The sequence below is a fragment of the Roseobacter fucihabitans genome (genome assembly GCF_014337925.2).
Classification (GTDB): Bacteria; Pseudomonadota; Alphaproteobacteria; order Rhodobacterales; family Rhodobacteraceae; genus Roseobacter; species Roseobacter fucihabitans.
Window position 1 is genome coordinate 3,411,241 of the sequence record NZ_CP143423.1, and the last position, 56,747, is coordinate 3,467,987.

57 protein-coding genes and 1 pseudogene (2 of these 58 only partly in view) are annotated in these 56,747 nt (G+C 57.9%); 29 read left to right on the forward strand and 29 right to left on the reverse strand.

Annotation, left to right across the window (positions count from 1 at the left end; translation table 11 throughout):
• From ROLI_RS16790 to ROLI_RS16800, 3 genes are all read left to right on the forward strand, one after another.
• Positions 1-85: the end of a hypothetical protein gene (locus ROLI_RS16790; RefSeq protein WP_187431020.1), read on the forward strand. The gene continues 587 nt to the left of window position 1, outside the view; 85 of the gene's 672 nt are visible here — the last part of the coding sequence; its start codon lies off the left edge, out of view; it ends in the stop codon at positions 83-85.
• 6 nt (positions 86-91) lie between these two features.
• Complete coding sequence (locus ROLI_RS16795) at positions 92-487, forward strand: hypothetical protein (protein WP_187431021.1); 396 nt, start codon at positions 92-94, stop codon at positions 485-487.
• Positions 488-584: 97 nt separating this feature from the next.
• A complete protein-coding gene (locus ROLI_RS16800) occupies positions 585-923 on the forward strand; it encodes a hypothetical protein (protein WP_187431022.1) in 339 nt (112 codons plus the stop codon).
• Here ROLI_RS16800 and ROLI_RS16805 read toward each other — a convergent pair.
• Entirely contained in the window at positions 920-1,159 is a 240-nt protein-coding gene (locus ROLI_RS16805) for a zf-TFIIB domain-containing protein (protein ID WP_187431023.1), read from the reverse strand. The genes ROLI_RS16800 and ROLI_RS16805 overlap by 4 nt on opposite strands.
• Positions 1,160-1,307: 148 nt before the next feature.
• On the opposite strand from ROLI_RS16805, the gene ROLI_RS16810 reads away from it, so the two are divergent.
• Both ROLI_RS16810 and ROLI_RS16815 read left to right on the forward strand, forming a co-directional pair.
• Positions 1,308-1,721 (forward strand): hypothetical protein, encoded by a 414-nt coding sequence (locus tag ROLI_RS16810; protein ID WP_262386571.1) that lies wholly within the window; start codon positions 1,308-1,310, stop codon positions 1,719-1,721.
• 66 nt (positions 1,722-1,787) lie between these two features.
• Positions 1,788-2,459 carry a hypothetical protein gene (locus ROLI_RS16815; protein ID WP_262386572.1) on the forward strand — a complete coding sequence of 224 codons (672 nt, stop codon included), beginning with the start codon at positions 1,788-1,790 and terminating at the stop codon, positions 2,457-2,459.
• An 82-nt stretch (positions 2,460-2,541) separates the two neighbouring features.
• On the opposite strand, the gene ROLI_RS16820 is transcribed toward ROLI_RS16815, so the two are convergent.
• Together ROLI_RS16820 and ROLI_RS16825 are read right to left on the reverse strand one after the other, a co-directional pair.
• Positions 2,542-2,943 (reverse strand): DUF4864 domain-containing protein, encoded by a 402-nt coding sequence (locus tag ROLI_RS16820; RefSeq protein WP_187431025.1) that lies wholly within the window; start codon positions 2,941-2,943, stop codon positions 2,542-2,544.
• 59 nt (positions 2,944-3,002) lie between these two features.
• Positions 3,003-4,586: a lysine--tRNA ligase gene (locus tag ROLI_RS16825; RefSeq protein WP_187431026.1), complete on the reverse strand. Its 1,584-nt coding sequence runs from the start codon at positions 4,584-4,586 to the stop codon at positions 3,003-3,005.
• Between the two features lie 118 nt (positions 4,587-4,704).
• Between ROLI_RS16825 and ROLI_RS16830 the strand changes: the two genes are divergently transcribed.
• Entirely contained in the window at positions 4,705-5,127 is a 423-nt protein-coding gene (locus ROLI_RS16830) for a tellurite resistance TerB family protein (RefSeq protein WP_187431027.1), read from the forward strand.
• A gap of 302 nt (positions 5,128-5,429) precedes the next feature.
• On the opposite strand, the gene dacB is transcribed toward ROLI_RS16830, so the two are convergent.
• The 5 genes from dacB to ROLI_RS16855 all read right to left on the reverse strand — a co-directional run bounded on the left by dacB (position 5,430) and on the right by ROLI_RS16855 (position 10,119).
• Positions 5,430-6,926 carry a D-alanyl-D-alanine carboxypeptidase/D-alanyl-D-alanine-endopeptidase gene (gene dacB, locus ROLI_RS16835; RefSeq protein WP_187431028.1) on the reverse strand — a complete coding sequence of 499 codons (1,497 nt, stop codon included), beginning with the start codon at positions 6,924-6,926 and terminating at the stop codon, positions 5,430-5,432.
• 79 nt (positions 6,927-7,005) lie between these two features.
• Positions 7,006-7,611 (reverse strand): nicotinate-nucleotide adenylyltransferase, encoded by a 606-nt coding sequence (locus ROLI_RS16840; protein ID WP_187431029.1) that lies wholly within the window; start codon positions 7,609-7,611, stop codon positions 7,006-7,008.
• 72 nt (positions 7,612-7,683) lie between these two features.
• A complete protein-coding gene (locus ROLI_RS16845; protein ID WP_187431030.1) occupies positions 7,684-8,151 on the reverse strand; it encodes an MOSC domain-containing protein in 468 nt (155 codons plus the stop codon).
• A 9-nt stretch (positions 8,152-8,160) separates the two neighbouring features.
• Positions 8,161-9,456: an alpha/beta hydrolase gene (locus ROLI_RS16850; protein WP_316247467.1), complete on the reverse strand. Its 1,296-nt coding sequence runs from the start codon at positions 9,454-9,456 to the stop codon at positions 8,161-8,163.
• A gap of 234 nt (positions 9,457-9,690) precedes the next feature.
• Entirely contained in the window at positions 9,691-10,119 is a 429-nt protein-coding gene (locus ROLI_RS16855; RefSeq protein WP_187431032.1) for a hypothetical protein, read from the reverse strand.
• 515 nt (positions 10,120-10,634) lie between these two features.
• Between ROLI_RS16855 and ettA the strand changes: the two genes are divergently transcribed.
• From ettA to cutA, 3 genes are all read left to right on the forward strand, one after another.
• Entirely contained in the window at positions 10,635-12,290 is a 1,656-nt protein-coding gene (gene ettA / locus ROLI_RS16860) for an energy-dependent translational throttle protein EttA (RefSeq protein WP_187431033.1), read from the forward strand.
• 126 nt (positions 12,291-12,416) lie between these two features.
• Positions 12,417-13,217: a hypothetical protein gene (locus ROLI_RS16865; protein ID WP_187431034.1), complete on the forward strand. Its 801-nt coding sequence runs from the start codon at positions 12,417-12,419 to the stop codon at positions 13,215-13,217.
• A gap of 268 nt (positions 13,218-13,485) precedes the next feature.
• On the forward strand, positions 13,486-13,842 hold the full coding sequence (cutA, locus tag ROLI_RS16870; RefSeq protein WP_222869596.1) for a divalent-cation tolerance protein CutA: 357 nt from the start codon (positions 13,486-13,488) through the stop codon (positions 13,840-13,842).
• Between the two features lie 4 nt (positions 13,843-13,846).
• Here cutA and ROLI_RS16875 read toward each other — a convergent pair whose 3' ends face one another.
• Positions 13,847-14,320: a DUF2938 domain-containing protein gene (locus tag ROLI_RS16875; RefSeq protein ID WP_316247468.1), complete on the reverse strand. Its 474-nt coding sequence runs from the start codon at positions 14,318-14,320 to the stop codon at positions 13,847-13,849.
• A gap of 149 nt (positions 14,321-14,469) precedes the next feature.
• Here ROLI_RS16875 and ROLI_RS16880 point away from each other — a divergent pair, with 149 nt between their 5' ends.
• The 3 genes from ROLI_RS16880 (at position 14,470) to ROLI_RS16890 (ending at position 16,002) form a co-directional block, all read left to right on the forward strand.
• Positions 14,470-14,709, forward strand: coding sequence for a YdcH family protein (locus tag ROLI_RS16880; RefSeq protein ID WP_187431037.1), 240 nt, complete (start codon positions 14,470-14,472; stop codon positions 14,707-14,709).
• Positions 14,710-14,808: 99 nt separating this feature from the next.
• Positions 14,809-15,336 carry a lipocalin family protein gene (locus tag ROLI_RS16885; RefSeq protein ID WP_187431038.1) on the forward strand — a complete coding sequence of 176 codons (528 nt, stop codon included), beginning with the start codon at positions 14,809-14,811 and terminating at the stop codon, positions 15,334-15,336.
• 357 nt (positions 15,337-15,693) lie between these two features.
• Entirely contained in the window at positions 15,694-16,002 is a 309-nt protein-coding gene (locus tag ROLI_RS16890; RefSeq protein WP_187431039.1) for a hypothetical protein, read from the forward strand.
• Positions 16,003-16,292: 290 nt separating this feature from the next.
• On the opposite strand, the gene ppk2 is transcribed toward ROLI_RS16890, so the two are convergent.
• Positions 16,293-17,174 (reverse strand): polyphosphate kinase 2, encoded by an 882-nt coding sequence (gene ppk2, locus ROLI_RS16895; RefSeq protein ID WP_187431040.1) that lies wholly within the window; start codon positions 17,172-17,174, stop codon positions 16,293-16,295.
• 191 nt (positions 17,175-17,365) lie between these two features.
• On the opposite strand from ppk2, the gene ROLI_RS16900 reads away from it, so the two are divergent.
• Positions 17,366-17,683 carry a DUF3775 domain-containing protein gene (locus ROLI_RS16900; RefSeq protein WP_187431041.1) on the forward strand — a complete coding sequence of 106 codons (318 nt, stop codon included), beginning with the start codon at positions 17,366-17,368 and terminating at the stop codon, positions 17,681-17,683.
• Between the two features lie 48 nt (positions 17,684-17,731).
• Here ROLI_RS16900 and ROLI_RS16905 read toward each other — a convergent pair whose 3' ends face one another.
• From ROLI_RS16905 to ROLI_RS16915, 3 genes are all read right to left on the reverse strand, one after another.
• Positions 17,732-19,102: a glutamate--cysteine ligase gene (locus ROLI_RS16905; protein ID WP_187431042.1), complete on the reverse strand. Its 1,371-nt coding sequence runs from the start codon at positions 19,100-19,102 to the stop codon at positions 17,732-17,734.
• A 67-nt stretch (positions 19,103-19,169) separates the two neighbouring features.
• Positions 19,170-19,697 (reverse strand): hypothetical protein, encoded by a 528-nt coding sequence (locus ROLI_RS16910; protein ID WP_187431043.1) that lies wholly within the window; start codon positions 19,695-19,697, stop codon positions 19,170-19,172.
• The gene (locus ROLI_RS16915; protein ID WP_187431067.1) at positions 19,688-20,407 is read right to left on the reverse strand and encodes a 16S rRNA (uracil(1498)-N(3))-methyltransferase; all 720 of its coding nucleotides are present in this window, start codon (positions 20,405-20,407) and stop codon (positions 19,688-19,690) included. Before ROLI_RS16915 ends, ROLI_RS16910 begins: the two co-directional genes overlap by 10 nt.
• A 24-nt stretch (positions 20,408-20,431) precedes the next feature.
• On the opposite strand from ROLI_RS16915, the gene ubiA reads away from it, so the two are divergent.
• Genes ubiA through ROLI_RS16930 form a run of 3 tightly spaced genes read left to right on the forward strand, consistent with a single transcriptional unit; the run spans position 20,432 to position 23,681 of the window.
• Positions 20,432-21,394 carry a 4-hydroxybenzoate octaprenyltransferase gene (ubiA, locus tag ROLI_RS16920; RefSeq protein WP_187431044.1) on the forward strand — a complete coding sequence of 321 codons (963 nt, stop codon included), beginning with the start codon at positions 20,432-20,434 and terminating at the stop codon, positions 21,392-21,394.
• A gap of 60 nt (positions 21,395-21,454) precedes the next feature.
• Complete coding sequence (locus ROLI_RS16925; RefSeq protein WP_187431068.1) at positions 21,455-23,362, forward strand: OmpA family protein; 1,908 nt, start codon at positions 21,455-21,457, stop codon at positions 23,360-23,362.
• Positions 23,355-23,681 carry a hypothetical protein gene (locus tag ROLI_RS16930; protein WP_187431045.1) on the forward strand — a complete coding sequence of 109 codons (327 nt, stop codon included), beginning with the start codon at positions 23,355-23,357 and terminating at the stop codon, positions 23,679-23,681. Before ROLI_RS16925 ends, ROLI_RS16930 begins: the two co-directional genes overlap by 8 nt.
• A 5-nt stretch (positions 23,682-23,686) precedes the next feature.
• Here the strand turns inward: ROLI_RS16930 and ROLI_RS16935 are convergent, their stop codons facing one another.
• From ROLI_RS16935 to ROLI_RS16985, 11 genes are all read right to left on the reverse strand, one after another.
• Positions 23,687-24,133 carry a universal stress protein gene (locus tag ROLI_RS16935; protein ID WP_187431046.1) on the reverse strand — a complete coding sequence of 149 codons (447 nt, stop codon included), beginning with the start codon at positions 24,131-24,133 and terminating at the stop codon, positions 23,687-23,689.
• A gap of 91 nt (positions 24,134-24,224) precedes the next feature.
• Positions 24,225-24,668: a molybdenum cofactor biosynthesis protein MoaE gene (locus ROLI_RS16940; protein ID WP_187431047.1), complete on the reverse strand. Its 444-nt coding sequence runs from the start codon at positions 24,666-24,668 to the stop codon at positions 24,225-24,227.
• Positions 24,669-24,671: 3 nt separating this feature from the next.
• Positions 24,672-24,917: a molybdopterin converting factor subunit 1 gene (gene moaD / locus ROLI_RS16945; RefSeq protein WP_187431048.1), complete on the reverse strand. Its 246-nt coding sequence runs from the start codon at positions 24,915-24,917 to the stop codon at positions 24,672-24,674.
• Positions 24,917-25,582 (reverse strand): CDP-diacylglycerol--glycerol-3-phosphate 3-phosphatidyltransferase, encoded by a 666-nt coding sequence (gene pgsA / locus ROLI_RS16950; RefSeq protein WP_187431069.1) that lies wholly within the window; start codon positions 25,580-25,582, stop codon positions 24,917-24,919. The genes moaD and pgsA overlap by 1 nt, the downstream gene beginning before the upstream one ends.
• Positions 25,583-25,728: 146 nt before the next feature.
• Positions 25,729-27,606, reverse strand: coding sequence for an excinuclease ABC subunit UvrC (gene uvrC, locus ROLI_RS16955; protein WP_187431049.1), 1,878 nt, complete (start codon positions 27,604-27,606; stop codon positions 25,729-25,731).
• A 280-nt stretch (positions 27,607-27,886) separates the two neighbouring features.
• The gene (locus ROLI_RS16960) at positions 27,887-28,666 is read right to left on the reverse strand and encodes an SDR family oxidoreductase (protein WP_187431050.1); all 780 of its coding nucleotides are present in this window, start codon (positions 28,664-28,666) and stop codon (positions 27,887-27,889) included.
• A gap of 22 nt (positions 28,667-28,688) precedes the next feature.
• The gene (locus ROLI_RS16965) at positions 28,689-29,636 is read right to left on the reverse strand and encodes a calcium/sodium antiporter (protein WP_187431070.1); all 948 of its coding nucleotides are present in this window, start codon (positions 29,634-29,636) and stop codon (positions 28,689-28,691) included.
• Between the two features lie 175 nt (positions 29,637-29,811).
• The gene (locus tag ROLI_RS16970; RefSeq protein ID WP_187431052.1) at positions 29,812-30,609 is read right to left on the reverse strand and encodes a S49 family peptidase; all 798 of its coding nucleotides are present in this window, start codon (positions 30,607-30,609) and stop codon (positions 29,812-29,814) included.
• 69 nt (positions 30,610-30,678) lie between these two features.
• On the reverse strand, positions 30,679-31,440 hold the full coding sequence (locus ROLI_RS16975) for an ABC transporter permease (protein WP_187431053.1): 762 nt from the start codon (positions 31,438-31,440) through the stop codon (positions 30,679-30,681).
• Positions 31,437-32,372 (reverse strand): ABC transporter ATP-binding protein, encoded by a 936-nt coding sequence (locus tag ROLI_RS16980; RefSeq protein WP_187431054.1) that lies wholly within the window; start codon positions 32,370-32,372, stop codon positions 31,437-31,439. The genes ROLI_RS16975 and ROLI_RS16980 overlap by 4 nt, the downstream gene beginning before the upstream one ends.
• A 114-nt stretch (positions 32,373-32,486) precedes the next feature.
• Positions 32,487-33,011, reverse strand: a complete 525-nt coding sequence (locus tag ROLI_RS16985) for a CoxG family protein (protein WP_187431055.1) — start codon at positions 33,009-33,011, stop codon at positions 32,487-32,489.
• A 122-nt stretch (positions 33,012-33,133) separates the two neighbouring features.
• On the opposite strand from ROLI_RS16985, the gene ROLI_RS16990 reads away from it, so the two are divergent.
• Complete coding sequence (locus tag ROLI_RS16990; protein WP_187431056.1) at positions 33,134-34,111, forward strand: DMT family transporter; 978 nt, start codon at positions 33,134-33,136, stop codon at positions 34,109-34,111.
• A 28-nt stretch (positions 34,112-34,139) separates the two neighbouring features.
• Here ROLI_RS16990 and ROLI_RS16995 read toward each other — a convergent pair whose 3' ends face one another.
• Together ROLI_RS16995 and ROLI_RS17000 are read right to left on the reverse strand one after the other, a co-directional pair.
• Entirely contained in the window at positions 34,140-35,102 is a 963-nt protein-coding gene (locus ROLI_RS16995) for an NADPH:quinone oxidoreductase family protein (RefSeq protein ID WP_187431057.1), read from the reverse strand.
• A gap of 91 nt (positions 35,103-35,193) precedes the next feature.
• Positions 35,194-36,339 (reverse strand): alpha-D-ribose 1-methylphosphonate 5-triphosphate diphosphatase, encoded by a 1,146-nt coding sequence (locus ROLI_RS17000; protein ID WP_187431058.1) that lies wholly within the window; start codon positions 36,337-36,339, stop codon positions 35,194-35,196.
• A gap of 53 nt (positions 36,340-36,392) precedes the next feature.
• On the opposite strand from ROLI_RS17000, the gene ROLI_RS17005 reads away from it, so the two are divergent.
• Positions 36,393-37,058, forward strand: coding sequence for a DUF1045 domain-containing protein (locus ROLI_RS17005; protein WP_187431059.1), 666 nt, complete (start codon positions 36,393-36,395; stop codon positions 37,056-37,058).
• A gap of 265 nt (positions 37,059-37,323) precedes the next feature.
• On the opposite strand, the gene ROLI_RS17010 is transcribed toward ROLI_RS17005, so the two are convergent.
• Positions 37,324-38,919: a GMC family oxidoreductase gene (locus tag ROLI_RS17010; RefSeq protein ID WP_187431060.1), complete on the reverse strand. Its 1,596-nt coding sequence runs from the start codon at positions 38,917-38,919 to the stop codon at positions 37,324-37,326.
• Between the two features lie 105 nt (positions 38,920-39,024).
• Here ROLI_RS17010 and ROLI_RS17015 point away from each other — a divergent pair, with 105 nt between their 5' ends.
• From ROLI_RS17015 to ROLI_RS17030, 4 genes are all read left to right on the forward strand, one after another.
• Positions 39,025-40,257 (forward strand): TRAP transporter substrate-binding protein, encoded by a 1,233-nt coding sequence (locus ROLI_RS17015; protein WP_187431061.1) that lies wholly within the window; start codon positions 39,025-39,027, stop codon positions 40,255-40,257.
• 118 nt (positions 40,258-40,375) lie between these two features.
• Positions 40,376-41,044: a TRAP transporter small permease gene (locus ROLI_RS17020; protein WP_187431062.1), complete on the forward strand. Its 669-nt coding sequence runs from the start codon at positions 40,376-40,378 to the stop codon at positions 41,042-41,044.
• A complete protein-coding gene (locus ROLI_RS17025; protein WP_187431063.1) occupies positions 41,044-42,402 on the forward strand; it encodes a TRAP transporter large permease in 1,359 nt (452 codons plus the stop codon). The genes ROLI_RS17020 and ROLI_RS17025 overlap by 1 nt, the downstream gene beginning before the upstream one ends.
• 10 nt (positions 42,403-42,412) lie before the next feature.
• Positions 42,413-43,192, forward strand: a complete 780-nt coding sequence (locus tag ROLI_RS17030) for an IclR family transcriptional regulator (RefSeq protein ID WP_187431064.1) — start codon at positions 42,413-42,415, stop codon at positions 43,190-43,192.
• 172 nt (positions 43,193-43,364) lie between these two features.
• Here ROLI_RS17030 and ROLI_RS17035 read toward each other — a convergent pair.
• Positions 43,365-44,722: pseudogene (locus ROLI_RS17035) on the reverse strand (integrase core domain-containing protein).
• Between the two features lie 1,525 nt (positions 44,723-46,247).
• Positions 46,248-48,455 carry a catalase/peroxidase HPI gene (katG, locus tag ROLI_RS17040; protein WP_187431106.1) on the reverse strand — a complete coding sequence of 736 codons (2,208 nt, stop codon included), beginning with the start codon at positions 48,453-48,455 and terminating at the stop codon, positions 46,248-46,250.
• A 197-nt stretch (positions 48,456-48,652) separates the two neighbouring features.
• On the opposite strand from katG, the gene ROLI_RS17045 reads away from it, so the two are divergent.
• From ROLI_RS17045 to ROLI_RS17075, 7 genes are all read left to right on the forward strand, one after another.
• Positions 48,653-49,555, forward strand: coding sequence for a hydrogen peroxide-inducible genes activator (locus tag ROLI_RS17045; protein ID WP_187431145.1), 903 nt, complete (start codon positions 48,653-48,655; stop codon positions 49,553-49,555).
• A gap of 88 nt (positions 49,556-49,643) precedes the next feature.
• On the forward strand, positions 49,644-50,720 hold the full coding sequence (locus ROLI_RS17050) for a DUF2793 domain-containing protein (RefSeq protein WP_187431107.1): 1,077 nt from the start codon (positions 49,644-49,646) through the stop codon (positions 50,718-50,720).
• Positions 50,721-50,922: 202 nt separating this feature from the next.
• Positions 50,923-52,518, forward strand: coding sequence for a gamma-glutamyltransferase family protein (locus tag ROLI_RS17055; RefSeq protein ID WP_187431108.1), 1,596 nt, complete (start codon positions 50,923-50,925; stop codon positions 52,516-52,518).
• Between the two features lie 135 nt (positions 52,519-52,653).
• Entirely contained in the window at positions 52,654-53,670 is a 1,017-nt protein-coding gene (locus tag ROLI_RS17060; RefSeq protein ID WP_187431109.1) for a BMP family protein, read from the forward strand.
• Positions 53,671-53,676: 6 nt separating this feature from the next.
• Positions 53,677-55,209, forward strand: coding sequence for an ABC transporter ATP-binding protein (locus tag ROLI_RS17065; protein WP_187431110.1), 1,533 nt, complete (start codon positions 53,677-53,679; stop codon positions 55,207-55,209).
• On the forward strand, positions 55,199-56,248 hold the full coding sequence (locus ROLI_RS17070; protein WP_187431111.1) for an ABC transporter permease: 1,050 nt from the start codon (positions 55,199-55,201) through the stop codon (positions 56,246-56,248). Before ROLI_RS17065 ends, ROLI_RS17070 begins: the two co-directional genes overlap by 11 nt.
• A 1-nt stretch (position 56,249) precedes the next feature.
• Positions 56,250-56,747, forward strand: partial view of an ABC transporter permease gene (locus tag ROLI_RS17075; protein WP_187431112.1) — the 5' portion only. It continues 447 nt past the right edge of the window; 498 of the gene's 945 nt are visible here — the first part of the coding sequence; its start codon is at positions 56,250-56,252; the stop codon falls past the right edge of the window.

Consider the following 56,747-nt stretch of genomic DNA (forward strand, 5'->3'; position numbering starts at 1 on the left):
ATACCTCGCCAAATTATATGAAATTCCCAACACTGCAATCCAGCGCGCCGTTAGCTTTGAACAGTCTCTTGAACAAGCAAACTGATCTCGGATGGCGCAAGTTCTACTTGATCACAACATGCCGCCTGCAATTGCCAGAGGGCTGCATGAGGTCATCAGCTTTGACGGCCATGCCGCTCATGCCTTGCGCGATAAGTTCCCTACGAACATTGAGGACATTGCGTATTTTGATAAACTCGGATCAGCTGGAAACTGGATTGTCATTTCCAAGGACCTGCAGAACGCGCGGAAAAAGGCGGAAAAGGCGGCGATTTTAAGAAATAGGATCGTTGCTTTTTACTTGGCCCCCGCGCTGCAAAAGATGGTGATCTCGCAACAAGCTGCAGCAATCCTCTGGCATTGGGATAGTATTCTTCAGCAGCGTAAACTTGTTGAGCGAGGGCTGTTCCAATTGCCCGAAAATAAGGGGCGTTTCCGGCAATTGTGAGGCTCTCGAAGCCCCAATGTGACCTGCGTCACAGCCACACTCCCGCGAACGTGCGACACTCGCCCGGACAGAAGCCCTATTATCAAGCGAGTATTGCATGTCCCAAATCATCTTCGGCTACGCTTTCGCCCTATTTACGGCCTTCACCGTTATCATCGGCGACATGGCAATTAAATGGGCCGCAGACGGGGGCCATGCGGTGACCTCCAATTACGTATTGCTGGGAGTCGCGCTTTATGGCGGCTCTGCGGTTCTGTGGTTTTTTGCGATGCACCACATCACATTGGCGCAGGCGGGTGTCGCCTACTCCATGTTGACGCTCATCGCACTGGCGGTTCTAGGCGCGGTCTATTTCGGCGAAACACTCGCCTTCAGGGAGTACGCAGGCATCGGCTGCGCCCTCCTGTCCATGGTGCTGATGACCCGGCTGTCCTAGAAATCGAATATATCTTCCAGAAACCCGCCGCGTTTCTTCTTTTTATACCCGCCGCGATCATCGTATCCGCGTTGTTGTTGCGGCGGAGGGGGAGGCGCGGACATGCTGTTGCGGTCGATGATCTTATCCAACTCGCCCCTGTCGAGCCAAACACCCCGGCATTGCGGGCAGTAATCTATCTCGACTCCACTTCGATCCGTGATCACCAAAGTCGAACCATCAACGGGGCATTTCATCGGCATATCTCCTACATAACTTTTGGGTGCAATTGATATAGGTGCGATCCGGCAAAATTCATCCGTAAAACTGCTTAGGCGCAGGGATGTTCGCTGGACTGGTTAATGCAACCATCCGTCCTATCTTTGAGCGATGCGTTTTTACCTTATGTTCATTTTGCTGTTTGCCACCCCTGTTCGTGCCTGGGAGTTCACCCCCGGCATGCCCTGTCGCTTGACCCATGAGACACCTGAGGTTTCTGTCGAACTGACATATGACCCCACACAACCGCTTTACACGATTTCTCTGACACGCAACGTGATGTGGCCTCATGCGGAGGTATTTGCGCTGCAATTTGAGGGGCACCAAGCCCTGTCGATCGCAACCGACCGGCATCACATCGATAAAGGCGGCAAGCGTCTGACCGTCGCGGATCATGGCTTTAAGAATGTGTTGGATGGGCTGCAATTCAATGAAACCGCACGCGCGGTGACAGGAAATTCATCGGTTTCCATTCCGCTTGCCGGGGCTTTAGGTCCGGTCAAAGCCTTTAGAAATTGCGCGCCTGTCGCCGGGGTGTGATCAAAACAGCCTCTTTGTAACCAATTATTAACTACAAATAAACATGATACCGGTCGGGAGATTGGAATGATGCGTTTGGTTGCGCTGGCCATATTCTTTGTTGTGACGGGCGTGCAGCTGGCGCAGTCCGGGCCTTGGTTGCGCGAAAAAGGCAAGGGATTTTACGCGGGGTCCGGCAATGTCACACGGCAAAAAGACACATCGGGCAGCCTCTATGCAGAATATGGGCTGAGCGAGAAAATCACCATCGGGGCGGATATATTCTATGGGATCGACCGCACCTTGCAGCAATCCGGCTCCGGCATCCTGTTCCTGCGATTTCCGCTGAGCGCGCCCGATGCCACGTATAAATGGGCCGCGCATCTGGGGCTTGGCGCGCGCTCGCAGAACCTGATCATCCGGCCCGCTTTTGAGGCCGGGTTATCTTTTGGGCGCGGCATCAAGATCGGCGAGAAATATGGCTGGGCCGTGATAGATAGCAGCATCAACATCCCCGGCTCGCAATTGGAAACCCGGATCAAACTTGATGGCACGGTCGGGCTTGGCTTTAGCGATCATATCAAAGGCATGATGCAGATTTTCGCAACATATCAGGGCGATGCGCTTTTTACGAAAGCCGCCCCGTCGCTTTTAATCATACCGGGAAAGAGCGGCTACACGTTTCAAATCGGTGCCGAGATACCCACCTCGGGCGGCGGTGACACCCAGTTCAAGCTGGGGATTTGGCGCGAATTCTGAGAGGGCCGTTGCGCAAACAGCGTTTGGCTTTTTCGATGTTCTGGACGCGCTATCCGGAACCACAATGCTCGCGCGAAGCCGGTCACGCGCTGAAATCGGCGCTATCAAGTATTTGAACGCCGTTAATGCGCCAGCCCGCATCGGTTTCAAGCATCCGGTAGTCAAGAACATGCACGCGCCCGGATTGATCCGTGATCATCACACGTTGCCAGAATGATCCGTCCTGCTGGCGCATCTCAAGATAGCGCACCTCTCCCGGCCGCCAGACCATCGGGTAGCCGCCTGTAACCATCTGTTGAAAGTTCTGCGGTGTCTGAAACAGGCGTTGCAGATTGGGGCTCGCAAACTCAAAGGCGGCCACAAAGTCATCCTGTTGGAAGGCTTCCAGCTGGCTGTCGATGATGGCCTTTATATCTGCTTCCTGAGCCTGGGGTACGCCCCCCAGGCTCAGCCAGATCAAAGCTCCGAAAATGACGTTGCGCATGCGTTTCTCCCCTGCTCGATTTCTCACAGGGTAAGGCGACGAGGCGATTGGGCAAGGGTTCAGTCGCTTTTCACCAACTCACCCGCCAGCGCCTGATCAATCAGGGCCACCGTCTCAGCCACACCGTAAAGCGCGATAAACCCGCCAAAACGCGGCCCCTGGCTGGCCCCGAGCAGCACCTCGTATAGTGCTGTGAACCAAGCACGCAGCGGGTCAAACCGATCCCGCCCGCAGGCATAGACAATCGACTGCAAGGCTTCGTCATCCAACGGTCCGTCATAGCCCACAAGCCGATCCCGCAGATCGCTCAAAGCCTCTCGTTCCAGATCGCTGGCTGCGCGGTACACTTTTTTCGGCTTCACGAAATCATGGTAATAGCGCACCGCAAACCCGGCAGCCGCATCCATATCAGGATTGTTTTCGGGATTAGTTTCAGGGGCATAGCGCTGGATGAAGCCCCACAAGTGCGACTTATCCGCCGCCGCCGACACGCTGGCCAGATTGAGCAACATGGAAAACGGCACCAACATATTGGAGGTCGGCACATCGCCGCCGTGGATGTGCCAGACGGGATTATTCAACCGTTGAACCACATCCTGCATCGCATAGGCGCGCAACTGCTGGTGATATTCATCCACCGCCTTGGGGATCACGTCGAAATGCATGCGCTTTGCCGTTTTCGGCTTTTGATACATGAAATACGACAGGCTCTCGGTGCTGGCGTAGCTGAGCCATTGATCGATCGAAATGCCGTTGCCGGAGGATTTGGAGATCTTCTGGCCGTTCTCATCCAAAAACAGCTCATAGCTGAAATGCTCAGGCTTTCGCCCCCCCAGAATTTCGCAAATACGGTCATAAATCGCCGTGTTCGTCGCGTGCTCCTTGCCATACATCTCGAAATCGACGTCCAAAGCGGCCCATCGCGCGCCAAAATCCGGTTTCCACTGCAATTTGACGTTGCCGCCCGTGACCGGCAGCGTCCATTCGCGCCCGTCTTCATCGTCAAAGGTCACAGTATGGTTTTGCGCATCCACATGTTTCATCGGAACATAAAGAACGCGTCCGGTTTCCGGATGGATCGGCAGGAATATCGAATAGGTCTGCTGGCGTTCCGCGCGCAGAGATTTCAGCATCACCTTCATCACCTCGTCGTACCGTTCGACCGCCCGGCGCAGGATCGTATCGAACTGCCCCGCCTGGTAAAATTCGCGCGCGGAATAGAATTCATAGTCGAACCCGAAAGTGTCGAGGAACCGGCGCAGCATAGCGTTATTGTGATGGCCAAAACTCTCATGCGTTCCAAAAGGATCCGGCACGGAAGTCAGCGGTTTGTGCATGTGTTCGGCAAGCATGTCCTGTTGTGGTACATTGCCAGGTATTTTGCGCATCCCGTCAAGATCATCCGAAAAACAGATCAGCCGTGTGGGAATATCCGAAATCTGCTCGAAAGCGCGCCGCACCATCGTGGTACGCAACACTTCGCCAAAGGTGCCGATATGGGGCAGACCGCTGGGCCCATAGCCCGTTTCAAACAGCACGTGACCCTTTTCGGGCGGCGCTTTTTGGTACCGTTTGAGAATCCGGCGCGCCTCTTCAAAGGGCCATGCTTTGCTGCTCATTGCGGCGTCGCGTATCTCGGACATATCTCACCTGTGGATCATGCGCCCGACGCCCCATGCGCCGGGTTTGTGAGGTCCCTATTGCGTTGCAGCATTGGCGTCAATAATCTGCCACCAATGTCCCCAGTGAAAGAACACACCAGTGCCCGATGACCCCGCCCACGCTTTTACCGCGCAAGACAGCCTTGTTGCCCTGATGATTGCGGTTTCCGCATCGGATGAAGACATCCGAACGGCCGAACTGGTCAAGATTCAGGCAGCCGTTCAAATGTTACCTATCTTTTCAGGTTACGATCAGGACCGGCTGGGCGTGACCAGTCAGATTGTTTTTGATCTGTTTGAACAAGAGGATGGGCTGGATGCGCTTTTCGGGCTGATCCGCGAGGGCCTGCCAGAACGTCTGTATGAAACAGCCTATGCGCTGGCCTGCGATGTTGCGGCAGCGGACGGCACTTTGGATGAGGCGGAATTGCGCCTGCTCGAAGAAATTCGCTATGAGTTGGAGTTGGATCGGTTGCATGCCGCCGCCATTGAACGGGGCGCGCGGGCGCGGCATCTGACCTGACAGGCGGGTTTCAACGGGCCTCATGGGTTGAAGAATGTATTCATGATGAGAAATCAGGGCGGCAGGTGCCGCCATGCACCCGATCAAAACTCCGGCATCCGCGCACCGAATAGTCATTTCCGCAGGAATGGGACGCGCCGTCATTCGGACCGAGAGCAGGGTTCTGAAAGAGGCAACACGCGTCATTTCATCGCCATGTTCGCAGCGCCTGTCACCTAAGGACATGGCATCCCAAATGGCGGTGCCTCAAAATCCAAGGCCAATTGTCCGGAGGCCCGATTTGCGTCGAATGACGCCAAGGCTCAGGCGGCATAAACCGCGCCCCATCTGGCGAGCAGCTTGCGTTGCAAGCGCCGCGCACGGGTGGCCCAGGAACGCGCGCCTTGCGGGCGTTCGCGATTTGCACGCGTGATGCGCGCGCGCACCTCCTCATCTGCGCAAAAGATCGCAAAGACCAATTCCCGGCCACTCGGAGCGGTGATATAACCCGCCAAGCCGGATACAAAATTCAACGTACCGGTTTTGGCCACGGCCTTGACGGGGTGCTTGTGGGTCGTGCGGCCATTCTTATCCAGCAACCTGACAGGTTTCAAAAGCGGTCGCAAACGGGCATCGCGATGGGCGGCACTCAAAGCGCGCACCATGTCTTGCGGGCTGACACGGCTTGCCGAGCCGAGCCCGGAATGGTCCGCAAAGGCCGGGTTGGTCATGCCCAGAGAGGCCATCGCCCAAAGGTTCATTTGCCGGGCTGAGGCCGCCAATGTCTGCGGGCGCGCGACGGTGTGACGTGTCGCGGCAAGCCCGACCATCTCCGCAGTAAGGTTGTTTGAATATTTCAGCATGCCCTGAATAATTTCGCGCAGCGGCGGGCTTTGAACGGTCGCGCGCACCTCGCCCTCCGGCATGGTACCCACCAATTCGGGCACGGCCAGCACAATGCCTTGGGAGCGCGCCAGGGTCGCGAACACATCACCCGCATAACGCCCGGGATGACGCACTGGCAACCAGCGCGCACCCTCCTGGCCCAAGGCCCCCTTGGCCACGCTCCAATGATCGGCGTCCCCGGCATTATCATAGGTATAGACCGGCGCGGCACGCTCCACGATCTGCATCCGCGCGATGGTCACATCCGGGCGATACGGTGCTGCACGGGCGTCCATCGTGATCTTGTATTTACCCGCGTTGCGTTTCCATTCGAAATGAACCCTGTTGTAATTGAGCGCAATGCCGGACACCGCCGGACTGTAGCCCAAGTGATCGGGCTGGTCGGGATCGATCGTGTGCAGCGGGGTCAGTGCGTTTTCATAAACCAGAAACCGGCCTCGAACCTCACGCAGGCCACTGTCCTTGAGCTGCTGGGCCAGATCGGCCAAAGCCCTTGTATCAAGGGTCGGATCGCATCCGCCTTCCAGCACCAGATCGCCGTCCAGCACACCATCGTTCACGCGCCCCGCAGCCACGACACGGGTGGCAAAACGGTGGTCCGACCCAAGCCTGTCCAGCGCATAAAGCGCCGTGATGGATTTCGTCACGCTGGCGGGGGCTGTTCCCTGCGCCTTATTGCGGGCTTCCAGAATGTCGCCGGTCTTTGCATCCGCCACAGCAAAAGCGACCTGCCCCGTGACGCGCGAGGCGCGCAGCATTTCATTGACCGCATCCGCCACATCAGGCACCGCGCCGCGCAGCCGTGGACGCAAGGAAACAGTCGGTGCGGCGGCCAGCAGTGGGCTTGCGGCCGTTGCCAGACAGGCCGCCAGAAAGCTGCGGCGGGAAAATTGCGATCGCAAATGTTTTGTCATACCAGCAAGTAAACCCCAGCACGCAGCGTGAAACAACCAGTACACTCGCCGCAATTCCTGAATATTTCGTGACGTCTGCTCATCCGCCCTGCCAATCCCCCGCCGCGCGGATGGCCGAGGAGGAATGTGCCACCATCGGCACATTGACGAAACACCACGCAGGCGCATTCGAACGCCCCAGAAGCGACGCGCCCCGCCCCGAGATCCGCGCCGTCGCATAAATCCGCGCCGCCGGGCTCATACGCGCCGAAATCCTGTCGCCGGGGCGCGCCAAAACGCCGATGGGCACGGATGACATGATCTGACGCCAGTCCTGCCAGTGGTGCAATTGCGCCAGATTATCCGCCCCCATCAGCCACACAAACCGGACACCGGGATAGCGCGCCTTGATCGCGGCAAGCGTCCGGGCGGTATAGCGCGTGCCCAGATGCGCTTCGATATCGGTGATGCATACCCGCGGGTCCTGCATTCTGGCGCGTGCATGTGCCATACGCTGCGCGAGGGGAGCAGGCCCGTGTTTCTTGATCGGATTGCCGGGGCTGACCAACCACCACACGCGGTCCAACCCAAACCGTTTCAACGCCTCGCGGGTGATATGCACATGGCCCGTATGCGCGGGATCAAACGATCCTCCCAAAAGGCCGATGACCTCGCCTGCGCGCGCAATGGGAAAGCCCTGCTTCACTTGATTGCCCCCTCCCGCACGTCCCACCAACCCTTTGAACGGGGCGCGCGAGGGGATGTCAATATCTGCTACTCACTGCGGCTGCACGGGTGCGCCTGCATCAATGGTGCCGGGTTCGATCACACGCGCGCACCAGCCGCCGTGCCCGCGCATCGCCGAATACCCGCCCCGCCCCAGCGTTTCTTCCATCCGGCTGCACGGGGCGCAGATGCCGGTAACTTCCAGAACGGCCTGCCCGATGCGAAGGCGGCGGCCCTTGAGGGCGGCGAGATTAAGGCCAGCGATCACCAGATTGCGGCGCAGCTCTTCCGGCGTCACGGCCCCCTGCCCGAGCATGGCCCCGATCACGGTGAGATGTTCCGCCTGTATCAGGGTCACGGCGCGTTTGTTTGAGGCTGCGTGATCCCCGCTGAGCCCTGTCGGTGCAACCATGGCGCGCGACACAACCTGCATTGGCGCGCGCCGCTGCGGACGCAAGCCGATCCACGTCAACCTGCCGTCTTGCGCATGGCGCGCGATCAAATCGTGAATGCTCTGCATGCCCCGCCCTCAACGATCCTCGCCGTTCACATTCCCCAGATCAGGCAGCCGGTCCAGAGGGTAGTTGGGGTGCAATTGCCAGAACCCATCCTCCCCCAGTTCCAGCGGCCGCAGCGTGCCGCCCGGAAAAGCGCGCGTGCGCAACGCAAGCACGATATCGGATAACACGGCCTGATTATCGCGAAAGTAGGAATGCCCGCGACCGATCACGCCCTCGACGCGTATCAGATGCACCAGCTCGTTTTTCTTTAATCTCTCCAACTGCTTGACCATGTGGCTGTCCGTCGAGGCGGATCCAAGACGGGGCGCATTGGTCAAATAGGAGGACAGTCGCAGCGCACTGTCGGTCGGATTGATGTAGATGTTGATTTGCTCGAAAGCCTCGGAGAAACGCTCCGCCTGAAGCCGCTGTTCCACGACCCCGGTGTCCAGATCCGCCGCCGCAAGGATCAGGGTCCCGGTTTTCATGGCCAGCTTGGGCGCCACGCCGCGCCCACGGTGATAGATCACAAGTTCACGCAAGGATGTGGTCATCACATCCGTCCCGCGCGAATGCGCGACAATGTCGATATCCTCGACCTCTTCGATCTCGGCCAGAAGGCGCAGGAATTCCTTTGCGTGATACACGCTGAAATCCCCTGATTCCCGGTCGCGGAAATACCCCAGAAGCCCGCCATTGCCCGCAGGCCAGGTAAAGGCGATGGGTATGCTCTCGCGCCCTGCATAATGCCAAAGGTTGGCCAATGTATCCATCGCACGGTCGAAATCATTGGCGACGCCGTGGGTAAACACCAGAATGCGCCGGTTCCCGGTGCGCGTGATTTCATCGCGAATGGCCTGCTGGAAGGCGCGCGCGCTTTTTTCATAATCCGCGAGATCATCCGGATCAAAGATCAACTTGCCGTCTTCGCGCCGCGTGCCAAGCGGCACATCCCGAAACCGTACCAACTCAGCCGTGTCTTCGACATCAAGGCTGGAAATACGCCGCGAGCCATCGCGCGAGGTACGCGCGACAAGGTCCGCCCAATCCTGCGCGCCAAAACGCACCCTCGCAACCCCCAGCGTCATCGCATTTGAACGCTCTGACGTATAGGTCAGCTTGCCCGAGTGGCCGGTCAAAGACGCGCGGTCGGTCACATAAAAGATACGCGGTGCCACGGTTTGAAGCACAACTGGGACTGCATCCGCAGGATAATTGTTGCCCTCAAGGTAGATGTTGGGCGGCGGTGCCAACAACACATCGCGCGCCGCACACCCCGCCAGCACAGCACAAAGGAGCACGATAATTGTGATTGCCCGCACCACGCCGCCTCCCCCTATGAGTTTCGAAAAAGGGCTAACACGCCACTCATTATTTTCACAATCACAATTGAATTTATGGGGATTTCTTTGCCGACCGCGCCCTTTGGGCCAAAGGCAGACATCATTGCGACCAGGGTCTTTTGTCATTGCGAACGGGACCGGAAAACCATGCATCACAGCGAAACGAAAAAGGCCACGCCCTTCAGGCATGGTCCTCTTCATATGCAGTTTACTGGGTTAGTCTGCTAAATCGCTCAAGCGGCTTTGCGGTTTTTTGTGACGGGCCATGAAGCCCAGACCGCCGAGACCTGCAAGGCGCAAGGGCAGTGCAGCCGGAACCGGAATCGCAGCGATTGTAACATCACGCCCCCAGTCATCCGGCCGTGTCACGTTGAGGAAGCTGCTGATAACGGTTTTGCCGGAAAACGTAACAACACCAACAAATTTACTCCACAATTCCAGCCCGCGATTTGTGAAGTTTTGATAGCCCACCGGAGCGCCCAGATAATCTGTTGGCGCAAGCCGCAAACTGCCGTTCACATCAGAGAACGTCCCAAGAATATCAGTTGCGAATGTCAAACTCCCCTGCACCGAAATCACAGCGCCCGATGATATGTCCCGGTTGAGGAAAAACATGTGGCTGTCACCGCGCGTTCCGGCTTTCAACAGCACGCCGCATCGCTCAGGATGTCATGGGTCAACGCAGCATTCTGCATTACGTTGAAGAACAGAATGGTCGTGTTGCTTGTCGCAGAACCGTTTGTAATGTTGGCTGACACAGGGTTCCGTTAAAGAAATGTGCCTGCGGAAGACACAACCGCTGCCGATGCTGCACCACAAATGAAGGTAGCCGCCGCAATGACGGTCAATTTTCCCAGTCGCAGGGTTAATAACCTCACCGGGCATTTTGGAAAATTCTGCCCGTGAACTGATACTGTGAGCCCCTGTGCAACGGACCTTTTCTAAACGAGTATTAAGTCTTCTTATGGATTTTAGTGTGCAGACCGCGAAGCACGACCTAGGATTGAAATCCGGCTGCTTCGATCACCTTCCAGATCAGAAAAATCCGTCGAACTCAGCCTCGCTTGGGTTGAAACGCGGACCACCGCCCCTCACGGATTGCCCTTTTACATATGAGCCTTTAGGAGGTAGGCGAATGCGATTTTTTCGGAGTACGCTCAATGGCCGCCTATCAATACGTCTATCATATGTCCGGTGTTTCAAAGACCTATCCAGGTGGTAAGAAGTGCTTTGAAAACATACATTTGAACTTCCTGCCCGGCGTCAAGATCGGCGTCGTCGGCGTCAACGGCGCGGGTAAATCGACCTTGATGAAAATCATGGCTGGTCTGGACACGGATTTTTCCGGCGAAGCCTGGCACGCAGAGGGCGCAACTGTTGGGTATTTACCCCAGGAACCGAAACTGGATGAAACGCTGTCGGTGCGTGACAATGTGATGCTCGCCGTGGCCGATAAGAAGGCCATTCTGGATCGCTATAACGAATTGGCGATGAATTATTCCGATGAGACCGCGGATGAGATGGCCGCGCTTCAGGACCAGATCGATGCCGACAACCTGTGGGATTTGGATTCACAGATTGATGTGTCCATGGAGGCGCTGCGTTGCCCGCCGGATGACGCGAAAATCGCCGATCTGTCGGGTGGTGAAGCGCGCCGTGTCGCGCTGTGCAAACTGCTTCTGGAAGCGCCCGATATGTTGCTGCTCGATGAGCCGACCAACCATCTGGATGCGGAAACCATCGCCTGGCTGCAACAGCATCTGATTGATTACAAAGGGACAATCCTAATCGTTACGCATGACCGCTATTTCCTCGACGATATCACCAGCTGGATTCTGGAACTCGACCGGGGCAAAGGCGTGCCTTACGAGGGCAATTATTCGGACTGGCTGGAGCAAAAGGCAAAGCGCCTGAGCCAGGAAGCGCGCGAGGATAAATCCCGCCAGAAAACGCTGGAGCGCGAGTTGGAATGGATGCGCCAAGGGGCCAAGGCGCGCCAGGCCAAATCCAAGGCCCGGATCAAATCCTATAATGAAATGGCCGAAGTTTCCGAGCGCGAAAAACTTGCCCGCGCGCAGATCGTCATCCCCAACGGTCCCCGTCTGGGCAATAAGGTGATTGAGGTCATGGGGCTGGCCAAACACATGGGCGACAAGCAATTGGTCGAGGGGCTCGATTTCTCCCTGCCCCCCGGTGGCATTGTCGGTGTGATCGGGCCAAACGGTGCGGGTAAATCGACGTTGTTCAAGATGTTGACCCGGCAATTGGAGCCGGATGAGGGCACGATTGAATATGGTGATACGGTGGATTTATCCTACGTGGATCAGAGCCGCGATGATCTGAAAGCGGATGACAACGTCTGGCAGGCGATCTCCGGCGGGGCCGAGTTGATCCAACTGGGTGATGCGGAGGTCAATTCGCGCGCCTATTGTTCGTCGTTCAATTTCAAGGGCGGGGATCAGCAGAAAAAGGTCGGGCTGCTCTCGGGCGGGGAGCGCAACCGGGTGCATATGGCACGGCTCTTGAAGGACGGCGGCAACGTGTTGCTGCTCGATGAGCCGACGAATGATCTGGACGTGGAGACGCTGCGCGCGCTGGAAGACGCGCTGGTCGATTTTGCAGGCTGCGCGGTGGTGATCTCGCACGACCGGTTTTTCTTGGACCGCATCTGCACGCATATTCTCGCGTTCGAGGGCGAGGCGCATGTGGAATGGTTCGAGGGTGGGTTTACGGAGTATGAAGAGGACAAGAAGCGGAGATTAGGCGCGGATGCACTGGAGCCGAAGCGTTTGAAACATAAGAAGTTTGTACGTTGAGTTTTATGCAATAAAACTCAACGGGTGCGCGGCAGCGGGTGCAGAGCACCCGCGTGCGCACCCCGGTACAGTCTGAGCATCAGGCTAACTCCGAGGTAATAAAACTCTAGATTTATGAGGTAAACTTTGCAAAGAATTGATGCCTTTTATCTTTTTCGAGTAGGCCACCAAATTCATCGGATTCTCGATATCGACGCCGAGCTTTGGGATGGGCAAGAAAATGTCGCAAGAAAGCGCGGCATAGTTAACGATTTACTTGAAACTCGCCAAGCACTTAGTGAGTTTTTGTATGCTAGTATTTTTGATCTCTCCATTTCTCAAAGATCGGGTCACCAACTAATAATTGCAATAAACGGTTTAATCGAAGCTTGCGAAAAGTGCCAGGACGATCAAGAAACCGTAAAACACTTTGAACTATGGCCTGTTCAGCAAGCGTACCAAGAATTTGAAGCAGTATTGAAAGCCGAACTTGGGCAGACTGGTATTTTCCTAGTCGCAGACAAGAACGCAATGAATACACTTACCCTGATCGAGCAGGGCGAAAAAGCTTTCCCTGCGAAGCTCGAAGAACTAGTGCCGGATAGCATTGAAGATGTACGCGATGCTATGAGCTGCATCGCCTTAGAATTGCCTACAGCGGCAGCGTTCCATCTGCATCGAGCAAATGAAACTGTTTTAAAATCGTATTACCATAGTGAGTCCAATGAAGTTGTACCGCCAAAGAAAACAATGGGCCAACTTATACAGCTAATGGAAGATAAGGGAATCGGACGAGAAGAAATCCGTTCTTCTCTCAGAGACATCGTGCGGTTGCATCGAAACCCGACGATACATCCAGGAACTAGAATTAGCGACGTTGAGGAAGCACTGAACTTGTACGGAGCTATTCGATCTGTGATAGGGTTCATGATTAAGGAAATGGAATAGTTATCTTGGTCGATTGAGGCCGCAGAATGCAATAGCTTCGCGGGTGTCGAAGGAAGCCTCCGCACGTCGCACCAAAGGTGCGCCGAGAAAAAACCGCACGCCTTGGGCGTGACGGGGCCGTCTTGGGCGGCAGAAACGCGGGAAGTTTCCGCTGGGGTTGGAAATAAGCGTCGCTTATGCGGCACCTCCACAAAGGTCTCGACGATCCGCAAGCGTTTACGACAAAGATCTAAAACAGAATCTAATTTTAAAGATCAAAACCCCGGATATGGACACACCACATCCCGTGCCCTACCCTCCCCGCATGCACATCATCGATATCACCGTGAATTGCCCCTCCATCGAGACCGCAGACGCCATAAGCGCGGCGCTCATTGAACCGCGCCTTGTCGCCTGTTCCAATCGCTATCCCGCGATCCAGAGCGCTTATTTCTGGGACGGGGCGGTCGCGCGGGAGGAGGAACATCCGCTCCATTTGAAGACGCGGGCCGCGCTGGGTGATGCGGTGGAGGCGGCGGTGCGCGCGTTGCATCCTTACGCCGTGCCTCCGATCATTCGCATCAATATTGATCACGCCAATGACGATTACATCGCCTGGGTCTGTGCGGAAACCTGCGCTCCGTAGGGCCTCAGATCACCGCGCCCGCCCAGAGCCCGACACCAAAGACCGTATGCGCCGCCAACCCCAGCCCGCGTGCGCGCCAGGGGGTCGGTGTGCGCGATGCGGCGAGGCCTGCACCCATGCCCGGCTGCATCAGGAACCAGCCAAAACTGATGGTGGCGATGGCAAAAACGAAAGCAGGCAGAAACGTCGGGGCGGCCAGCCACGAAGGCCCCATGATCAACGCGAGCGCCACGCCGTAAGCAATCCCGACGGCGTAGTGAAACACCCAGCCGATGGCATGTTCGCCCGCCACAGGATCCGCCGCCGCGATGTCGTCATGAAACAGGCGGCCAGCAGGCATATGCCCCACCCAACGACCGGGCAGGCCCCAGTTCGGCGCGGGCAATTTCATCACCCGGTTGATCAGAACCGCCCAAGCATCCATCGCCAGGGTGGCAATCAGGCCCATCAGGAGTCCCGTTGTCAAAATTTCGCTCACACCCAACTCCCCTTTTCGCGCAGAAACTGCCACGTCACGGGCGGATTGACCAGCACCCAAGCCCATGAACATCGACAAGCTTGACCCATGTCAAAGCCCATAGGCGCGCGCCGTGCCACCCTCGGGCCAAACAACAAAAGGAGCGCGACATGTCCCACACCCCGCACGCATTGGTCGAAGAATTCCCGGAACATTCCGACCGCATTCATGCCCTGCGCGAGAGCAATGCGCATTTTCGCAAACTTAGCGATGCCTATCATGACGCCAATCGCGCCGTGCACCGGGCGGAAACCAATGTCGAGCCGACGGATTCGCTGCACGAAACAGAATTGCGCAAGCAGCGGATGCGTATGAAGGACGAAATATCGGCCATTTTGAACCAGAATTGAGGCAAGCGCGATTCCAAACGCGCCGCCCCGCAAGCGCCCCATGTCTGGGATGACATCTCAAACGCGGGCATGATAAGCTTGTTCCACAGGAGTTTTCTGATGCGCCTGAAGATCCTCCTGAGCCTTGTCGTGCTGACGGCATGTGCCGCGCCCTATCGTGACACCCGCGTGGCGATCACATCACAAAAGGGTTTTGTCGCTGAGCGCTATCTGGGGCGTTGGTACGAAATTGCCCGCTTTCCGGTGTCGTTTCAAAAGGGCTGCACTGCGACAACCGCCGATTATGGCAGGATCGACGCCGATACGATCAGCGTGAAAAACACCTGTCGGCAAGGGTCCCCGGATGGGGAAATGCGCAGCATCTCGGGCACCGCCGATATCATCGGTCCCGGACGTCTCAAGGTGCGTTTCAACAATGTGCCCTTCATCGCCGCCCCCTATTGGGTCCTCTGGGTCGATGAGGGGTACGAAACGGCGGTGGTAGGGGTTCCCAACGGGCGGGCAGGATGGATTCTGGCGCGCGCGCCGATAATCGATGCCGACCGTCGCGTCAAAGCCGAACAAATCCTGCGCGCGAATGGCTATGATGTCACCGCGCTCATCGACGTACAGCAGACGATTGAATAGCGCCAAAAAGGAAAAAACGGGCCGGTACAAAGACCGGCCCGAAGGAAAGAACACCGCAGGGGGAGAAAACTGCGCTGTCCTGCTTAAAGCGCAGCCCAATCCGTGAAACGCCACTTGGACGGGCATTTCGGACCTGGACGAGGGTAGATCGGGCTGCACCCGTCCGCGCGCCAGGAAGAAGAGCGCGCGGTCGGGGAGAGGTCCGGGAAAATATCCCGGGGGTCGTCATAAAAATCACGGGAAAGGGTCATAATCGTTACTCCACTTCCGAGGAGGAAAAACTCCCCGGCTCACAAGTCCAATCAACAGCAAAAAGCAACATAGGTATGTGAAGCGGATCACATAGGTTCATTAAATGTGAATTTTTTTCTGATCCTCGTTTCATTCGCCGTTAATCGCTGGCTGCGCGGCTTCTGTCCCTCCGCGCGGTTTGATGAGCAGTCCGGCCACTCTCTGCCCGATGACCAGAGCGTGGTTGAAGAATGCGTGGCCCTCGAAATTGCACCTCAACAAGCCCAAATCCGCATTCAATCCTCGAACGGCCAGGATTTCCAAACGACATGCGTTGATCACATGGTAACAGCCAGTGTCGATGCCGATACTCACGTTGAGTGTGATGAATCTGGTCGTTCGGTCAAAGGAGCTGGTCAGCACGTCTTGCGTTGAGCCACAGAACCTCAGAATGCGTATGGGTATGCGCCTTTACCTGCCTGACCAACGGGTTCGGCAAGAAGCTGGAAAACCCCCTGCACATGCTTTCGCTGTATTTCGTGCACTACAACTTCGGGCGCATCCATAAAACGTTGAAAATAACGCCAGCCACGGCAGCGGGTGTTTCGGACACGCTGCACGATATAGAGTGGATTGCGGGCTTAATCGACGCAGCGGCACCAGCGCCTAAAGAGCGTGGACCTTGTAGAAAAACTTCGAAACGAGACACCCCTCAAACGCGGATATCAACGTTTCCGCGTACCGGGATGCAATGACGCTGACAGGATATGATCTGCCGCGCGCACGACGCTCTCCGCGCGGTGGACAATCTTGGGATCCGGCAATTGCGCAACGGCTGTGTCCTTATCGGGATACTCCAACTCGGACAGGAAATGCTTCATGCAATTCAGGCGCGCACGCTTTTTGTCATTCGAACGGATCACGGTCCAGGGCGCATCCGCCGTATCCGTATAAAAGAACATAGCTTCCTTGGCTTCGGTGTAATCGCCCCATTTATCAAGGCTGGCACGATCAATCGGGGATAGTTTCCACATCTTCAACGGATCGGTTTCGCGCGAAGAAAACCGGCGTTTCTGTTCGTCCTGCGTGACGGAGAACCAATATTTGAACAGCTTGATGCCACTGCGCACCAACATCCGCTCGAATTCCGGCGTTTGGCGCATGAATTCAAGATATTCGTTCGGCTCACAAAATCCCATTACCCGCTCGACACCGGCGCGGTTGTACCAGGACCGATCATAAAGCACGATTTCACCAGCTGTCGGCAGGTGTTTGATATAACGTTGGAAAAACCACTGGCCGCGCTCTTCTTCGGTGGGTTTGTTCAAAGCGACAACGCGCGCGAAACGTGGGTTCAAATGCTCCCCGAAACGCTTGATCGTCCCGCCCTTGCCCGCAGCATCGCGCCCCTCGAAAAGCATGACCGCCTTTTGATTGGTTTCCTGAAACCAATGCTGTACTTTGAGCAATTCAACCTGAAGGGCGGCTTTTTCATCCTCATATGCCCCGCGGCTCAAACGTTCGGCATAGGGGTATTCGCCCTGTTCGAATCCAATGATTTCGGCGGTGCGTTCTGCGTTGCCCCCGGCCTGAGCGCTGTCTGACATTGATTGCCTCCTTTGATGAGTTCAATCTTAGCCAAACTCCAGCGGCCGGGTCATTGACCTGTATCAAACGGCGGAAAAACTCTCCTGCATCTTCCGCCGTTGCCTGTCCGTCGGGCGTTGATCCAGATCATATACAGCAAGTGACAAGATGTGAAATGAAGTGAGGGCCACGCAAAACAAGAGGTGCGCCAATGCTAGATATTTCCGAGACAAAAGTCGCTCAGATCATCCTGTATGGCCATGAAATCGAACGGGCCGAAGGCGAGTTGCGCGGATTTCTGGAAACGCTCAATGAGGATGAAAGTCACAGCCTGATCGCGCTGATGTGGATCGGCCGCGACAGTTTTGCCAGTGATGAATATCATGAGGCGCTCGCCACGGCCAAACGCGAGGCCGTAACGCCGACCGCTGATTATCTGATCGGCACCCCGCATTTTGCCGACCACCTGGAAAATGGGCTTGAACTTCTGGGCTTATCCGCTGCGGATGCGGAACAATCCTTGCTTTGATCCCTGCACCCCTTCTTGGAACGCGTGCAGGGCGCTCAAAGCGTCATATCAATACGAAAAATCCGCGTAAATCCGGCTGATGTCGCCGTTCCAATCACCGTTGTAATGGTCCAGCAGCTCATCCGCGGGCGCTTTTCCGGTCTCGATGCTTTCATGCAGCGCATTCAGGAAATGCGTTTCATCGGGCACCATGCCGCCGGCACCGGGGCGCGCGCGTGATTTGAGGCCGGACTGGCTGATCGCAACGGCCTCGCGGGCGATGTCGTGCATCCTGATGCCGTGCACCTCTGCCTGTAACCCGTCAACCGAAGCCGCAACGCGCATTAGATCGCGCGTCCCTGCGTCCCAGTCTTTTGCCAGATCCCAGGCCGCATCCAGCGCGGATTGATCATACATCAGCCCGACCCAGAAGGCGGGCAGCGCGCAGAGCCTGCGCCAGGGGCCACCATCCGCACCGCGCATCTCGATGTAGCGTTTCATGCGCGCCTCGGGAAAGGCCGTGGTCAAATGATCCGCCCAATCGCTGAGCGTCGGCATTTCACCCGGCAATGCGGAAAGCTCGCCTTTCAGGAAATCACGGAACGACAGGCCCAATGCATCAATATAGCGCCCGTCGCGATAGACGAAATACATCGGCACATCGAGCGCATATTCCACCCAACGCTCAAACCCGAAGCCCTCCTCGAAGACGAAAGGCAGGGTCCCGGTGCGTGCCGCATCCAGATCGCGCCAGACCCGCGAGCGCCATGATTTATGGCCATTCACCTTATTCTCAAAGAAGGGCGAATTAGCGAAAAGCGCCGTGGCCACCGGTTGCAAGGCCAAGGCCACGCGCATTTTTTGCACCATATCGGCCTCGGACCCAAAGTCCAGATTGACCTGTACCGTGCAGGTCCGGCGCATCATGACCCGGCCCATCGTGCCGACCTTGGTCATATATTCATTCATCAGCTTGTAGCGCCCCTTGGGCATCAGATCCATGTCCTCATGGCTCCAGATCGGTGCTGCGCCCAGCCCGATGAAGCCCGCGCCGATCCTGTCGGCCACATCCTGCACCTCGCGCAGGTGCACGTTCACCTCGTCACAGGTCTCGTGGATGGTTTCGAGCGGCGCACCGCTTAACTCGAGCTGCCCGCCCGGCTCCAGGCTGATGTTGGCCCCGTCTTTTTCGAGGCCAATCAGGTGCTCGCCCTCCAGAACCGGACTCCAGCCATGGGTGTCGCGCAGCCCCTCCAGCATCACCCGGATCGAGCGGTCCCCCTCATAGGGAAGTGGCTTCAGCGTATCCTTGCAGTAGCCGAATTTTTCGTGCTCGGTCCCAATGCGCCATTGCTCTTTCGGCTTGCAGCCGTCCGCTAGGTATTGCGCCAACTGATCATACGAAGTGATCGGACCGCCGCCGGATTGGGGAATAGACATAGGGGAGGCTCCGTTCATTCATCAGATGCATTTGGGACGTCAGGGATGGGACGATTTTGGCAGGGTGTCAATGCAGACCAATCTGTGCGTTTCCGGAAGGGTCCCGCTGCCAGATCACAATCCGGTGTTTTTCCTGCCCTTGCAAGGCATGCAGCATCCGTTCGGTGCGCAATCCCGAAAGCGTGGCGAAAGCGTCAAAAAGCGCATCCGCCCCTTCAGCATTCACCGGGATGAACAGGTCCGGCTGACCGGGCTGACTAAGGCCCCAATGCGCCGGAAACAACGTCTTGTCCAAACGCAGCTGTGACATTTCGCGCAAAGCAACCGCCCCGCCGGTCAGAGGGCCAAAATAGGTGATCTGCCCCTCATCCACACTCACCGTGCCCGGCCCGGCTCCGGTACTGCGAAAACGCGCGCGCTGCACACCAACCCAGACCAGCCCCGCCCCGACAATCATCAACGCCAACCCCGGCAAGACCAGCAACCGCCCCGGCCCCAAGAGCCACCACAGCCCCAAGGCGGCCATCACGCTACCCGCAAGCGTCTCGCGCCAACGCATCAATTGCGCCTTGGCCTCGGGGCGGATCACCCCCAATCTCCCAAAGCCTGCTGCCAAAGCGTCAATGCCGCGACCGCCGCCGTATCCGCCCGCAGGATGCGCGGCCCCAAGGAGACCGCATGCGCATGCTCCACCCCCTGCAGACGCTTACGTTCTGCTTCCGAAAACCCACCCTCCGGCCCGATCAGGATCGCCCAAGGGGCCACAAGCGCCCGTAAGGTGGGCTTTGAGGCCACCTTTGCCTCGTCACAAAACATGATCTGTCGGTTTGTATCCCAACCGTCCAACAGGCGTTCCAACCTCTGCATCTCCGCCACCTCAGGCACGAACGTTCCGCCACATTGCTCTGCTGCCTCAACCGCATGGGCTTGCAGACGCTCGCGTTGGATGCGCCCCGAGTTGGTGAATTCCGTACGCACCGGCAGGATGCGCCCCGCGCCCATCTCCACCGCCTTTTCGACGATGAAATCCGTGCGTGCCTTCTTGATCGGCGCGAACATCAGCCAGACGTCGGGGGGCATCTGCAAGGGCCGCGTCTGACGCAACACCGCCAACATGCCGCCGCGCTTGCCCGCCTCGACGACATCGGCCAGCCATTCACCGCTCTGCCCATCAAACAGCAAGACCTGCGCGCCCACAGCCAACCGCATCACCCCAAAAAGATAATGTGCCTGCTCCCGCGACACAGGAACCGATTGCCCTGGGCTCAAGGCATGCTCTACATAAAGCCTGATTTTGGCTGAAATTTTTTGGTCCATGGAGAGAGATATATGCAAACCCGCAAGCCAACACCAGATGGTCAGGTCGCGGATGCGGTCAAAGGCAATTGGGTCGATACCGCCGCACCCGTCTGGACCCGCCCCTACCTGCGGCTCAGCCGGGCGGACCGGCCCATCGGGACCTGGCTGTTGCTCCTGCCCTGCTGGTGGGGGCTCGCGCTCTCAATGCTGCACGATCAACGCGCCAGCCTGTTCGATCTGTGGATCGCGCTTGGCTGTGGCATCGGTGCATGGCTCATGCGGGGGGCGGGCTGCACCTGGAACGATATCAGTGACCGTGACTTTGACGGCAAGGTCGAACGCACGCGCTCCCGCCCCATTCCCTCGGGACAGGTCTCTGTGCGCGGGGCAGTGATCTGGATGTGCCTTCAAGCGCTGATCGCCTTCGCCATACTGCTAACCTTCAACCTTGCCGCCATCGCCTTGGGTATCCTGGCGCTGCTGCCGGTCGCAATCTACCCCTTTGCCAAACGGTTTACCTGGTGGCCGCAGGTGTTTCTGGGGCTGGCTTTCAACTGGGGCGCGATGCTGGCCTGGACCGCCCATAGCGGCGTGCTGCATCCGGCCGCTGTAATCCTCTATCTGGCCGGGATCGCATGGACCTTGTTCTACGATACAATCTACGCCCATCAGGACACCGAAGACGACGCCCTGATCGGGGTAAAATCAACCGCGCGGCTGTTCGGGGATGACACCGCCGCGTGGCTGTGCGGGTTCCTGATCGCAACTGTTATTCTCATGGGCGTGGCGGTCATCTCTGCCGCCTTGCCCGGTGCCAGTGGGCTGGCTATGGGATTGGCGCTGACAGGGCCCGCAGCCATGGGCGCGCATATGATCTGGCAACTGCGCCGCCTCGACATCACGGATAGCGCTCATTTATTACAGCTGTTTCGCGTCAATCGCGATACGGGCATGATCCCGCTGGTGTTTTTTGCGATGGCCCTGCTGGCATGATTGAAACCAGACCACAGGCGGCGTATCAGGGGACAGACCGAAGTCGGAACCCTTGATCCAATGAAGCTCTCAAAAACAACCATGACCGTCGCCGCCTTTGTGGCCGCTGCTGCGGTGGCGCTATTTGCGGCGAATTCTTCCGTGCAACTGATTGAGGATTCCTCCGAGATCGGAGTCCGCAGCGCCCTGGACGACAACACCCTGACCTGGGCCGAAGTCGAAGCAAACGGCCTCCAGGTCGCGCTTGCGGGCACCGCCCCCTCCGAAGCGATGCGTTTTCAGGCGCTCAGCGTTGCGGGATCGGTCGTGGATGCGGCGCGCATTCTTGACCATATGGAGGTTGAGGCCGATGAGGCGATTGCGCCGCCGCGGTTTTCAGCGGAGGTTCTGCGCAATACCAGCGGCTTGTCGATCATCGGCCTGATCCCGCAAAGCACGGATCGCGATGCCATCGTCGAAGGTTTCGCGGATATGAGCGATCTGCCCGTCACCGACCTGTTGGAAACGGCCGACTACCCCGCTCCATCTGGCTGGGAAGACGCGTTATCTTTTGCGATCACCGCAATTGATGATCTGCCCCGCGCCAAACTCTCCATCACCGCAGGCCGCGTCACAATCACCGCCATTGCCAATAGCGCTGAGGCCAAGGCCGCGATGGAAAAGAAACTGATGGGCTCTGCACCCCCTGCGCTGAGCCTCACCCTCAACATCACCGCACCGCGCCCCGTGATCACACCTTTTACGCTGCGCTTCGTCATGGACGAAGACGGCGCGCGCTTTGACGCCTGTTCCGCCGATTCCAAAGAGGGGCAGCAACGTATTCTCAACGCCGCCTTCGAGGCCGGTCTGTCCGGGCCGGGACGCTGCACAATTGCAATGGGGGTGCCGTCCAAATTCTGGGCCGCCGCCGTGGAACAAGCGATCAAGGCATTGGCCCAAATTGGCGGTGGCAGTGTGACTTTCTCCAATGCCGACGTCACGCTCATCGCCGCCGAAGCCACAAGCCAGTCGCTGTTTGACACCGTCGCAGGCGAGTTGGAAAATGACCTGCCCGATGTCTTTGTGCTGCGCGCGATCCTGCCCGAAGCGCCCGATGCATCGGTGGGACCGCCCGAGTTCACCGCAACGCTAAGCCCCGAAGGGCAGGTACAGCTGCGCGGGCGCCTCTCGGATGAAAAGATGCGCGAGGTGACGGATAGTTTCGCCCGGGCGAAATTCGGCTCCGACAACGTTTATACCGCTGCACGTGTGGTATCCGGCCTGCCAGCGGATTGGTCCACTCGGGTGCTGACCGGGCTTCAGGCTTTGGCCTATCTGAACAACGGCGCCATTACGGTTACACCCGCCTCGATTGCATTAAGCGGCATGTCGGGCGATCAAAACGCAAGTGATACCATTGCCCAGTTGATGGCCAGTCGCTTGGGGCAAGGCACGTCCTTCGACATTAATGTCAAATATCTGGAAGAGCTTGACCCGGTTGCCAGCCTGCCCACGCCCGAAGAATGCGAAGGCAGGATCGGGGATATCATTTCCGCCGCCAAAATCGTTTTCGAACCCGGCAGCGCCACAATCGATTCGACCGCATTGACCACGATGGACAGCATCGCAGAGGTCTTGCAGGAATGCGGCAGCATCCGCCTGGAAATACAAGGGCATACCGACAGCCAGGGCCGCGAAGGGATGAACCTGTCGCTTAGCCAGGCACGTGCCGAATCCGTTCTGAACGAATTGCGCGCGCGGCGCGTTCTGACCGGGTCGTTTCTGGCAAAGGGCTACGGCGAGGTTGATCCAATTGCACAAAATGATACCGAAGAAGGCCGCGAAGCCAACCGCCGCATAGAATTTCGCCTGATCCAGCCGGAAGCTTCCGTGCCAGAGGGCGATTCAACACTGGAAAGCGTCGCGGAATCCAGTGATATAGACGCATCAGATGATACGAGCGATGCAGAAGGACCCGAAAATGAGTAGAACAGAGTTTGTCATTGCGACGGCCATTATTCTGTTCGTGGCTTTTTGTCTGGGGTGGTTCGCCAATTGGCTCATTCATCGCTTTACCCGCGTGGCCGCCGATGATGTCGCACAGCTTGACCGGATGGCTCAGGAGCTGCACGAGGCCGAAGAAACGCGAGATCAGGCGATCACATACCTTCAGCAACGCGAAGCGGAACTCACCAACCAGCTCGCGCAAACCGAGGCGGAACTGCGCGCCGCGATGGACGGGTTGCGCGATGCGCGCCATGAGACCGAGGAGTTGCGCGCCTACGCCGAAGGGCAGCGCGCACTCTGAGCAGGCTACATGACGGTCAGATGGGCGCAATGCGACAGGTGCCCCACACGCTGGGACGTGCTGCCCAGCACAAGCGCTGACAGATTTCCCAGACCCCGCCGACCGGTCACGATGAGATCAGACCCCACGGCTTTGGCATGCGTCAACAACGCATCGGCGGCATCACCCTCGCCCACTTCCGTTTTGATGTTCGACTGCCCTGCCTCGGTTGCGATTGTCTTTGCCCGATCCAGCAATGTTTGCGCAGTTTTCATAACTTCATCATGTGAGGGCATGGTGGTTGCCGCATGATACCCCGCAACAGCCCCCATCGCGAAAGCGACAGTTTCAGGTTTGGGCGTATGCAGAACATGGATTTCCGAGTCATATTTCCCTGCCAGATCACAGGCGAGACGCAGCGCATTCTCGGACGGTTCTGACCCGTCAAATCCAACGGTAATTGTCTTGAACATCGTTTTCTTCCCCTTTGTCATTTAATGACACAAGAGTAGCCTACCGTGCGCGGCCCCGCCTTGATGCACGTCAACGTCGACAGTAACGGGGTTACCAGCGCTCCAACGCGTCTTCATCCGCATCGCGCGCCGCAACCCATGTCGCGCCGTTTTCCGTCACTTCGCGTTTCCAGAAAGGCGCGCGCGACTTGAGGTAATCCATCAAAAACTCGGCTGCCTCAAACGCATCCTTGCGGTGACGCGCGGCCGTGGCGACCATCATGATCACCTCACCCGGTTTCAAGGTGCCATATCGATGGATAACCAACACATCCCCCAAAGACCACCGCGACACAGCCTGCTGCGCAATATCGCGCAGCGCCGCTTCGGTCATACCCGGATAATGCTCGATCTCCATCACCTGTAATTTCTGCTCACCCGTATCCCGCACGACACCTGTGAAGGTCACAAAAGCCCCAATATCCTTACGCCCTGAGGCAAAGGCATTCATCTCTTGCCCGGGATCGAAAGACGCTTCCTGAACAGAAATGCGCATGCCCTACCCTCCGGTCATGGGCGGGAAAAACGCAACTTCGCGCACACCTGAGAGGCTTGCATCAAAACCACTCAACTCCTGGTCCAGCGCGACACGCAAGGCGGAACGGTCGGCAAAGGCCGCGGCATATCGCTCTTCGCGCGCCACCAGCTCGTCAACAAGTTCCGACACCGTCCGCGCCGATGTCTCCAGCTTTTCGCGCGGCAATCCGATACGTTCCCGCACCCAGGCAAAATACAGCACATCCATCAGTGATCATCCTTCAAATGGGGCAGCGATTTCATCAGATAATCAATGCCCGTGATCAAGGTCAACGCAGCGGCGAGCCATAACAACGCCAATCCCGCACTCCCGGCCCATTCCATCGCGGTATGTTTCCAGCGCAACCCCTGCAAATCTGGCTCACTGCCTGCGAAAATCGCATTCACCATATCCTGATCCATGCCATAGGCTGACATGCCCAGATAATGCTCGAAAACACCGTGCGAGAACAGAACCGCGATGGCGACCATCTGGCAGGTGGTTTTCCATTTCGCCAGTTGCGTGACCTTCAATGTCCCCGCCGTATCGCCCAGAAACTCTCGCAAACCGGATACAAAAACTTCGCGAAACAATATCACCGTCGCCGGCAAAACCAGCCAGGGCGACCAACTCGAAAAGCCGATGATTACCATCAGGGCAATCACCACCATCGCCTTATCGGCAATCGGATCCAACATCGCGCCCAATTTGGTTTCCTGCTTCCAGGCCCGCGCCAGATAGCCATCAAACCAATCCGTTATCGCCGCAGACACAAAAAGAATGAGTGCAAACCAGTCGGCATAGGGTCGCGTAAAATACAGGAACATCACAGCCACCATCGGGGCTGCGATCAATCTGATCATGGTCAAAATATTGGGCAAGGTCAAAGTCATGGCACCACCATACAGCGCCTCACGCGGCGCTGAAAGCGACAACCGCATCGCAAGCGCAAACTGTCCCGGATGGCAACCGCGACCACTGGCCCCAAGCGAGACCTAAGACTCAAAAATCGTGTCGCGCGGAACGCGCGTCCTTTGGATCAACCCCGCTCATGGAAATAGTCATAGATCTTTTCCGCCAAAGCGCCCGACACGCCCTCCACCGCCTTGAGATCGCTCAGGTTCGCCCGCGCCACAGCCTTCGCCGATCCGAAATGCGCCAAAAGCGCGCGCTTTCGGGACGCCCCCACGCCTGGGACATCATCCAGCGGGGTCGCCCCTATGGCCTTTGCGCGTTTTGCACGGTGCGTCCCGATTGCAAAACGATGCGCTTCATCTCGTAGCCTTTGAACAAAATAGAGCACAGGATCATTGTGGCGCAGGGCAAAGGTCGGCTTACCGGTACGGTAAAACTCCTCTTTACCCGCGTCCCGGTCGATACCCTTGGCCACGCCGACCATCGCAATATCTTTCACGCCATAGGTGCTCAAAATCTCGCGCACGGCGCTGACTTGACCGGCACCGCCGTCGATCAGGAGCAAATCAGGCCATTGCCCCGCCTTACGGTCCGGGTCCTCATGGATCAAACGTTTGAAACGACGCGTCAGAACCTCTTTCATCATACCAAAATCATCACCCGGCGTCAGATCCTCGCCCCGAATATTGAATTTTCGGTATTGGTTCTTCAAAAACCCCTCCGCGCCCGCGACGATCATCGCGCCCACGGCAAATGCCCCCTGAATATGCGAGTTGTCATAGACTTCAATGCGCTCGGGGGGGGCTGCAAGATCGAAAGCTTCTGCAATGCCCTTCATCAATCGTGCCTGGCTTGCCGTCTCGGCCATCTTGCGCGCCAGCGACTCGCGCGCATTGCGCAACGCCCCATCCACCAGTTCGGCTTTTTCTCCCCGCTGTGGCACGGTCAGCTCGACCCTGCGCCCCAACTTGCCGCTTAACGCATCCGTCATCAGATCCGGGTTCTCGATCTCATGACTCAATATCAATTGCCGGGGCGGCTCCTTGGTGTCGTAAAACTGCCCGATGAACGCCTCCAGAACCTCGGCGGCTTCGACATCCGGCCCGACACGCGGGTAGTAATCCCGATTACCCCAGTTTTGGTTTGCGCGGATGAAAAATACCTGCACACAGGCCTGCCCGCCCTCCAAATGCAACGCTATGATGTCTGCCTCCGCGACGCCTTTGGGATTGATGCCCTGCGCTGTCTGCACCTGGGTCAGCGCCTTGATCCGATCCCGCAAGGCCGCCGCGCGCTCAAATTCCATCGCCTCCGATGCCGCCCCCATATCGCTGGCAAGGCGCGCCTGGATCGCGGTGGTCTTGCCCCTTAGAAACTGTTCGGCGTCTTTGACCGTTTGCCTGTACTCATCCGGGCTGATCTTACCTACACAAGGGGCCGAACAGCGTTTGATCTGATACTGTAAACAGGGTCGCGTCCGACTCTCAAACATGGCATCGGAACAATCACGGAGCAGGAAAACACGCTGAAGCTGGCTGAGCGTGCGATTGACCGCCCCTGCCGATGCGAAAGGCCCGTAATAGTTTCCCTTTTCCTTTTTGGCCCCGCGGTGTTTCTTGATCTGCGGATAGTCATGATCCGCCGTTACCAGAATATTGGGAAAGCTCTTGTCATCGCGCAACAGCACATTGAATTTGGGCTTTAACTGTTTGATCAGGTTCTGCTCAAGCAGCAAGGCTTCCGTTTCCGTGCGCGTCGTCAGGAACATCATCGACGCGGTGTTGGCGATCATGCGCGCAATCCGCGCCGAATGCCCTGTTGGGCGGGCATAATTACTCACACGGGCGCGCAGGTTGCGCGCTTTGCCGACATATAGCACACGGCTTTCGCTATCGAGCATGCGATACACGCCGGGCGACATGTCCAGGGTCTTGAGATAACCCTGAATGACATCAGGGCCCGTCGCCACATCCAGTGATTGATTTTCGGTTGATCCGGTCATCTTGTTTCAGGGATGATTCTGCTACTGCGCTGCACTGTGATGCGCGCGACTACAAGTGTTAAGCTGTCCACCGTTCCTGGGGATAACTCTGCTGATAACTTCCGGCCACCCCAAAAATTTTGTTGTAATTTGGGCGTTTCCACTGTTTGCCCAAAAATTAGGCACATATGCAACCTCCTGATTTAACTTGTTATTTTCTTTTCGTTGGCGCAAGTTTTTGAAAACAAAGACAATTTGGTAACGAATTTGTAACACTTTCGAAGCCCGTGCAAAACTCGCACTACTCCACACCTAGAACGTCGGGTGTCTGCCAGGCGAGGTGTTGGCCACCATCCACACAGAGCAACTGACCCGTGACCGCCGGGGCGTCCAGAAAGTAGCCCAAAGCCGCTGTCATATCCTGCGGATTGGAGCCGCGTTCGAGTGTCGTGTTCCCCCTTTGCCGTGCAAAATGGTCCGCCGGTTGCCGCGCGCCCTGAAGCGTGGGGCCCGGTCCGATGGCGTTGACGCGGATGTTGGGTGCCAGAGCCTGCGCCGTGGTGCGGGTTAAAGCCCAAAGCCCCATCTTGGCAAGGGTATAGGTCATAAACTCAGGCGTCAGCTTGCGCACGCGCTGGTCGATCATATTCACGACCAACCCTGCGGCAACCGGCTCGCCCGCGCCGTCCATGGCCGCCTGCACCCCCTGCCCCGCCATCGCCTGTGTCAATATAAAGGGCGCGCGCAGATTGCTTTGCATATGCCTGTCCCAGCTCTCGCGCGTCGCGCTGTGCACGGTGTCATATTCGAAGATAGAGGCATTGTTGATCAGGCAGGTCACGGGACCGCCAAGCTGCGCAACTGTCTCGGCAAATAATGCTTCTGTCTGTGCGTCTTCCAACAGGTCGGCCTGCAAGGCCACGGCGCGCCGCCCCTTTGATTGTATCAGGGAAACCGTTTCACGCGCGCCAACATCCGAGGAGGCATAGTGCACCCCAACATCATAGCCCCGATCCGCGAGATAAAGAGCCAAAGCACGCCCGATACGCTGCCCCGCGCCTGTTACTAGTGCTGTGCCCATCCCAATCTCTCCTTTCGATGCCTTAAATCAGAACCACCACCAGATAGGCCAGGTAAAGGCCGCTCAGGACGACGCCCCAAAATCGCGTGATGTTCCAGGACAGATAGACGAAAGGAAACAAAAGAACAGAGGCCCCCAGCATGACCCACAAGTCAAACCGAAGGAATTCGGGATCCACCGGGATGGGGCCAACAAAGCTGGCGATGCCGATGATCGCCAAAAGGTTGAACATGTTGGAGCCGATAACATTCCCAAGCGCGACATCGGCCTGGCGACGCAATGCGGCCATCACGGTCGTTGCCAATTCGGGCAGTGAGGTGCCAATAGCGACAAGCGTCAGCCCGATCACCGTATCGGACACGCCGTAGGTCTTGGCAATTATGGTCGCGTTTTCCACCAAAAGGCTCGCACCCAGCGGCAAGCCAATCAGGCCCAGCACCAGAAACAGGATGATGCGCCACCAGGGCATGTCCGGGTCCGCGCCCTCGGGCTCCTCTTCCGGCTCATCCTTATCCGCGCGTCGGTGCAAATGAGCGTCGCGAAAGGCATCCCCGAGCATCAGCGCGAGACCGGCCAGCAAAACGATTCCTGCGATCCAGTCGAACACGCCCCGAAATGCCAGCCCGATGAACAAAAGGCTGGCCAGGATCATGAAATTATAGGTTTTGCGCGTGTTACATTCCGAGGTGTGCATCGTGGCCAGCAAGGCCGGTATGCCCAGAACAAGCAGGATATTGGCCGTATTGGAGCCGACAACATTGCCCAGGGCCAGCCCCGGTGCGTTATCCTTGATCGCCTGAATGGAAATCAACAACTCCGGTGCGGAGGTGCCAAAGGCCACGATGGTCAGGCTGACGATCAGGGCCGGAACGCCAAGGCGCAGGCTCAGGTTGACCGCGCCCTTCACCAGCGCATCGCCCGCAAGCAGCAAGAGCACCAGCCCCAGCCCACTCATCAGCCACGGCATGATCATGCCTTGCCACCCTTGCCACAAGAACAGGGACCACGCCCGATCCGATAGCGGCCACATTTGCGGCATTTGGCGTTTGCCAGGCGTTTGCCACCCAACCAATGCATCTTACCGAACATGGCCAGCACTGCCATGACGACCAAAAACAGGGAAACGATCTTGAAAATCATGCAGGTTACAGACCGAATTGCGCGAAGGCACTGCGCTCTTCGATACTGTGCAGGGCGTCCCCGACGATGCGCGCACCGAAACGCGACAGGAAGGGTTTGCGCAATCCATAGCAGCGGAATGTGACCTTATCGCCAAAGCGCGCCTTCATCATCGGTTTCAGATGCCCGATGCCATCGATCAACCCAAGATCAACCGCGCGGCGCGCCAGCCAGATTTCGCCGGTGAACAGGTCGCGATCCTCGGGCAACTTGCCTTTGCGCCGCGCCGTGACATGATCCTTGAAATTGGCGTGAATGTCTTCGAGCAGATCCTTGAGCCGCGCCACATCCTCGGGGTTTTCAGGGCGGAAGGGGTCGAGCATGGATTTGGATTTTCCGGCGGTGTAGACGCGCCGCTCGATCCCCTGGCGGGCCAAAAACTCATGCGCGCCAAAGGAGGCAGAGATCACACCGATGGAGCCAACAACAGAGCTGTCGTCGGCATAAATTTCATCCGCTGCCGCTGCGAGCCAATAGCCGCCAGATGCGGCAACATCCTCCACAAAGGCGATCACGGGGATGTTTTTCTCTTCGGCCAGCCGTCGGATGCGCGACCCGATCAGCGAAGATTGCACCGGGCTGCCGCCGGGGGAATTCACCTCCAGGACAACCGCCGCAGGCTTGCCACGCGAAAATGCTTTCTCGATGATCGGCGCAAGGCTTTGATCATTGAGTGTGCCACGGCCCGACGCGCTGATCACGCCGGACAGGCGTAGGACAGCGACCGTTGGGTCAGACTTGATAAAAGGGATCCAGCGTTTCATGTCATCCCATGTAGAATGGCAACCCCCATCAAACAAGGAGGCAAGCCCAATGAGTTTTATCCTGCGTCTTTATTGACGGATGCGCCAACCGGTCTTGAATATCCACCAGATGACCAAGATGCATAAAGCGGTGAAGCCGGCAATCGCGCAAAGCGAAAACAGGATCGGCACATCAGCCGTGCCAAAGAATGACCACCGAAAGCCTGAGATCAGGTAAACAACCGGGTTAAACAGCGAAATAATCTGCCACACAGGCGGCAGCATCGAGATGGAGTAGAACGACCCGCCAAGGAACACCAGCGGGGTCACAATGAGCAGCGGCACCAGCTGCAATTGCTCGAAATTCCCCGCCCATATGCCAATGATGAAGCCCAAAAGCGCGAAGCTGAGGCAGGTCAGCAGCAAAAAGGCGATCATTGCAATGGGATGCGCGATGCTGACATCCACAAAGAAAAACGCCGTGATCAGGATGATAACGCCGATGAAAAGCGCCTTGGTCGCCGCCGCCCCGACATAGCCCGCGACGATTTCCAGGAAGTTCACCGGGGCCGATAATAGTTCATAGATCGTGCCGATGAATTTGGGGAAATAGATACCGAAAGAGGCGTTGGAAATGGCCTGCGTGATCACGGAGAGCATGATAAGACCCGGCACGATGAAGGCACCGTAGCTCACACCGTCGACCTCCTGAATACGGCTACCAATGGCCGCGCCAAAGACGACGAAATAGAGGCATGTTGACAGAACCGGCGACAGGAAGCTTTGCGCGAGCGTGCGAAAGAATCGCGCCATTTCAAAGACGTAGATGGATTTGACCGCCGTCCAATTCATGATGGCTCCTTTTCTTCATGCACGAGCCCGACAAAGATATCCTCAAGGCTGCTTTGGCGGGTGAGCACATCGCGCAACACCAGACCCGCCGCCGAGACATCCGACAACAGCTTGGTAATGCCCGTGCGTTCGGCGCGCGTGTCATAGCTGTAGGTGAGCGTCTGATTGTCGTCACATAGGGTCAGGTTGTATTTGGCCAGCAACGGCGGGATCGCCTCCAGGGGCGCGCTCAATTGCACATCAAGCTGCTTTTGTCCCATACGCGCCATCAGGCTGGCCTTATCCTCGACCAAAAGCAATTCGCCCTTGGCGATCACACCGATACGATCCGCAATCGCCTCGGCCTCTTCGATATAATGCGTGGTCAGCACGATGGTCACGCCGTCCTCCTTGAGCGCGCTCACGATCTCCCACATGTCCTTGCGCAATTCGACGTCTACCCCCGCGGTAGGCTCATCCAGAAACAACAAACGTGGCTCATGGCTGAGCGCCTTGGCGATCAACACCCGCCGTTTCATGCCACCCGACAGGGCGCGGATCTGGCTGTCGCGTTTGTCCCAAAGCGACAACTGGCGCAAAATCCGCTCCAGCGCGGCCTCATCGGGGGATTTCCCAAACAACCCGCGCGAAAACCGGACCGTGTTGATGACCTTCTCGAAGGGTTCCAGGTTGATCTCCTGGGGCACCAGCCCGATCATGGCACGTGCAGCGCGATAATCGCGTATCGTATCATGACCGCCCACGGTGACGGCACCGGATGTCGCCGTAGTGATACCACAAATCGTTGAAATCAAAGTCGTTTTGCCGGCACCATTGGGGCCCAGAAGCGCGATGATCTCTCCGGCTTCGATTTGCAGATTGATGCCCTTGAGGGCCTCGAACCCGTCGCCGTAAGATTTGCGCAGATCCGAAATATCGAGAATGGGTTGCATGACGCTTCTATCCTGTCGCTTGTCATAGGACCCTATGGGTTTGATATCTGAAACAACAGCGCGGCAATGCACATCCCTGCGCGCGTTTGTGCGCGAAAGCGCGGTCACGCGTGCTCAGGATTTTCCGGTCAGCCGCTTCAACCAGCCCTTTTTCTCGGCCTCAGGCGCATCATCGGCGGGCGCATCCTGCGAAGCCGCAGGCCCCTCAATGGTGTTTTGCAGGTTGGAAAAGAACTGCTCCGCCATCTTCTTGGCAAAACCATCGATGATCCGGCTGCCAAGTTGCGCCAGCTTGCCGCCGACTTTGGCCTCCACATCATAGGACAATTCAGTTCCGCCGTCCTTGGCCACAAGGCGCACCTCGGCCCCTCCCTTGGCAAATCCCGCAGCACCGCCCTTGCCCTCGCCGGTGATCGTCAAGGACTCACCCGGCACCATATCCGACAGGGTCACGACCCCCTTGAAGGTCGCCTTGACCGGGCCAACCTTTTGCACAACCGTCGCCTCGAAGCCTTCTTCGGGCGAACCGGTCACATCCTGTGCGCCCGGCACGCAGGCCTCCAACACTTCCGGGCTCAGCAAAGCGGCATAGACCGTCGCAGGGCTGGCGGCGATCTGGCGGGTATCTGACATGTGCATGAGCGGGCTCCTCCAAAGCTGTCTTCTCTCTTTCTAGCGCAGAGATTTCAGATGCGCCAATCCCATTTCGATTCCGTCGTTTTAACGCTCGACAGGTGTCACAGGGCTGATACCTCTGAACCATGACCGCACCGCCCCAAAACCACGCGACACTCGGCATTCTTTTTGTCATTGCGGGCGTTTTCGCCATTTCCATCAACGACATGCTGATCAAACAATTGTCGGGCGGATATCCGTTGCATGAAATCGTCTTTCTGCGCTCCGCGATCGGCATTCTGTTTTCGCTGGTAATGGTGCGGATGGAAGGCGGCTGGCGCATCCTCAAGACCCGCAGGCCGTTTTTGCACCTGATCCGGGGGTTATTGATCGTGATCGCTAATATGAGCTTCTTTCTCGCACTCGCGGCGATCCCGCTGGCCGATGCCACCGCCCTGTTTTTTGCTGCACCGCTTTTTATCACGCTGCTGTCCATCCCGATCCTGGGTGAAAAAGTCGGGATCATGCGGATGAGTGCCGTGCTGGTCGGCTTTGCCGGGGTTGTTATCATGCAACGCCCTTGGGCCGACAGCGGTACGCTGGAGGCGACGCGCGTTGTTTTACTGCTCCCGGTGCTGGCGGCCTTTACCTATGCGCTGAACCAGATCATGACGCGAAAACTCGGCGTGGAAAGCAAAGCCTCCGCCCTGTCGGTCTATATTCAGGCGACGTTCATTGTCGTGTCGATCGGGTTTTATCTGGTGGCCGGTGACGGGCGTTTTGCGCAAGGAACCGACAATGCGTCGCTGGAATTTCTGCTGCGCGCCTGGGTCTGGCCCGCGCCGGGCGATTGGGGGGTGATTGTCGGCATGGGGGCGAATGCAGCCATCATCGGCTATTGTCTCAGCCAGGCCTACCGCATGGCGGATGCGGCTACCGTGGCACCTTTTGAATACGTCGGCCTGCCGCTCGCGGTTTTCTGGGGCTGGCTGATTTTTGCGGAATTGCCCGTCTGGGAAGTCTGGGCGGGGATTTTCCTCATCCTCGGATCGGGATTGTTCGTGTTTCTGCGCGAACGTCAAAAAGCGCGGGTTGTGGCGCGCGCCCCGCTCAAACGCCACTGATCCCGCACCGATGCCCTATTGCACGCGCTCACTCAATCCGCACTACGACCTTCCCTGTTGCCTTGCGTGTCCTGAGCAGATCCAGCGCCTCATTCGCCTGCGCCAGCGGCAGCACATTGCTGACATGGGGTTTGATCTTGCCCTCAACGTACCATTTGGTCAGCACTTCGAAACTATCCGTCAGCACCTTGGGGTTCACCCGCGTGTACCCGCCCCAATAAAACCCGATCACCGTAAGGTTTTTGACCAATAGATGGTTGGCGGGGATTTGGGGCACCTCGCCGGACGCAAATCCCAGCGGGATCAGACGGGCCTCCGGGCGACACGCGCGCAGCGCGGCCTTGAATTGCGCGCCACCGATAGGATCATAGACGACATCGGCCCCGCCAAGCGATTTCACCACCGCGCGTATGTCATCCGTATCCGAATCGATCAGATGATCTGCGCCCATGGATTGCGCCACCGCAAGCTTCTCCGCACCGCGCGCCACGGCGATCACTTCGGCCCCTATCAGCTTGCCCAATTCCACCGCTGTCAACCCAACACCGCCCGATGCGCCCAGCACTAACAGCCGCTCCCCCGGTTTCAGATGCGCCTTGTAATCAAGGGCCACGTGGCTGGTGCCATAGGCGATCAGGAAAGCCGCAGCATGTTCATCGCTCATTTCATCCGGGATCGCCACACAGACATCCGCAGAAATCGCCGCATATTCCGCCAGCGCGTCAAAGCCGCAATAGGCCGCAATGCGCTGGCCAACCTTCAGGCGGCTCACACCCTCACCAACTTCGGTCACGGTCCCGCAAAGTTCCATACCCAGCGTAAAGGGCAATTGCGGTTTCTCCTGATAGGTCCCCTTGATGATCAGCAGATCGCCAAAATTGAGCCCGCAGGTATGAACCTTGACCACAACCTGTCCGCCACCCGCAACCGGTTTGGCGATATCGCGCAAAGCCAGAGGCTGGCCGAGTTCGGTAACTTGCATCGCCCGCATTTAAGGCTCCCCCGCGGTTGTTTCATGCTTATTCAGGCCAGAGCCAACCTGGAATGGCAAGAGACAATGCAGCCCTAACCCCAAGCCAATATCACCCGACGCGACGACCACCGGACCAGACACCACGCACCAACGGGACATCGCCGATCAAGCGGAACCGTGTCAAATCCGCGCGCAGGCCCGGCGCGATACGGCCACGATCCGCAAGGTGACACCCGGCGGCCGCATTCGATGTGACTGTTGCCAGCCCCCGCGCCATATCCCCCCATAAAGCTCCAAGCTGCACCGCCCCTTGCAAAAGCGACGCCGGGACATAATCCGAAGACAGAATGTCCAGCAGGTCCCGTTTTGCAAGATCATCAGCCGCGACATTGCCTGAATGCGAAGCCCCCCGCACAAGGTTCGGCGCCCCCATGACGATTTGGATACCGCGATCCCGACAGGCCTGTGCCGCCTCGCGCGTGGTCGGAAACTCGGCGATGCTCACGCCGTGGCTTGCCGATGCGTCTACCTGCGCCCGTGTGGTGTCATCGTGGCTGGCCAGCGTGGCACAGAGGCGCAAACCCGCCTTGATCGTAGCGCGTTCGTGCCGGTCCCCCAGCGTTTCACGCAAACCTGTCAAATGGCGCACATGATCCTGAAATTCCGGCCCGCTCATGCCCCGTTTGCCCCGGATATAGACTTCGAATTTCTCCATATCGCGAAATTGGCGCTGGCCCGGCGTATGATCCATCAGCGAGACGATCCCCACCCGGTCATCCACACCGAATTCCTCCAGTTCATCGGGCAGAGTTTCCGAACAGGTCTCTGCGCGCAGATGAAGGTGATGCGATATCCGCAGAGCGCCCTTGCGACGCATGCTGCTGATCTCATCGGCCAGTTTACGTGCGTAGCGCGGATAGCGGCTTGGCGCATTCGTGACGATTGAACCAACGCGCACAGCATCAAACACGGTCGTGATGCCAACGCCAGCCATTTCCGTATCATGCGCAATGATGGCCGCATCATGGGGCCAATCCACCCTGGGACGCGGGCTCAGATGGCGTTCAAGATTGTCGGTATGCAGTTCAATCAGGCCCGGACAAAGGTAATCCCCTTCACAATCAATTGCGCCCGCGGCGACCGCGGTCCCCGGATCAATCGCGGTGATCAAACCGTCAGCAATTGTCACCGCACCTTGCACAACCTCCCTGGGCAGGACAATTTTTGCATTGGCGAATGTAGTCTGTGATGTCATGGCCGTGTTATCCTGTACTTGCGATACAATGCTGACGTTAAGGGAAATATTTGATGAACTTCACCCGCTACGGCGTTTATTTCACACCGCACCCCGGCGCTTTTGCGGATGCGGGTGCGGCCTGGCTTGGGTGGGACATCGCCGCTGGCCAGCCTGTTGAGGGGGGTGCGGGCGACATCACCTCCCGCCCGCGCAAATATGGGTTCCATGCGACCCTCAAGGCACCTTTCAGACTGCGCGCGGGCTCCGGCGAGGACCAACTCAGGACCGCGCTGGCGGCGCTGAGCACGACGCTTGCACCGGTTGCCCTTGACGGCCTGACCCTGTCGCGGATCGGCGCGTTTGTCGCACTGACGCCGATCGGGGACACGCAGGCCCTGACGTCCCTGGCGGCCTGTGTGGTGCGTGATCTGGATGGTTTGCGTGCGCCGCTCGGTGCAGATGAGTTGGCGCGACGCCACCACCCCAACTTCACGCCGCTGCAAAAGGAAAACCTGCGCAGATGGGGATATCCCCATGTCATGGAGGCCTTCAAGTTTCACATCACCCTGACCGGCCCCCTGCCACGCGCGATCTTTGGCAAGGTGATGGCGGATGCGACCGCACATTTTGCCGATCTGGTACCGCGCCCGTTCCTGATGAACAGCCTGACGCTTGTGGGCGAAGGCGGGGATGGGATGTTTCGTGAAATTCATCGCTACACACTCACTGGAAGGTAAAGGCCATTGATCCTTGCAAGCGTATCGCAAATTCGCCCGTCGTGGCGAATTTCCACAATCGGGGCATGAGCGCAATCTATCTGCGCCTCACAGATGGGTGTTTAGATAAATTGGCTCCCGCGCCCGGCGGGTGGTCGACGCTTTAGGCCATTCATACTGCTGCGCAAGCCTCAGTCAGAATCTGGCATAACACATGACAAATGGCAAAAAGGCACCGGAGTCCGCGCCCATTTTACGCGACCACCGCAGGCCGGTTCGCAGGTTTTCAACCGGCGTTTAGCATGAGGTCCGACGCTTTTTCCCCAATCATGATCGCCGGGGCATTGGTATTGCCCGACACAATTTCCGGCATGATCGAACAATCCGCGACGCGCAGTCCCTGGATGCCGTGCACCTTGAGTTGCGCATCCACCACACATTCTTCGCCATTACCCATTTTGCAGGTGCCGGTTGGGTGATAAATCGAGGCCGTGTTATTACGGGCCCAATCGAGCGTGGCGTCATAATCTTTCATGTCAAGGTCCGCATGCGGGCGATATTCTTCGGATATCTTCGACGTCAGCGGGGCGTGGCGCGCAATCTTGCGCGCGATATTCACGCCTGCAACCACCGTGCGGCAATCGGTTTCGGTGGATAAGTAATTGGGGATGATGCGCGGATAGGTGCGCGGGCTGCCGGACCCAAGTCTGATTTCTCCCCGGCTTTCGGGACGCAATTGACACACCGACATCGTGAAAGCCGAGAACTTATCCGCGCCTTTGCCGGGATTTTCTGCCGAAAGGGGTTGAACGTGGAACTGAATATCCGGTGTCTCCATGTCCTCGCGCGTCTTCAGGAACCCGGTGGCGAGGCTGGCAGCCATGGTCATCGGTCCGGCACGGAACAGGACATATTTCAAGCCGATCTTTGCCTGACCGAACAGACTGCTCACCTCGTCGTTCAACGTCGGTTCGTTGCATTTATAGACAAGCCGCGCTTGCAGATGGTCCTGCATGTTCTTGCCGACCCCTTTGAGGTCCTTTTTCACCTCGATGCCATGCTCGGAAAGCTGATCCGCCTCGCCGATGCCCGACAACATCAATAATTGCGGTGAATTGATGGCCCCACCGCAAAGCACAATCTCACGGCGCGCGGTCACGACCTGCGGCTTGCCGGAGCGATCCGTATAGCGCACACCCGTCGCGCGGCCCTCGGTGATGTCGATTTTATCCACCTGAGCGTGGGTGATGATCTGCAAATTTGGGCGTTTCTTGATCGGGTTGAGATAAGCCACAGCCGAACTGCACCGCCGCCCATTGCGAGAGGTCAGCTGGAAAAACCCGACACCTTCCTGCTCTGCGCCATTGTAATCAGGGTTGAATTTATATCCCGCCGCTTGCGCCGCTGCGACCCAGGCATCTGTGATCGGGCGTTGGATGCGCATGTTGGACACCGACAGCGGACCCTGGTCGCCGTGAAATTCATCGGCACCGCGCTCATTGTTTTCCGCCCGCTTGAACAGCGGCAGAACATCGTCCCAGCCCCAACCGGTATTGCCCATCTGGCGCCAGCGGTCATAGTCTTGTGGCTGTCCACGCACGTAAAGTAGCCCGTTGAGCGAAGAAGATCCGCCCAGAACCTTGCCACGGGGCCATTCGATGGAACGCCCGTTCAATCCCGGATCGGGTTCCGTTTTGTAACACCAGTCTACGTTGGGGTTATGGATGGTTTTGAAATAGCCTACCGGAATGTGAATCCACGGGTTAAGGTCGCGCCCACCGGCCTCCAGCAAGATCACCTTGTTTTTGGGATCAGCACTCAGCCTATTGGCCAAAACACACCCGGCCGAACCGGCCCCCACGACGATAAAATCAGCTTCCATTTCGCCCCCCAAACTCTCCAAAAAAAACTCTAGGCAAAAAGAGAATACTATACTAGTGTTTTTTGGGACTTATAGTCTCAATAAATGACATTCAGGGAGGAATGTATGACAATTCAAAATAAACTAGCGGGCATTTCGCGCCGCGATCTTTTCAAGGTCGCAGGTCGATATGGCCTGAGCTCGACGCTGTTGGCAGCGGGCGGCTTCGGCGGTGCGATGAGCCTTGCAAACCTGGCGAGTGCCGCCGAATCAACATACGAAAAGCGCTTTGCCAAAGAGCCGAAATTCATGTTGAAATTCGGGGCATCGGGCTTCAACGCGCGTAACCTTTTGATCGAACGCGCTGGCGCGTTGGAATTTGCACGGGACCTGGAAAGCCGCACAGACGGCGAGATCCGTGTTGAATTCATTGGTGACAACCAGATCTGTGGACAGACATCCTGCGTTGAGAAAACACAGCAGGGCATCGTGGATATCTATGCGGCCTCCACACAGAACTCCGCCGGTGGTGCGCCTTATCTGAACGTTCTGGATTATGCGTATATGTTCCGGAACCGTGCGGATCAGTACCACTTCATGTATTCGCCAGCGTCCCAGCGCTTGCTGCGTGAGCCCTATGAAAAGCGGCACGGTCTGAAATTCCTGTTCACCCATTGCGAACTTCGCGGTATCCAATTGGGCCTGAACTTTGAAGACAAGCCCACCGTGACCTCCATCGACGAGCTTGCAGGCACCAAAAACCGCGTAACAGGTACGCAACTTGGCCGAATCGCCATGGAAGCGCTGAACCTGAACCCGGTTCCGGTTGCCTGGGAAGAAACGCTTGATGGTCTGAAGCAGGGCCTGATTGATGGCGCGGAAACATGGGCCTCTGCGGTTGCCTATGCGAATATGTCACCGGTTGTATCCCAGTCGGTTCACCTGAACTTCTTCTGCGGCACTGAGCACACGGCCATGTCAGCGTCGGTGTTTGATAGCCTTGGTGGTGAATTGCAGGATGCTGTGATGGAATCTGCCTATCTGGCACAGGTCCACGTGCAGGCCGCAAACGAAGTTGCTTTGATCAACACGGTTGGTCAATCCGATCCGCAGCTTCCAGGCACGATTTTTGCGCAAAACAACGTGCGCAACGCGTTCTTGTCGGATGCAGAGATCAAGAAAGCCGAAGAAATGTGCTCGCCAGAGTATCAACCACAACTGTGGGAGCAATGGCGCGAGCGGCTTAACGGCTGGTCCGGTGGGTTGGACACCTATCAGGAAATCTATGACGAAGTCCGCACAATCGACGGCAACACATTGCCAGAGAATGTTGAACCACGCCGGTGGTGGAAAGCCTAAATCGGGCTTTCGGACAGGAAGAGATTGGGCCGATCCGAAGAGGAGTTCGGGTCGGCCCTTGTGATCTCATCAAGACCGCCTCAAAGTGGCGGCAATCAAAACATGGGGGGAGACCTATATGTCCATAGTGGCTGAAGCGGTGGCCGTTATCGGTGCCATATTCTCGGGCAGTTCGTGGGAAATGAGGAGCGCGTTTGACACGAATGGCATGTGGCTGTTTTGTTTCTTCGCAACGCTGATCTGCGGTTATCTGGCACATCTATTTTACAACTACGTGCCTTTCGCCGAGCGACACCTTGAGCGCGGTCTTTCCGTTATTGTTTACCTCATCATTGCAGCGATCATCTGCTGGGGCGTCATCGATCGCTTTATCTTCTCGCACCAATGGTCCGGGTCGACGACGATCCCTCCGTTCCTCTTTATGGTCATGGCCTGGTTTGCGTGTTCCTATAACGTCAAACTGCGCACACACCTGAGCTTCAGCGAATTTCGCGCGAAAATGTCGCCAACCGGGCAGATGGCGACGCTAACCATGGATTCTCTTCTGTGGCTGGGCTTCTGCTGGATCGCGATTACCACATCATTGCGTTTCACCGCCCTCTCCGCCGACAACTTCCAACTGGTCGACGGCGTCGATGACGTCATGAAATGGTGGTTTTATATCACCGTCCCAATCGCTTTCACCCTGATGGCCGGTCGCGTCATAGGGAACTGGCTGGAAGATTGGAACAATTACCGGTCTGGCGATCAGATCATCAAACAAGCAGTTATCGGCGGAGATGTATAATGTCGGACGGATCCTGGATTACACTTATTTCGCTGGCCGTAACGGTCCTCTTTATGCTCGGCACGCCGGTTTTGCTCGTCATCTTCTATTGGGTGATCGGGTGCAGCTTTGTCATTGATCTACCGCTGGCCAATACCGGCAATGAATTGATCAACGTCTTCAGCAAGGGCTTTGCGCTGCTGGCCATGCCCCTCTTCATTCTGACCGGGGACCTGATCAACCAATCGGGCATCGCGCGACGATTATCGAATTTCGCCTATTCGCTGCTGGGCTGGCTCCGGGGCGGATTGGCGATGGCTTCTATCGCTGCCTGTGGCCTCTTTGCGGCGATCTCGGGCTCCAACTCGGCAACAACCGCCACCATTGGCTCAATGCTGCACCCCGAAATGGTCAAAGGCAACTATGACGAACGCTTCTCCGCCGCCACGGCTGCGGCGGGGGGTACGGTGGGGATCATCATTCCGCCTTCAATCATCTTCATCGTTTACGGCTTCCTGATGAACCTGCCGATTTCGGAACTGTTCATCGCCGGTATCGTGCCCGGAACGCTCATGGTTCTGGCTATGATGACGGTCGCTTTCGTGGTCTGCACCATCAACGGCTGGGGTATCCTGATTGCGCTGTCGTTCCAGCGGGTTGTCAAAACCGCTTTTGGGGCCTGGTTGGGTTTCTTTGCAATCGGCCTGGTGCTCTGGGGCATCTACACGGGTAAGTTCTCTCCAACAGAGGCCGCCGGCATCACCGTAGGGTTCTGTGTGTTCGTCGGATTGCTGTGCTATCCGCTGAACAAACTCATGGGCAGCGACCGCGACACGCCCGTCGAAGACAAGAGCATGTTGTCAATGTTCGTGGTGGAAGGCTTCACATTGCCAAGCGTACCTTCCATCGTGTCGCGCTCCGCTCAGATCACCGGTATTCTGGTCCCTCTGATTGCGGTATCGGTGGCGATGCAACAGGTGCTCTCCTCCTTGGGTGCCAAGGAATACATCGGTGATTTCGTGATCGGCATGGGCGGCTATTATGCGGTTCTGTTCACGGCGATGGCCATCGTCTTCGTCACTGGCATGATCCTGGAGTCCCTGCCGGTCACGATCATTCTGGCACCGATCCTGGCACCAATCGCTGTGTCGGTTGGCATGGACCCGATCCACTTTGCTGTCGTCTTCCTTGTGGGCGCTTCGATCGGCTTCATCACGCCGCCTTATGGTTTGAACCTATATGTGGCATCCGGGGTCACAGGCGTGCCTTATTTCCGCCTGTTGCGCTATTCCACCATGTATCTGTTTGCGCTGATGGCGGTATGGATTATGGTCGCATTGGTGCCAAATCTGGCTCTTATGCTGCTGCCAACCTCATAGAAACCTGGGTATGCCGGACGACTTTGTACATGAAAGACAGGACCAGATACCGACCAATTTGCGGTTGCTGGTCCTGCTTGAGGAAGTTGCAAAAGCCGGCGTACCCGTCACGCCATCCTCGCTCAAGGATGTTCTGAACCTGCCAAAACCCACGCTGCACCGTCTGTTTAATACCGCCGAGGCGGCCGGGTTTTTGCAACGCGATATCGACGGGCGCTCTTATGGACCCGGACCGCGCTTGCGCAAACTCTCGCTCAATACTGTCTCATCGCAACGGCTGCGCACGGTACGTCTGGCCATTTTGCGCAGCGTTGCGGAAAAGATCGGAGAGACCTGCAATATCGCCACGCCCGACCGGGAAGGGATGGTCTATCTGGACCGGGTCGAAACCCATTGGCCGCTGCGCATCCAGATGCCCATCGGCACGCAGGTCCCGTTTTATTGCACCGCGAGCGGTAAAATGTATCTCTCCTCCCTGCGGCCAGCCTATTTTGATCGCTACCTCGCTACCGCATTGCTCGAAAGACAAACCCCCGGCACGATCACGGACAAAAGCAAGCTCAAGGCCGAAATAGAAAAGATCCGTAAACGCGGTTATGCCACCGATGACGAAGAATTCATGGAAGGCATGACAGCGCTCGCTGTGCCGATCTTTGATGATCGCAAAAGGGTCGTCTCGACCCTATCGGTACATTCCCCCTTGCAGCGGCGCGACCTCGCAGATCTCAAAAAAGACGTCGATACGTTGAAGGCTGCGGCGCGGGAGCTTACGACCCTGATCAACAGTTGATCAAATCAGACCCTGTGGCATCTAGAAATGGATAAGGGGCATAGTATCGCGTTCGCACAGCTTCATAGGTCGGGCTTGATCCGATTTTTGAAAACACTGCCGCTATTACCTGAGACTTTGGGCGCGTGGTGTTTTTTCGAAAATATGATCTGCCCCCCCGAGGCTCCCTCATTCATAACGAGAGTTTGCGGTCGTACTCGTCGTCGTCGGTTTGGGCAAGCGCGTCGTGCGCGGAGCCCTCAAATTGCTCAAGCGCCCGGCGCGCTTCTGCCGGCGTTTGGTTCTCCAGCGATGAATGCGGTCTGACGTTATTATAATCGTATCGCCAGAGGGCCAGCTTTCGACGGGCATCATCCAAGGTGTCGAAGATCTCCTCATTCAGCAGTTCGTCTCGCAGGCTCCCATTGAAGCTTTCGATGAAGGCATTCTGCGTCGGCTTGCCCGGGTCGATGTAATGCCAATCCACGTCGTTATCACCGGCCCGTTTCAGGATCGCACGACTGGTAAATTCCGTGCCGTTATCACTGACGATACAGGCGGGCTTTCCATAGACGCGCACAAGCGCATCAAGCTCGCGTGCCACCCTCGCACCAGTGATACTGGTATCAGCCATCCGTTGCCCGGCAGGCGATTTGGCAAAGCCAAACCTGCCGGGAGGAGGCACAGGTTCTCGCGGCAGCAGTCGTTGTTCATGGCTAACATACGGAACTTGCGCCCCTCTCATGCATGTAAACATGCATTGCCGGGCAATGGACGCACCAAACGTGTCAGACACAAAGTCCAGCGATCAGCGTTCACCAGGACGTAACGCAACAGGCATCGGTATTCCTGATCCTCGCGCTCGTTTGCGGCCTCGGCGCCGCCTGACGCCCAGCTTTTCCTCGGTGTAGAGACGATACAGCTTCTTGTGCCCTCTCATGCATGTAAACATGCACTGCCGGGTGACAGTATCATAATCATGCCTTTGCGTTCCAACAGCACGCCGATCCGGCCCCTCTCATCGATACTGCGTATCGACTGCCGGGCAGTGGGCGGTTTGTCGCGCCGGATGGTCTTGGGGCCGACACCCGTTGGCGGGCAACACATGCTTGCATGTGTGAGAGGGACAAGCCTGCACGCCCGACGTTGCGAGATATCATGATCTCCCATCGCCTTGCGTGCCGCAGCCCGTCGCACATGCGTTCGCCATCGTGCTCGAACCAATGGCGCATCAATGGCTCACCGTCAGTTCTTTCCCAGCAAATCTTTCAACATGACGTTGTTGAGCATCGTGTCCGCCAGAAGACGCTTCAGCTTGGCGCTCTTGTCCTCCAGCGATTTGAGGCGGTGGGTGTCAGAAACGTTCACCCTCGGGACATCGCTGCGCGATACCCTGCCGTGCAACGCATGCCGCCGTATTTTGCTTTGAATTTGCAGAACGATGCATTGGCTCAGACCATGTCTGCGACACACCTCTGCCGTCGGCATCCCAGCTTCCTGTTCTTTGATCATCCCGATAATCCGGGCCTCGGTAAAACAACTCTGTCGCATTTGTCTGCTCCTTCAAAGGCTGAGCAAACCCTACATCAAACTGAGGGAAGTTTCGGGGGGGGGGGGGGGGCAGGGCAAACGTTTTTAGCCCGATCGGTCTCAGATGGGCTTTGAGAAAGCCATCTCGATCATTGGCCGTCAGGGTATTGTGCAGCAATGTCCCGAGAGGTGGGGTTGAGGTCGCGGGAGTAGGGCGGCAAGAACAGGAACCAGCACGCGCTTTCTTAACGCCTGCGCTGCGCGGGGGCTTTTGTGGGTGGAAAGATTGCCCCTTGCCCGGCAGTTGATTGCAAAGCAATTAAGGAGAGGAGAGAATGGCTACCGTTCCGGGTTCCAACGCAGGTGTCGAAGGCGCGCCCGTCCAGTGCACCCGTGATCACCCACGGCGCGATCAGCGCAGCCCGGCGATGAAAGTCTGCGTACCCCGTTTTCCAAAGGGCGCGGTGCCAAGGAGGCGCTCGCCTATAGGTGCCCGTCCGCACAGCCGCGTGACATTGGTTTTTACGGCTGTCTCATCCACTGGCCGTCAGGGTATTGCGCAGCAATGTCCCCAGAAGCAATAAAGACCAGTCTGTGTGGCTCCTGGCGCATGCGCGGCTGGCGGTGGTTGATCCACCCCCGCCTTGCCCTGCGCAGGGCAGGCCGATTACGTTCCCGTGCGATAAGTCCTTTTTTCATATAAGAACCCGGCGCGTACCAAGGCGCGGTGAATTGATGAGAGGTGAACAGATACGCCAGACGTGTCTTCCAGCGCGCCGGATAGTTCATGCAATGTTATGTCTGGTTCGGCACGGATAACCCCGATTAAGAAATCCTTATACGGTGCCAGCTGGCCAAATCGGCCCACCGGCCTGCCCTGTGGTCTGGGCGTGACGTCGCGCCGCTCTCGTTTGTCCGCAGCATAACGCACCCCCGTTGCCGCACTGACACCAAAAATACGCCCTGCTGCACGACAAAAGATCCCAGCAGCAACATACCCGCAAATCCGGTGCCGAAGATCTAAAGAAAGAGGTTTGCCCATCATCCACCTCCACACTGAAAATGAAGCAGACAAAGACTCCTTTGGGAAACACAAATCAATTCAGATTAAACGCAAACCGCTTTAAGGTTCGTTTGGGCTGGCATGTTCGGCGCGATATCCTTATGGCAAGCCTTATAAACAATGCGGACGTGGTGGAATCGGTAGACACAAGAGACTTTTCTTAAGCATTATGTTGATCCACCCTTGGTACGCTCTCCCTGATTGCGAGAGTTCACAAATTCGGGTTTCCAGTTTTCCATCCAAAACGCATGATTCAAACAAACGACACAACTGAATGAAGGCAGGGCTGCAACCTACGCTCGGAGCACCCTTTCGACCTTGCCGTATTCGCGCAAAACCTCTCGTCAATAGTACCGAACATCATACCTAATCCGCCAGTACGCAAAGCGTTCGTTACATGCGATCTGCGCAGACAGCGCGCCGGTGGAATCCGGCGCGCTTTATTTCTTGCGACCTGGCCATGTCAGAGTACGGGCAAAGCCATTATTTCAGATCAAAACGATCCGCATTCATGACCTTTGTCCATGCTGCCACAAAATCCCTCAGGAAAGTCTGCTGTGAATCGTCGCTGGCATAGACCTCGCTGATCGCGCGCAGCTGTGAATTCGACCCGAACACCAGATCGACCCCGGTTGCGGTCCACTTCGCGGTACCGGTGGTACGGTCGCGCCCCTCATAGAGGGTATCGTCCGAGGTTGTCCATTCCGTGGAGATGTCCAGCAAATTGACGAAAAACGCGTTGGACAAGGTTTGGGGCTGGTCCGTCAGCACCCCCTCCGGCGCATCGCCCACATTTGCGCCAAGAACGCGCAGTCCGCCGACCAGAACGGTCATTTCAGGTGCCGTGAGACCCAGAAGGTTCGCACGCTCCACCATCATTTCTGCGGGGGCAAGCAGATTGCCAGTCCCAACGTAGTTACGGAACCCGTCGGCTTTCGGTTCCAGAGGTGCAAATGACTCCGCGTCCGTCTGCTCAGCCGTCGCATCTGTCCGGCCTGCGGCAAAGGGCACGGACACATCATTACCCGCCTGTTTTGCCGCCGCTTCGATTGCCGCGCTGCCTCCCAGAACGATCACATCGGCCAGCGAGACTTTTTTGCCGCCTGATTGCGCCGCATTGAAGGCGTGTTGCACGTTTTTCAGCGTGGATAGCACCGACGCAAGCTGATCCGGCTCATTCACCGCCCAGCCGTTTTGCGGGGCCAGCGCAATGCGCGCGCCATTGGCACCACCGCGCATGTCCGTGCCGCGATAGGTGGCCGCAGACGCCCAGGCCGTGCGCACCAATTGTGCGACTGACAGACCACTGTCGAGGATCTTGCCCTTGAGCTCAGCCACATCCTGATCATTGATCAGATCATGATCCGCACGCGGCACCGGATCCTGCCAGATCAATTCCTCCGAAGGCACCAGCGGTCCGAGACCCCGCACATAGGGGCCCATGTCGCGGTGGGTCAGCTTGTACCAGGCGCGCGCAAAAGCATCCGCGAATTCCTGCGGATGCTCGTGGAACCGCTTGGAGATTTTCGCATAGGCCGGATCGACCCGGAGCGCCAGATCGGAGGTCAGCATCATGGGCGCGTGGCGCTTGGAGGGATCATGCGCGTCCGGCACGGTGCCTTGGGCATCCGCGCTTGTCGGTGTCCATTGATGCGCGCCTGCGGGGCTCTTGGTCAGCTCCCATTCGTAGTTGAACAGGTTGTCAAAGTAGTTGTTGTCCCACTTCGCAGGCTCCGTCGTCCAGGCACCCTCAAGGCCGCTTGAGATCGTATGTGCGCCGTGACCTGTGCCGAAGGTATTCTTCCAGCCCAGACCCATTTCCTGCATTGTTGCCCCTTCGGGCTCGCGACCGACGTATTCGTTTGGATCCGCCGCACCATGCGTTTTGCCAAAGGTATGACCGCCCGCGATCAGCGCCACGGTTTCCGCGTCATCCATCGCCATGCGCGCGAAAGTATCGCGGATGTCATGGGCGGAGGCTTGCGGGTCCGGGTTGCCGTTTGGACCTTCGGGGTTGACGTAGATCAGGCCCATCTGAACCGCGCCGAGGTCGCCCTCAAGCTCGCGCTCACCGCTATAGCGTTGATCGCCCAGCCATTCGGTTTCGGGACCCCAGTAGATATCCTCTTCCGGCTCCCAGATATCGGCACGGCCACCGGCAAAGCCGAATGTTTCAAAACCCATTGATTCCAGCGCGCAGTTCCCGGTCAGGATCAGCAAATCCGCCCAGGAGAGTTTGCGGCCATATTTCTGCTTGATCGGCCAAAGCAGGGCACGCGCCTTGTCCAGGTTAACGTTATCAGGCCAGCTGTTGAGCGGGGCGAAACGCTGCGCCCCCGAACCCGCACCGCCACGCCCGTCGCCAATGCGGTAGGTGCCCGCACTATGCCAGGCCATGCGGACAAAAAACGGGCCGTAATGGCCGTAATCCGCGGGCCACCATTCCTTGCTGTCCGTCATCAACGCATAGAGATCCTGGCGCACCGCGTCGAGATCCAGTGTCTTGAATTCCTCGCGGTAATCAAAATCCTCGCTCATCGGATTGGCCAGCGCAGAATTCTGGTGCAAAACCTTCAGGTTCAGCTGGTTGGGCCACCAACGCTGGTTGGCTGTACTGCCCTTGGCCGTGTGCTTTTGCACGCCGCCAACTACTGGGCATTTACCGCCCTGTCCGCCATCAGATCCGTCCATTGTTCTCTCCGATCATGGTATGAGGTTTCACAAAATTCCCGTGGGTAAAAAGCAGTCAGAACCGGTCATAAAAACTGCAAATTCATTCCATTTTGCAACCGACACCGCCGACTCCCTTTCCCGTCCTGAGAGAGGTGTAGCAAAACCTTAGAATAGTTTTAAGTTGAATCTTCTGATGAAGGCGATAAGAAAAAATGATGAATAACCTAACGCTCAAACAGTTACGCTATTTCGAGGCGCTCGCGTTGCAAGGCCATTTCGGTCGTGCATCCGAAGCCTGCAATATCTCGCAACCCGCCTTGTCGATGCAGATCAAGGACCTCGAGGAAACTCTTGGCACGCCGCTGTTTGAGCGCAGCCCCCGGCAAGTGCGCCTGACCGGATTTGGAGAGGATTTTGCCGGGCGTGCGCGGGACATCCTGCGCGCGGTTGATGAATTGGGCGACATGGCGCGCGCCTCCCAAAACGGTCTCGCCGGGCGGCTGCGGATCGGGATCATCCCGACCATAGCGCCCTATTTGTTGCCCCGCTTGATCGGAAACCTCAGCCGCCTTTACGGTGAACTGGACATCCACGTGCGCGAAACCATGACCCCAAAACTGTTGAGCGAATTGGCTGAGGGCCGCCTTGATACGGCGATCCTGGCGCTCCCCATATCCGAACCCTCCTTCACCGAAATTCCGCTCTTTGAGGAGAATTTTGTGCTGATCCGGCCCGATACGGACGCGGGCAAACCGATACCGGATCGCGACATGTTGCAGGAAATGCGCCTGCTTCTGCTGGAAGAAGGCCATTGTTTCCGCGATCAGGCGCTGTCGTTTTGCAACCTGCAAACGGCGCTGCCGCGCGAGGGGCTGGATGGCAGTTCGCTCTCCACGCTGGTACAGATGGTGGGGGCGGGCATTGGCGTCACGCTATTGCCTGAAATGGCCCTGCCGGTGGAAACACGCTCCGCTGCGGTCTGTGTGGCACGCTTCCCGCACCCTCAACCCGCCCGCCAGATCGGTATGATCTGGCGCAAGACCAGCCCGCTGGCCAAACAGTTGATGCAGATCGCCGAGGTCGTGAAGAGCTGTGCGGAGGCTCCTCACCGCCCCTGAGTGTTAACCGCACCGCGCGCTGCTTTAAGTGCGCTGCAATGGATTTGACGCAATTTACGGTCTGATCAAAATTTCTCAGGGAAATCCAATGGCCGATACCTCCAGCAGCCTGTCTTTGCCGTTCATTCAACCAAGCCAGGCCCAAAAGCACGTCACCCATAACGAAGCCTTGCGCATATTGGACGTCGTCACCCAACTTGCGGTTCTGTCAGATGATCTGGCGGCTCCCCCCGCCACCCCCACGGAGGGGGATCGCTATATTGTGGATGACGTGGCCACAGGCGCATGGGCAACCCACGAAGGCGATGTGGCGCTCTATGAAAACGGCGCCTGGCAGTTTTTCACGCCAAATGCGGGATGGCGCGCCTTTGTCATGGGGCGCGAGGCGCTGATTGTGCATGACGGAGCGGAATGGATCGACCTGGACGACGCCGAGGTGCAGGACATCGAAGCCTTTGGTTTGGGCATGACCTCCCTGCCCTCCACACCCTTCGCGGCCAAACTGAATGCCGCGCTCTGGACCGGCCTCTACCTCGGCGACGGGGGCAACGGCAGCATGATCACCACCCTCAACAAGGAAGCCACGCCCGATGACACCGGTTTCGTGTTTCAGCAGGATTTCGGCACGCGCGCCCTGTTCGGGTTGTTCGGCAGCGACGACCTGCGCCTTTCAACCTCTGCGGATGGGGTGAGTTTCAACGATGGGTTCATTGTGGATGCCGCCAGCGGCGTGGTGGATCAACCCAACCTGCCGCGCTTCAAGGGGATCAGCAATTTTGACAATTATGTCGCTGCGGATACCTGGACGAAAATCGCGATCAACCAGACCGAATTCAATGATCAGAGCAGCTTTGACACAGCCACGAACAGCTTTATCGCCCCTGTTGCGGGCACCTATTTCTTTGGCGCGGCGCTGACTTTCAAGCAGAACACCTCCGATCAGGCCCGCATGGGCGCGCAGCTTGTGGTGAACGGCACCGATGTGATCACCGGTGCGTTGGGAGAAATTACCGGAGCACATGTCTCCGAGCAAACCACGCTCAACATTCAGGGCATGGTGCTGCTTGCGGCCGGGGACACGGTAGAGCTTCAGGGCCGTTTGCGGGATTTCGACGGCTATTTCCTGGCCGATCAGACGAGCTTTTGGGGCTTCAAGGTCGGCTGATACGCCGGATTTAACAGCGGAAGCTGGCCTGACGCACGTCGGGCCAGCCCCAACACGACCCTGCCCCTTCCAACGCCGCACCAGCGATGCGCCCGGTTTTACTCAGGTCCCGCCCTCTCACGACGCTGTAACCTCCCCCTTGCCTAATCACGCGCAAAAAGGCACCAAGAGCCCGCACCGCTCATGCGCCTTGGAGGACCAGATGCAGCTTCGCTCAAACCACCATTACCCTTCGCGCCGATCTCCCGTGGCAGCCGATAATATGGTCGCAACCTCGCACCCTTTGGCGACTCAGGCCGGGCTGTCAATGCTGGCGCGCGGTGGCAATGCGGTGGATGCGGCCCTGGCCGCCGCGATCACACTCACGGTGGTCGAGCCTTCGGGCAATGGCATAGGCTCGGACGCATTCGCGATTCTATGGGATGGTCAGGAATTGCACGGGTTGAACGCCTCGGGCCGCTCTCCAGCAGGCTGGACGCCAGAGCGTTTTGCCGCACACACCGACATGCCTTTCAGAGGTTGGGAAAGCGTCACTGTGCCCGGCGCGGTGTCGGCTTGGGTGGATCTTTCCGAGCGTTTCGGCAAGCTGGATTTCGCGATGCTTTTCGAGCCCGCAATCCGCTATGCGGAAAACGGCTTTCCGGTCTCCCCCATCATTGCCACGCTTTGGGCGCGCGCCGCGGAACAGTTGGGCGATCAGCCCGGATTTGCCGAAACCTTCCTGCCCAAGGGACGCGCCCCGCGCGCAGGTGAATACTTTACCAGCCCCGGATACGCGCGCAGCCTGCGATTGATCGCCGAAACCAAGGGACGTGCCTTTTATCACGGTGAAATCGCCGAAAAGATCGTCGCTTTCGCGCAAAAGCATGATGCCGCTTTGAGCATGGATGATATGGCCGGGCATCAAAACGATTGGTGCGGCACGATCTCGAAATCCTTCGATGATGTGACCCTGCATGAAATTCCTCCAAACGGACAGGGGATCGCGGCGCTCATGGGTCTGGGTATCCTCGGCCAGACCGATATCCGGGACATGGACGCGGATGATCCACGCGCGATGCACTTGCAGATTGAGGCGATGAAACTGGCGCTGCGCGATGCTGAGGCCTATGTCGCCGACCTTGATCATATGGCGAACATCACCGTCGAGGATATGCTCGATGACGGCTATCTGGCCGCGCGGGCGCGTGAGATTGACCCCAATCGCGCAATCAACTTTGGGGCGGGCGCACCGAAACAGGGCGGAACGGTTTACCTCACGGCGGCGGATGCCTCAGGTATGATGGTGTCGTTTATCCAATCCAACTACGCGGGCTTCGGCTCGGGCGTGGTGGTCCCCGGCACGGGTGTGTCGTTGCAAAACCGTGGCGCGGGCTTTGTGCTGGACCCGAGCCATCAAAACTGCGTCGCACCGCGCAAACGCCCGTTTCACACGATCATCCCCGGCTTTCTGATGGGGTCGGACGGGCCCTTGATGAGTTTCGGCGTCATGGGCGGCCCGATGCAAGCGCAGGGACATGTTCAGATGGTGCTGCGCACGCAGCTTTTCGGGCAAGACCCGCAGATGGCCGTGGATGCGCCGCGCTGGCGCGTCACCGATGGGTTGGGCGTGGCCTGCGAGACGAGCCTGCCGGTGGCAACGCTGGAGGCCCTGCGCGCGCTGGGGCATGATCTGTCGCTCGAGCCACCGGACAACGCTTTCGGCTTTGGCGGTGCGCAATTGATCGCGCGCCTGCCCGGACGCGGCTATGTCGCCGGATCGGACCCGCGCAAGGATGGGGCGGCAATCGGCTTCTGAGGCGGGAGGCCACCTGCCCGCCTTTACAGCGTTTCATGCAACCCCAGGGAGCATTTCGGGCAGGGTGCCGCTTTGGTCCTTGACCAAGTGGTAAATTCTTGTGCTTGATTGCGCAAACAACTGGGGGACGTCCAAATGACGACACATAACCGTATCAATCGCCGCCGCTTCATGACCACCACTGCGGGGTCCGCGCTGATGATCAGCGCACTGGGTACATCGCGCGCCTTTGCCGCCGATCCGATCAAGACCGCCGGTATTTACACCGTACCGGTCGAACAACAATGGGTCAGCCGCATCCACAAGGCCGCCCTGACCGCGCAGGAACGCGGTGATATTGACTACACCTTCTCCGAAAACGTCTCCAACACGGATTACGCGCGGGTGCTGCGCGAATATGCCGAGGCCGGTAACACGCTGATCATCGGTGAGGTGTTTGGGGCCGAGCAGGAAGCGCGCGAGGTTGCCGCCGAATACCCCAACGTGGCTTTCCTCATGGGCTCGAGCTTCAAGGAAGACGCAGCCCTGCCGAATTTCGCGGTGTTTGACAATTATATCCAGGACGCTTCTTACTTATCAGGCCTCATTGCGGGCTCCATGACCACGAGCGGCAATATCGGCATGGTCGGTGGCTTCCCGATCCCCGAAGTGAACCGGCTGATGCACGCCTTCATGGCGGGCGCGCTGGAAGTGAACCCCGACATCTCGTTTCAGGTCAGCTTCATCGGCAGCTGGTTTGATCCGCCCAAAGCCAAGGAAACCGCCTTTGCGATGATCGAAAACGGTGCGGACGTGCTTTATGCGGAACGGTTCGGCGTATCGGATGCCGCCAAAGAGCAAGGCATTCTGGCCATCGGCAACGTCATTGATACGCAAAGCGATTATCCCGATACGGTCGTCGCCTCCGCCATCTGGCATTTTGAACCCACGTTGGACAAAGCCATAGCCGAAGTGCAGGCGGGTACCTTCACAGCGGCGGATTATGGCGTATATTCCTTCATGAAGGAAGGCGGCACATCGCTTGCACCGCTCGGCACATTTGAGGGCAAGGTCCCCGCGGAGGTGATGGCGCTTGTGGCCAAACGCACCGAGGAAATCAAATCCGGTGCTTTCACGGTCACGATCAACGACGAAGAACCCAAATCGTCCTGATCTGACATGGAACGGGACGCGGTTCTGCGCCTGAACGGCATAACCAAGAGGTTCGGCAAGCTGGTGGCGAATGACGCGATCAGCTTGACCCTGAACCGGGGTGAGGTCGTCGCCCTTCTTGGCGAAAACGGCGCGGGCAAGACCACATTGATGAACATCCTGTTCGGCCAATATACGGCGGACGCCGGGAGCGTGGAGGTGTTTGGCGACACCTTGCCACCGGGCAATCCGCGTGCGGCGATCGATGCCGGTGTGGGCATGGTGCATCAGCATTTCACGCTGGCCGGGAACATGAGCGTGCTGGAAAATATCACGCTGGGGGTGCAGCCGCTCTTTGCGCTGCGTTCCGGTACATCGGCGGCGCGGGCACGCATTCTCGATCTGTCGGAACGGTTCCAACTCAAGATAGACCCGGATGCGCGCGTCGCCACCCTGTCGGTGGGAGAACGTCAACGGGTCGAGATTCTCAAGGCGCTCTACCGCGATGTGAAAATCCTGATCCTCGATGAACCCACCGCCGTTTTGACACCGCAGGAAACCGATGATCTTTTCGCGACCCTGCGCAAGGCTATCGGCAACGGGCTGTCGATCATTTTCATCTCCCACAAGCTGCATGAGGTCATGGCGATTTCGAACCGCGCGGTGGTGTTGCGCCATGGCAAACTCGTCGGCGAGGTCGCCACCAAGGCCACCGATCCAAAGGCGATGTCCGCGATGATGATGGGGACTAGCACCGCGCCCCCGCAGATCGCGCCCGCGACCCCAGGTGCCGTTTTGATGCATATGGACCGGGTGAGCACGCCCGATATCGGCAACGCGCCGGGGTTAAAATCCGTCTCTCTCTCCTTGCGCGCGGGTCAGATCACGGGGCTTGCGGGCGTGTCCGGCAATGGGCAGGCGGCGCTGGCCGATCTGGTCGGCGGGATGACCCGCCCGGCATCCGGCACATTGACGTTGAACGGGGAACAACCGCCCCGCTGGAGCGCGCGGGACGCGGTGGCCAAAGGTGTGGCGCGCATCCCCGAAGACCGGCACAAGACCGGCACCATCGCAGATTTCGACCTGACCGAAAACGCGATACTGGAACGGTATAATACCTCCGATTTCAGCGCATTCGGCTGGCTCAACTGGCGCGCTGCGCGTCTCTATGCCAATGGAATCATTAATAAATACGACGTGCGCTGCCCCGGTGCGGACACCCGTATCCGCCTGCTGTCAGGTGGCAATATGCAAAAACTGATCCTGGGTCGCGTGTTGGAGGCCGCACCGCAGATCATCCTGGCCAATCAACCCGTGCGCGGCCTTGATATCGGGGCCGTCAACTATGTGCACAGCCAGCTTCTGGCCGCGCGTGATCATGGCGCGGCGGTCCTGCTTATCTCGGAAGACCTCGATGAAATCATGGCGCTTTGCGATGTGATCCATGTGATTGCTGATGGGCGCTTGTCGCCCGAATTTGCGCGTGGCGAGATGACCCCGCCCGAATTGGGCATCTGGATGGCCGGCCAAGGGTTCGAGGAGACCGCCCATGCGTCTTGAACCCATCGCCAACCCCACATTGCCACGCCGCCTAGGCCTGCCCGCGCTCGCCATCGTCGCCACCGTGGTGATCGCATCGCTGCTGGCCATGATCGCCGGGGGCAATCCATTTTCTGTCCTTGGCCTCATCCTTGACGGTGCTTTCGGCTCCAAATTCGCGATCCTCGAAACGCTTAACCGCGCAACCCCGCTGATTTTCACCGGTCTGGCCGCCGCCGTCGCCTTTCGCGCCAAATTCTGGAACATCGGGGCCGAGGCGCAACTCTATGCGGGCGCTCTGATCACCGTGGTTCTGGGCACCGGGCTGCTCGCCTGGCCCAGCCCGCTCCTGCTCCCGCTGCTTGCGCTCAGTGCCGTGATAGCGGGCGCCATACTGCTCCTCATCCCGGCCCTGCTGAAAACCCGCTTCGGCGTGGATGAGGTCGTCACGACCTTGCTGTTCAATTTCATCTTCCTGCTCTTCATCTCGATGCTGCTCGAAGGCCCGCTCAAGGATCCGATGGGCATGGGCTGGCCCAAATCCGCCCGCGTGTTGCCCGAGGCGCGCCTGCCCCGCATCGTCGAAGGGCTGCGCCTTCACTGGGGCTTTGGTCTCGCGATCCTATCGGCGATCGCCATCTGGGTCATCCAGACCCGCACCACTCTGGGCTATGAGATGCGCGCTGTTGGCAACAATCCCGAAGCCGCGCGTTTTGCCGGTATCCCGGTCAATGCTGTGCTGATGAAAACCGCGCTGCTCTCGGGCGGGCTTGCGGCACTCGCAGGGTTTTCCGAGGTCGCGGGGCTCAAGGGCAGCCTCACCCTCGATCTGTCGCCGGGCTTTGGATATACGGGCATCATCGTGGCCATGCTGGCGCTGCTCAATCCCATTGGCGTCATCTTCGCTGCGCTCTTTGTGGCGGGCATTTTCGTGGGTGCGGACAGTATGAGCCGGGCCGCAAATGTGCCGACCTATCTGGCGGATATCATGCTGGCCACCGCCCTTCTCCTGATGGTGCTGGCGATCATGCTGAGCCGGTTTCGCGTGGTGAGGGACTGAGATGGAAATCCTCGACATCCTCCTTTCCGCCAGCTTCTGGGCCGCTGCGATCCGCATTGCCAGCCCGCTGATCTTCGCCACGCTGGGCGAATTGATCTGCGAACGCGCGGGCGTGCTTAACCTCGGCATCGAGGGCATCATGGTCGCGGGTGCCTTTGCCGGGTGGATGGCCGTCTATTCCGGCACCGGGCTGTGGATGGGCATCGGTGTGGCCATGGCGGTTGGGATGCTCTTTGGCCTGCTGCATTCCACGCTGACGGTCCCCTTTGGCCTCTCGCAACATGTGGTCGGCCTCGGCGTCACGCTGCTGGCGACCTCCGCGACCTATTACGCCTACCGCCTTGCCCTGCCCGAAGTCACAAGCCCGCCCAAGATCGAGGCCTTTCAGCCCTATGCGATCCCTGGCCTGTCCGACCTGCCCCTGATCGGCCCCGCGCTGTTCCATCAAACACCCCTGACCTATGCGGCTTTTCTGCTGGTCCTAATAGTCAGCTTCACG

Coding starts and splice junctions, on each gene's coding strand:
- ROLI_RS16795 (WP_187431021.1), top strand. CDS start 92: ATGGCGCAAGTTCTACTTGATCACAACATGCCGCCTGCAATTGCCAGA.
- ROLI_RS16800 (WP_187431022.1), top strand. CDS start 585: ATGTCCCAAATCATCTTCGGCTACGCTTTCGCCCTATTTACGGCCTTC.
- ROLI_RS16805 (WP_187431023.1), bottom strand. CDS start 1,159: ATGAAATGCCCCGTTGATGGTTCGACTTTGGTGATCACGGATCGAAGT.
- ROLI_RS16810 (WP_262386571.1), top strand. CDS start 1,308: ATGTTCATTTTGCTGTTTGCCACCCCTGTTCGTGCCTGGGAGTTCACC.
- ROLI_RS16815 (WP_262386572.1), top strand. CDS start 1,788: ATGATGCGTTTGGTTGCGCTGGCCATATTCTTTGTTGTGACGGGCGTG.
- ROLI_RS16820 (WP_187431025.1), bottom strand. CDS start 2,943: ATGCGCAACGTCATTTTCGGAGCTTTGATCTGGCTGAGCCTGGGGGGC.
- ROLI_RS16825 (WP_187431026.1), bottom strand. CDS start 4,586: ATGTCCGAGATACGCGACGCCGCAATGAGCAGCAAAGCATGGCCCTTT.
- dacB (WP_187431028.1), bottom strand. CDS start 6,926: ATGACAAAACATTTGCGATCGCAATTTTCCCGCCGCAGCTTTCTGGCG.
- ROLI_RS16845 (WP_187431030.1), bottom strand. CDS start 8,151: ATGCAGAGCATTCACGATTTGATCGCGCGCCATGCGCAAGACGGCAGG.
- ettA (WP_187431033.1), top strand. CDS start 10,635: ATGGCCGCCTATCAATACGTCTATCATATGTCCGGTGTTTCAAAGACC.
- cutA (WP_222869596.1), top strand. CDS start 13,486: ATGGACACACCACATCCCGTGCCCTACCCTCCCCGCATGCACATCATC.
- ROLI_RS16880 (WP_187431037.1), top strand. CDS start 14,470: ATGTCCCACACCCCGCACGCATTGGTCGAAGAATTCCCGGAACATTCC.
- ROLI_RS16885 (WP_187431038.1), top strand. CDS start 14,809: ATGCGCCTGAAGATCCTCCTGAGCCTTGTCGTGCTGACGGCATGTGCC.
- ppk2 (WP_187431040.1), bottom strand. CDS start 17,174: ATGTCAGACAGCGCTCAGGCCGGGGGCAACGCAGAACGCACCGCCGAA.
- ROLI_RS16900 (WP_187431041.1), top strand. CDS start 17,366: ATGCTAGATATTTCCGAGACAAAAGTCGCTCAGATCATCCTGTATGGC.
- ROLI_RS16905 (WP_187431042.1), bottom strand. CDS start 19,102: ATGTCTATTCCCCAATCCGGCGGCGGTCCGATCACTTCGTATGATCAG.
- ubiA (WP_187431044.1), top strand. CDS start 20,432: ATGCAAACCCGCAAGCCAACACCAGATGGTCAGGTCGCGGATGCGGTC.
- ROLI_RS16925 (WP_187431068.1), top strand. CDS start 21,455: ATGAAGCTCTCAAAAACAACCATGACCGTCGCCGCCTTTGTGGCCGCT.
- ROLI_RS16930 (WP_187431045.1), top strand. CDS start 23,355: ATGAGTAGAACAGAGTTTGTCATTGCGACGGCCATTATTCTGTTCGTG.
- ROLI_RS16935 (WP_187431046.1), bottom strand. CDS start 24,133: ATGTTCAAGACAATTACCGTTGGATTTGACGGGTCAGAACCGTCCGAG.
- ROLI_RS16940 (WP_187431047.1), bottom strand. CDS start 24,668: ATGCGCATTTCTGTTCAGGAAGCGTCTTTCGATCCCGGGCAAGAGATG.
- moaD (WP_187431048.1), bottom strand. CDS start 24,917: ATGGATGTGCTGTATTTTGCCTGGGTGCGGGAACGTATCGGATTGCCG.
- pgsA (WP_187431069.1), bottom strand. CDS start 25,582: ATGACTTTGACCTTGCCCAATATTTTGACCATGATCAGATTGATCGCA.
- uvrC (WP_187431049.1), bottom strand. CDS start 27,606: ATGACCGGATCAACCGAAAATCAATCACTGGATGTGGCGACGGGCCCT.
- ROLI_RS16960 (WP_187431050.1), bottom strand. CDS start 28,666: ATGGGCACAGCACTAGTAACAGGCGCGGGGCAGCGTATCGGGCGTGCT.
- ROLI_RS16970 (WP_187431052.1), bottom strand. CDS start 30,609: ATGAAACGCTGGATCCCTTTTATCAAGTCTGACCCAACGGTCGCTGTC.
- ROLI_RS16975 (WP_187431053.1), bottom strand. CDS start 31,440: ATGAATTGGACGGCGGTCAAATCCATCTACGTCTTTGAAATGGCGCGA.
- ROLI_RS16980 (WP_187431054.1), bottom strand. CDS start 32,372: ATGCAACCCATTCTCGATATTTCGGATCTGCGCAAATCTTACGGCGAC.
- ROLI_RS16985 (WP_187431055.1), bottom strand. CDS start 33,011: ATGCACATGTCAGATACCCGCCAGATCGCCGCCAGCCCTGCGACGGTC.
- ROLI_RS16990 (WP_187431056.1), top strand. CDS start 33,134: ATGACCGCACCGCCCCAAAACCACGCGACACTCGGCATTCTTTTTGTC.
- ROLI_RS16995 (WP_187431057.1), bottom strand. CDS start 35,102: ATGCGGGCGATGCAAGTTACCGAACTCGGCCAGCCTCTGGCTTTGCGC.
- ROLI_RS17000 (WP_187431058.1), bottom strand. CDS start 36,339: ATGACATCACAGACTACATTCGCCAATGCAAAAATTGTCCTGCCCAGG.
- ROLI_RS17005 (WP_187431059.1), top strand. CDS start 36,393: ATGAACTTCACCCGCTACGGCGTTTATTTCACACCGCACCCCGGCGCT.
- ROLI_RS17010 (WP_187431060.1), bottom strand. CDS start 38,919: ATGGAAGCTGATTTTATCGTCGTGGGGGCCGGTTCGGCCGGGTGTGTT.
- ROLI_RS17015 (WP_187431061.1), top strand. CDS start 39,025: ATGACAATTCAAAATAAACTAGCGGGCATTTCGCGCCGCGATCTTTTC.
- ROLI_RS17020 (WP_187431062.1), top strand. CDS start 40,376: ATGTCCATAGTGGCTGAAGCGGTGGCCGTTATCGGTGCCATATTCTCG.
- ROLI_RS17025 (WP_187431063.1), top strand. CDS start 41,044: ATGTCGGACGGATCCTGGATTACACTTATTTCGCTGGCCGTAACGGTC.
- ROLI_RS17030 (WP_187431064.1), top strand. CDS start 42,413: ATGCCGGACGACTTTGTACATGAAAGACAGGACCAGATACCGACCAAT.
- katG (WP_187431106.1), bottom strand. CDS start 48,455: ATGGACGGATCTGATGGCGGACAGGGCGGTAAATGCCCAGTAGTTGGC.
- ROLI_RS17045 (WP_187431145.1), top strand. CDS start 48,653: ATGAATAACCTAACGCTCAAACAGTTACGCTATTTCGAGGCGCTCGCG.
- ROLI_RS17050 (WP_187431107.1), top strand. CDS start 49,644: ATGGCCGATACCTCCAGCAGCCTGTCTTTGCCGTTCATTCAACCAAGC.
- ROLI_RS17055 (WP_187431108.1), top strand. CDS start 50,923: ATGCAGCTTCGCTCAAACCACCATTACCCTTCGCGCCGATCTCCCGTG.
- ROLI_RS17060 (WP_187431109.1), top strand. CDS start 52,654: ATGACGACACATAACCGTATCAATCGCCGCCGCTTCATGACCACCACT.
- ROLI_RS17065 (WP_187431110.1), top strand. CDS start 53,677: ATGGAACGGGACGCGGTTCTGCGCCTGAACGGCATAACCAAGAGGTTC.
- ROLI_RS17070 (WP_187431111.1), top strand. CDS start 55,199: ATGCGTCTTGAACCCATCGCCAACCCCACATTGCCACGCCGCCTAGGC.